Origin of the sequence: Allobosea sp. 117 (assembly GCF_000702305.1) — a bacterium.
GTDB lineage: Bacteria > Pseudomonadota > Alphaproteobacteria > Rhizobiales > Xanthobacteraceae > Ancylobacter.
The window spans coordinates 277,795-334,265 of the sequence record NZ_JNLC01000014.1; the positions used below are offsets into that span (position 1 = coordinate 277,795).

At 68.9% G+C, this 56,471-nt stretch carries 51 protein-coding genes and 1 riboswitch (1 of these 52 running past the window's edge); of the genes, 18 read left to right on the forward strand and 33 right to left on the reverse strand.

Annotated features, from left to right (window positions below; all coding sequences use genetic code 11):
* Window positions 1–53: 53 nt before the first annotated feature.
* Window positions 54–338 (forward strand): HdeA/HdeB family chaperone, encoded by a 285-nt coding sequence (locus tag U742_RS0114490; protein WP_029354226.1) that lies wholly within the window; start codon window positions 54–56, stop codon window positions 336–338.
* Between the two features lie 63 nt (window positions 339–401).
* Here U742_RS0114490 and U742_RS0114495 read toward each other — a convergent pair whose 3' ends face one another.
* Complete coding sequence (locus U742_RS0114495) at window positions 402–2,048, reverse strand: alpha-keto acid decarboxylase family protein (protein WP_029354228.1); 1,647 nt, start codon at window positions 2,046–2,048, stop codon at window positions 402–404.
* A gap of 292 nt (window positions 2,049–2,340) precedes the next feature.
* The gene (locus U742_RS0114500; RefSeq protein WP_029354230.1) at window positions 2,341–3,174 is read right to left on the reverse strand and encodes a universal stress protein; all 834 of its coding nucleotides are present in this window, start codon (window positions 3,172–3,174) and stop codon (window positions 2,341–2,343) included.
* A 156-nt stretch (window positions 3,175–3,330) separates the two neighbouring features.
* Between U742_RS0114500 and U742_RS0114505 the strand changes: the two genes are divergently transcribed.
* From U742_RS0114505 to clcA, 3 genes are all read left to right on the forward strand, one after another.
* Entirely contained in the window at window positions 3,331–4,083 is a 753-nt protein-coding gene (locus U742_RS0114505; RefSeq protein ID WP_029354232.1) for an ABC transporter permease, read from the forward strand.
* A 162-nt stretch (window positions 4,084–4,245) separates the two neighbouring features.
* Window positions 4,246–4,348: riboswitch (TPP riboswitch) on the forward strand.
* A 71-nt stretch (window positions 4,349–4,419) separates the two neighbouring features.
* Window positions 4,420–5,358, forward strand: a complete 939-nt coding sequence (locus U742_RS0114510) for an ABC transporter substrate-binding protein (RefSeq protein WP_029354234.1) — start codon at window positions 4,420–4,422, stop codon at window positions 5,356–5,358.
* Between the two features lie 117 nt (window positions 5,359–5,475).
* Window positions 5,476–6,849 (forward strand): H(+)/Cl(-) exchange transporter ClcA, encoded by a 1,374-nt coding sequence (gene clcA / locus U742_RS0114515; protein WP_081853007.1) that lies wholly within the window; start codon window positions 5,476–5,478, stop codon window positions 6,847–6,849.
* Between the two features lie 6 nt (window positions 6,850–6,855).
* Here clcA and U742_RS0114520 read toward each other — a convergent pair whose 3' ends face one another.
* From U742_RS0114520 to U742_RS0114555, 8 genes are all read right to left on the reverse strand, one after another.
* On the reverse strand, window positions 6,856–8,604 hold the full coding sequence (locus U742_RS0114520) for an ABC transporter ATP-binding protein/permease (protein WP_029354238.1): 1,749 nt from the start codon (window positions 8,602–8,604) through the stop codon (window positions 6,856–6,858).
* Between the two features lie 242 nt (window positions 8,605–8,846).
* Complete coding sequence (locus tag U742_RS0114525) at window positions 8,847–9,083, reverse strand: hypothetical protein (RefSeq protein ID WP_029354240.1); 237 nt, start codon at window positions 9,081–9,083, stop codon at window positions 8,847–8,849.
* 250 nt (window positions 9,084–9,333) lie between these two features.
* Complete coding sequence (gene phnE, locus U742_RS0114530) at window positions 9,334–10,155, reverse strand: phosphonate ABC transporter, permease protein PhnE (RefSeq protein WP_029354241.1); 822 nt, start codon at window positions 10,153–10,155, stop codon at window positions 9,334–9,336.
* 153 nt (window positions 10,156–10,308) lie between these two features.
* Window positions 10,309–11,316 carry a phosphonate ABC transporter substrate-binding protein gene (phnD, locus tag U742_RS0114535; protein WP_029354243.1) on the reverse strand — a complete coding sequence of 336 codons (1,008 nt, stop codon included), beginning with the start codon at window positions 11,314–11,316 and terminating at the stop codon, window positions 10,309–10,311.
* A 14-nt stretch (window positions 11,317–11,330) separates the two neighbouring features.
* Window positions 11,331–12,176, reverse strand: coding sequence for a phosphonate ABC transporter ATP-binding protein (phnC, locus tag U742_RS0114540; protein ID WP_029354245.1), 846 nt, complete (start codon window positions 12,174–12,176; stop codon window positions 11,331–11,333).
* Between the two features lie 145 nt (window positions 12,177–12,321).
* Complete coding sequence (locus U742_RS0114545) at window positions 12,322–13,215, reverse strand: alpha/beta hydrolase (RefSeq protein ID WP_029354246.1); 894 nt, start codon at window positions 13,213–13,215, stop codon at window positions 12,322–12,324.
* A 91-nt stretch (window positions 13,216–13,306) separates the two neighbouring features.
* Window positions 13,307–14,347, reverse strand: a complete 1,041-nt coding sequence (locus U742_RS23590) for a hypothetical protein (protein WP_248310369.1) — start codon at window positions 14,345–14,347, stop codon at window positions 13,307–13,309.
* A gap of 17 nt (window positions 14,348–14,364) precedes the next feature.
* A complete protein-coding gene (locus U742_RS0114555; RefSeq protein ID WP_029354250.1) occupies window positions 14,365–16,047 on the reverse strand; it encodes an electron transfer flavoprotein-ubiquinone oxidoreductase in 1,683 nt (560 codons plus the stop codon).
* Between the two features lie 98 nt (window positions 16,048–16,145).
* Between U742_RS0114555 and U742_RS0114560 the strand changes: the two genes are divergently transcribed.
* The 3 genes from U742_RS0114560 (at window position 16,146) to cydB (ending at window position 19,646) form a co-directional block, all read left to right on the forward strand.
* Complete coding sequence (locus U742_RS0114560) at window positions 16,146–17,060, forward strand: uracil-DNA glycosylase (protein ID WP_029354252.1); 915 nt, start codon at window positions 16,146–16,148, stop codon at window positions 17,058–17,060.
* Between the two features lie 136 nt (window positions 17,061–17,196).
* Window positions 17,197–18,618 (forward strand): cytochrome ubiquinol oxidase subunit I, encoded by a 1,422-nt coding sequence (locus U742_RS0114565; protein ID WP_029354254.1) that lies wholly within the window; start codon window positions 17,197–17,199, stop codon window positions 18,616–18,618.
* Window positions 18,619–18,620: 2 nt separating this feature from the next.
* Window positions 18,621–19,646, forward strand: a complete 1,026-nt coding sequence (gene cydB / locus U742_RS0114570) for a cytochrome d ubiquinol oxidase subunit II (protein WP_282568328.1) — start codon at window positions 18,621–18,623, stop codon at window positions 19,644–19,646.
* On the opposite strand, the gene U742_RS0114575 is transcribed toward cydB, so the two are convergent.
* Together U742_RS0114575 and U742_RS0114580 are read right to left on the reverse strand one after the other, a co-directional pair.
* A complete protein-coding gene (locus U742_RS0114575; RefSeq protein WP_029354258.1) occupies window positions 19,640–21,133 on the reverse strand; it encodes a glycosyltransferase family 39 protein in 1,494 nt (497 codons plus the stop codon). The genes cydB and U742_RS0114575 overlap by 7 nt on opposite strands.
* 11 nt (window positions 21,134–21,144) lie before the next feature.
* The gene (locus U742_RS0114580) at window positions 21,145–21,891 is read right to left on the reverse strand and encodes a ribonuclease HII (RefSeq protein ID WP_081853023.1); all 747 of its coding nucleotides are present in this window, start codon (window positions 21,889–21,891) and stop codon (window positions 21,145–21,147) included.
* Window positions 21,892–22,043: 152 nt separating this feature from the next.
* Here U742_RS0114580 and U742_RS0114585 point away from each other — a divergent pair, with 152 nt between their 5' ends.
* Window positions 22,044–22,667, forward strand: a complete 624-nt coding sequence (locus U742_RS0114585; RefSeq protein WP_029354263.1) for a MarC family protein — start codon at window positions 22,044–22,046, stop codon at window positions 22,665–22,667.
* A gap of 6 nt (window positions 22,668–22,673) precedes the next feature.
* Here U742_RS0114585 and U742_RS0114590 read toward each other — a convergent pair whose 3' ends face one another.
* From U742_RS0114590 to U742_RS0114610, 5 genes are all read right to left on the reverse strand, one after another.
* Window positions 22,674–23,555 (reverse strand): dienelactone hydrolase family protein, encoded by an 882-nt coding sequence (locus U742_RS0114590; protein ID WP_029354266.1) that lies wholly within the window; start codon window positions 23,553–23,555, stop codon window positions 22,674–22,676.
* A gap of 313 nt (window positions 23,556–23,868) precedes the next feature.
* A complete protein-coding gene (gene groL / locus U742_RS0114595) occupies window positions 23,869–25,506 on the reverse strand; it encodes a chaperonin GroEL (protein ID WP_029354268.1) in 1,638 nt (545 codons plus the stop codon).
* A gap of 97 nt (window positions 25,507–25,603) precedes the next feature.
* A complete protein-coding gene (gene groES, locus U742_RS0114600) occupies window positions 25,604–25,891 on the reverse strand; it encodes a co-chaperone GroES (RefSeq protein WP_282568329.1) in 288 nt (95 codons plus the stop codon).
* Window positions 25,892–26,119: 228 nt separating this feature from the next.
* Entirely contained in the window at window positions 26,120–26,602 is a 483-nt protein-coding gene (locus U742_RS0114605) for a phasin (protein WP_029354272.1), read from the reverse strand.
* Between the two features lie 317 nt (window positions 26,603–26,919).
* Complete coding sequence (locus U742_RS0114610) at window positions 26,920–27,240, reverse strand: phasin family protein (RefSeq protein ID WP_248310370.1); 321 nt, start codon at window positions 27,238–27,240, stop codon at window positions 26,920–26,922.
* A gap of 362 nt (window positions 27,241–27,602) precedes the next feature.
* Here U742_RS0114610 and U742_RS0114615 point away from each other — a divergent pair, with 362 nt between their 5' ends.
* A complete protein-coding gene (locus U742_RS0114615) occupies window positions 27,603–30,440 on the forward strand; it encodes an ATP-binding protein (protein ID WP_029354276.1) in 2,838 nt (945 codons plus the stop codon).
* Between the two features lie 9 nt (window positions 30,441–30,449).
* Here U742_RS0114615 and U742_RS0114620 read toward each other — a convergent pair whose 3' ends face one another.
* Window positions 30,450–32,270 (reverse strand): AsmA family protein, encoded by a 1,821-nt coding sequence (locus U742_RS0114620; protein WP_029354279.1) that lies wholly within the window; start codon window positions 32,268–32,270, stop codon window positions 30,450–30,452.
* Window positions 32,271–32,522: 252 nt separating this feature from the next.
* On the opposite strand from U742_RS0114620, the gene U742_RS0114625 reads away from it, so the two are divergent.
* Window positions 32,523–34,490: an acetoacetate--CoA ligase gene (locus U742_RS0114625; RefSeq protein ID WP_029354281.1), complete on the forward strand. Its 1,968-nt coding sequence runs from the start codon at window positions 32,523–32,525 to the stop codon at window positions 34,488–34,490.
* Here U742_RS0114625 and U742_RS0114630 read toward each other — a convergent pair.
* From U742_RS0114630 to coxB, 15 genes are all read right to left on the reverse strand, one after another.
* Window positions 34,460–36,118, reverse strand: coding sequence for an ABC transporter permease (locus U742_RS0114630; protein ID WP_051661188.1), 1,659 nt, complete (start codon window positions 36,116–36,118; stop codon window positions 34,460–34,462). The two genes, U742_RS0114625 and U742_RS0114630, sit on opposite strands and share 31 nt — an antisense overlap.
* A 151-nt stretch (window positions 36,119–36,269) precedes the next feature.
* Window positions 36,270–37,325 (reverse strand): Fe(3+) ABC transporter substrate-binding protein, encoded by a 1,056-nt coding sequence (locus U742_RS0114635; RefSeq protein WP_051661189.1) that lies wholly within the window; start codon window positions 37,323–37,325, stop codon window positions 36,270–36,272.
* A gap of 215 nt (window positions 37,326–37,540) precedes the next feature.
* Window positions 37,541–38,020 (reverse strand): bacterioferritin, encoded by a 480-nt coding sequence (bfr, locus tag U742_RS0114640; RefSeq protein WP_029354287.1) that lies wholly within the window; start codon window positions 38,018–38,020, stop codon window positions 37,541–37,543.
* Between the two features lie 112 nt (window positions 38,021–38,132).
* Entirely contained in the window at window positions 38,133–38,435 is a 303-nt protein-coding gene (locus tag U742_RS0114645; protein WP_029354289.1) for a (2Fe-2S)-binding protein, read from the reverse strand.
* Between the two features lie 178 nt (window positions 38,436–38,613).
* Window positions 38,614–39,249 carry a GNAT family N-acetyltransferase gene (locus U742_RS0114650; protein ID WP_029354291.1) on the reverse strand — a complete coding sequence of 212 codons (636 nt, stop codon included), beginning with the start codon at window positions 39,247–39,249 and terminating at the stop codon, window positions 38,614–38,616.
* Window positions 39,250–39,274: 25 nt separating this feature from the next.
* On the reverse strand, window positions 39,275–40,564 hold the full coding sequence (locus tag U742_RS0114655; RefSeq protein WP_029354293.1) for a M16 family metallopeptidase: 1,290 nt from the start codon (window positions 40,562–40,564) through the stop codon (window positions 39,275–39,277).
* Window positions 40,561–41,973: a threonine synthase gene (gene thrC, locus U742_RS0114660; RefSeq protein WP_029354294.1), complete on the reverse strand. Its 1,413-nt coding sequence runs from the start codon at window positions 41,971–41,973 to the stop codon at window positions 40,561–40,563. Before thrC ends, U742_RS0114655 begins: the two co-directional genes overlap by 4 nt.
* 158 nt (window positions 41,974–42,131) lie before the next feature.
* Window positions 42,132–42,863 carry an SURF1 family protein gene (locus U742_RS0114665; protein WP_029354296.1) on the reverse strand — a complete coding sequence of 244 codons (732 nt, stop codon included), beginning with the start codon at window positions 42,861–42,863 and terminating at the stop codon, window positions 42,132–42,134.
* Window positions 42,860–43,246, reverse strand: a complete 387-nt coding sequence (locus U742_RS0114670; RefSeq protein ID WP_029354298.1) for a DUF983 domain-containing protein — start codon at window positions 43,244–43,246, stop codon at window positions 42,860–42,862. Before U742_RS0114670 ends, U742_RS0114665 begins: the two co-directional genes overlap by 4 nt.
* Before the next feature lie 87 nt (window positions 43,247–43,333).
* Window positions 43,334–44,173: a cytochrome c oxidase subunit 3 gene (locus U742_RS0114675; protein ID WP_029354300.1), complete on the reverse strand. Its 840-nt coding sequence runs from the start codon at window positions 44,171–44,173 to the stop codon at window positions 43,334–43,336.
* 81 nt (window positions 44,174–44,254) lie between these two features.
* A complete protein-coding gene (locus tag U742_RS0114680; protein WP_051661213.1) occupies window positions 44,255–44,872 on the reverse strand; it encodes a cytochrome c oxidase assembly protein in 618 nt (205 codons plus the stop codon).
* Window positions 44,873–44,882: 10 nt separating this feature from the next.
* Complete coding sequence (locus tag U742_RS0114685) at window positions 44,883–45,065, reverse strand: hypothetical protein (RefSeq protein ID WP_029354305.1); 183 nt, start codon at window positions 45,063–45,065, stop codon at window positions 44,883–44,885.
* 26 nt (window positions 45,066–45,091) lie between these two features.
* Window positions 45,092–46,048: a heme o synthase gene (locus U742_RS0114690; protein ID WP_029354307.1), complete on the reverse strand. Its 957-nt coding sequence runs from the start codon at window positions 46,046–46,048 to the stop codon at window positions 45,092–45,094.
* A 134-nt stretch (window positions 46,049–46,182) separates the two neighbouring features.
* Complete coding sequence (gene ctaD / locus U742_RS0114695; protein WP_029354309.1) at window positions 46,183–47,772, reverse strand: cytochrome c oxidase subunit I; 1,590 nt, start codon at window positions 47,770–47,772, stop codon at window positions 46,183–46,185.
* 63 nt (window positions 47,773–47,835) lie between these two features.
* Window positions 47,836–48,720: a cytochrome c oxidase subunit II gene (coxB, locus tag U742_RS0114700; protein WP_038361701.1), complete on the reverse strand. Its 885-nt coding sequence runs from the start codon at window positions 48,718–48,720 to the stop codon at window positions 47,836–47,838.
* A gap of 361 nt (window positions 48,721–49,081) precedes the next feature.
* Between coxB and U742_RS0114705 the strand changes: the two genes are divergently transcribed.
* The 8 genes from U742_RS0114705 to recF all read left to right on the forward strand — a co-directional run.
* Window positions 49,082–49,597 (forward strand): invasion associated locus B family protein, encoded by a 516-nt coding sequence (locus U742_RS0114705; RefSeq protein WP_029354313.1) that lies wholly within the window; start codon window positions 49,082–49,084, stop codon window positions 49,595–49,597.
* A 10-nt stretch (window positions 49,598–49,607) separates the two neighbouring features.
* Window positions 49,608–50,249, forward strand: coding sequence for an HAD-IA family hydrolase (locus tag U742_RS0114710; protein WP_248310371.1), 642 nt, complete (start codon window positions 49,608–49,610; stop codon window positions 50,247–50,249).
* Between the two features lie 27 nt (window positions 50,250–50,276).
* Window positions 50,277–51,170 (forward strand): bifunctional DNA-formamidopyrimidine glycosylase/DNA-(apurinic or apyrimidinic site) lyase, encoded by an 894-nt coding sequence (gene mutM, locus U742_RS0114715; protein ID WP_029354316.1) that lies wholly within the window; start codon window positions 50,277–50,279, stop codon window positions 51,168–51,170.
* A 31-nt stretch (window positions 51,171–51,201) separates the two neighbouring features.
* Complete coding sequence (locus U742_RS0114720; protein WP_029354317.1) at window positions 51,202–51,975, forward strand: enoyl-CoA hydratase; 774 nt, start codon at window positions 51,202–51,204, stop codon at window positions 51,973–51,975.
* 172 nt (window positions 51,976–52,147) lie between these two features.
* Window positions 52,148–52,414, forward strand: a complete 267-nt coding sequence (rpsT, locus tag U742_RS0114725) for a 30S ribosomal protein S20 (protein WP_029354319.1) — start codon at window positions 52,148–52,150, stop codon at window positions 52,412–52,414.
* 1,159 nt (window positions 52,415–53,573) lie between these two features.
* A complete protein-coding gene (dnaA, locus tag U742_RS0114730) occupies window positions 53,574–55,073 on the forward strand; it encodes a chromosomal replication initiator protein DnaA (RefSeq protein ID WP_081853008.1) in 1,500 nt (499 codons plus the stop codon).
* A 200-nt stretch (window positions 55,074–55,273) separates the two neighbouring features.
* Window positions 55,274–56,389, forward strand: a complete 1,116-nt coding sequence (gene dnaN, locus U742_RS0114735; protein ID WP_029354323.1) for a DNA polymerase III subunit beta — start codon at window positions 55,274–55,276, stop codon at window positions 56,387–56,389.
* On the forward strand, window positions 56,386–56,471 hold the start of the coding sequence (gene recF / locus U742_RS0114740; protein WP_248310372.1) for a DNA replication/repair protein RecF. It continues 1,090 nt past the right edge of the window; only the first 86 of its 1,176 coding nucleotides appear in the window; the start codon lies at window positions 56,386–56,388; its stop codon lies beyond the right edge, outside the window. Before dnaN ends, recF begins: the two co-directional genes overlap by 4 nt.

Below are 56,471 nucleotides of genomic sequence, written 5' to 3' on the forward strand. Positions count from 1 at the left end.
ACCATGGCACGGTGCTACCGTCGACGATGCGTCGCGGGAGGGAACCTCAACTCATGAAATATGCAATCGCCATAGCCGCCGTCATCGCCAGCCTGAGTTCGGCTTCGGCGGAGAAATGGGACCTGTCGACCATGACCTGCAAGCAATTCGTCGACAGCGACAAGGACACGATCGGCATCGTCTTGGCATGGCTCGACGCCTATTACCGGGACGAGGATTCCCCGCCGGTCATCGACACCGACAAGTTCGTCCAGAACGCGGAAAAGCTCGGCGCCTATTGCGCCTCCAATCCTCAGATCGGGCTCATCACCGCGGCGGATTCCCTCTTCGACAACTGACGGCCGAAGCCCCAGTCGATCGGGTGGAAGCATCCGATCGACGACGGGGTGTTCGGGCCTGCTCTAGCCGCCGGCCGCGGCCTTCTTCATGCGCTCGCTGAGCTTGAGCGAGAGCGGCGAGGCCTCGTAGCGGCCGGTAACGACCTCGATATAGACGCCGCCATTGGCCTTGCGCGCGGCTTCGAGCGCATCGTCCAGTTCGCCGCAGGTGGTCACGCGCGCCGTGGTCCAGCCCTCGCAGCCGAGCGCGCGCGGCAGCTCGGCGTAGCGCCACGGCGCGATGTCGTTGTAGCCGATCTCCGGGTCCTTGCAGAGCAGGCGCTCGATCAGATAGCCGTCATTGTTGAGCACGAAGACGACTGGTTTCAGCCCCAGCATGCCGAACTGGCCGAGCTCCTGCGCGGTGACCTGGTGCGAGCCCTCGCCGGTGATCAGCACGGTGCGGCGCTCGGGCGCGGCGACCGCGGTGCCGACGGCGGCGGGCGTCGCCCAGCCGATCGCCCCCCAGAGCGTCTGGTTGTAGAAATTCGCCCCCGAGGGCATGCGCGCGAAGCCTAGCCCCATCGAGGCGGTGCCGGTCTCGGCGACCACGATGTCGCCCGGCTCGATGAATTCGGCCCAGCGCGGATAGAGCGCCTCGGCGGTGATCGGCTGGTCGCCCTCCCCCGTCACCGGACCGAGCGAGCCGGCCGGGATGCGCTCCCAGTCCCGCTTCGGCAGCGCCTCGGCGAGCGCCGCGAGGATGTCGCCGATCTCCACGCTCGGGAAGGTATGGCCGTCCACCGTCACGCTGTGGTGGTCGATGGCGATGGTGCTGTCCTTGTCGAGGTTGGAGGTGAAGGAGCCGGTGTTGAAGTCGGTCATCAGCGTGCCGACGGTGACGAGCCGGTCGCGGCTCTCGACGAAGGCGCGCACCTCCTCGTTCATCAGCGCGCCGTCATACATGCCGACATAGGCCTCCTGCTGCTCGTCGAGCAGCGTCTTGTCGTGGAACATGGTGGCGAAGGGCAGCCCCGAGGCGTCGATCACCGCCTGCAGCGTCGCCGATGCGCCGATGCGCGATACCAGGAGGCCCGGCAGCACACAGGCGGTCGAGGCCTCACCGAGCGCGGCGACGATGGCGGCGGTCGCGGCCTTCAGGCTGTCGGGATCGCTTCGCGGCGGCGGCAGCGGTGCGGCGGCGCTCACCACCGGCTGGCCGGCAAGGTCGGCGGGAAAGGCCATGTAGACCGGCCGGCGATGGTAGAGCGCCTCGGCGATCAGCCGCTCGGTCTCATAGGCGACGTTCTGCGGCGTCATCACCGCATGGCCGCACACCACCGGCTCGCTCATGCGGCGGAACAGCTCGTATTCGCCGTTGCCCAGCGTGTGATGCACCAGCGCGCGGGCGCGCTGCACCGCCATGCGCGGCATGCCGACCAGATGAAAGATCGGCAGGTGCTCGGCATAAGCGCCGGCGATGCCGGCAAGCGCGCTCAATTCGCCGACACCATAGGTCGTGCAGAGCGCCGCCACGCCCTTGATGCGGGCGTAGCCGTCGGCGGCATAGGCTGCGTTGAGCTCGTTGGTGCAGCCGATCCAGCGCATGCCCGGCTGCTGGAACACCGCATCGTTGACCGGAAAGGCGAAGTCCCCCGGCACGCCGAACACGTCGGAGATGCCGATCTGCTGGAGGCGTGTCAGCACATGCTCGATGACGGTGAGGGCCATGGAAGTCTCCGGCGTGTCACGGGCGAAGCGGAACGTGCCGGAATTGTATCGGGGCGGCGCGGAAGATCGACGCCGTTTTTCGTGCAGGGCCTCCGCTAGGCCCCTTTCAGTCCAGCGGAAATCGCCCGTGGGAAACGAACGTGCCCGGCCCGCCGGGCCGGCGCATCTTCGCGACGGAAAAGCCGCTCGAAGCTTTGCGAAACGTGCTCCCGCGTACCCCCTGCGACAAAAAGGCCCCGCCTGCGTGCAGGCGGGGCCTTCATCTTCGACAACGCGCCTCGACAGGACGCGTTCAGTGCGCGAGCAGCACCGGCACCGTCATGCGGTCGAGCATGTCGCGGGTGACGCCGCCGAGCACGAATTCGCGCAGCCGCGAATGGCCGTAGCCGCCCATCACCACGAGATCGATGTCGCGCGAGGCGATCTCCTTGAGGATCACCTCGGAGACGCTCTCGCCGGAGCCCGGCACCAGCCGGCGCAGCTCGACCTGCTTACCGTGCCGCGCCAGATGGCGCGCGAGATCGGCGCCGGGCAGCGCGCCCGGCTTGGACTTGCCGGTGTCGACGACCACCGCCTCGACGAGGTCGGCCTGGGCGAACAGGGGTGTCGCCTCGGCGATGGCGCGGGCGGCGGCGCGCCCGCCATCCCAGGCGACCAGGATGCGCTGCGCCGAGAAGGGACGCGACTGCTTCAGCGGCACCAGCAGCACCGGCCGCCCGGAATCGAACAGCACCGCCTCGGCGACCACTTCCTCCGAACCCATCTTCTCCGGGTCGGGCTGGCCGACGACTGCGAGATCGTAGAGCCGCGCCATCACGCCGATCTGCTCGGCGGCGCCGCCAAGCGTGCCGTCGACCGTGCGCACCTCGTTGGAAATCTCCATCGAACGGGCCGCCTCGCCGAAGCGCTCGACCGCCTCCGCCGCCAGCCGGCGGCTCTCGGCGCGCTGCGCGTCGAGGAAATCGGTCGAGAAGGCCTCCGTATAGACGGTCGGAATGTCGATCTCGTAGCTGACCGCGACCGCGGTGAGATGCGCTTCGAACCGGGCCGCCAGCGACACCGCGTAGTCGGCGGCGACATCCGGCCCCTCGCCGAGCCTGAGATGTACCAATATGTCCTTGATCATCGTTTCCTCCGCCGTCGTCCTCTGTGGGACGGTTTGTGACGCGAAATCGTGGGCGGTGCCTTGACTGGGGTCAAGGTCGTATCGACACCAACGCCACCGGTCGCCGCAATGACAGCCTGCCGCTATAAGGGCGAACCGTCCATCGAGATGCCCGGCATGCCGTCCCTGCTCCGCCCGCTCGTCATCGCCACCGCGCTGCTGGCGCTGTGGGAGGCGCTCGTGCAGGCTTTGGGCATGCCGGCCTATATCCTGCCCGGGCCGGTTCGGATCGGCGCGGCGCTTCTCGCCAACCGCGCGGTGCTCATGGAGAATGCCGCGATCACGCTGGGCGAGATGCTGCTGGGGCTCGCCTGCGGCTCGGCGCTCGGTATCGCCTGCGCGCTCGCCATGGCGGTGTCGCCGCTGGCGCGGCGGACGCTGCGGCCGGTGCTGCTGGTGGCGCAGGCGCTGCCCGTCTTCGCCATCGCGCCGCTGCTGGTCATCTGGTTCGGCTTCGGGCTCGCCTCGAAGATCGTGATGGCGAGCCTGATCATCTTCTTTCCCGTGGCCTCGGCCTTCCACGACGGCCTCGCCCGCGCCGACCAGGGGCTGGTCGACCTCGCCCGGCTGCACGGCGCCGGCACCGCGGCGACGCTGCGCTTCATCCGCATCCCGGCCGGCCTGCCGGCGCTCGCCTCCGGGCTTCGGGTCGCCACCGCCGTCGCGCCGATCGGCGCCGTGGTGGGCGAGTGGGTCGGCTCCTCGGCCGGGCTCGGCTATCTGATGCTCTATTCCAACGCGCGCATGCAGACCGACATGGTGTTCGCCGCGCTCGCCATACTGCTCGCGGTCGCGCTCGGCCTGTTCGCGCTGGTCGACCGCGTGCTGACGCGCCTCGTGCCGTGGGCGCCGGAGACGACGGCTCCCTAGGCTGTTCTGCTTCGACCATCCTTCGAGGCTCGCTTCGCGAGCGCCTCAGGATGACGGTACACATCGTCCATCCTCGTCATGCTGAGGCGCCGGCCGGCACGGCCGGCCTCGAAGCACGCACGCGTCCGCCGATTGCCGTGGCATGCCAGCTCTGCTAGCGTCGGTTCGTCCGAGGGGTGTCTCGCAAGAGGCTGAGATGGCGTTGGCCAGACCCTTTGAACCTGATCCGGGTCATGCCGGCGAAGGGACGGAACATGGGCGGGGCCGACGCATAGGGGCCCGCGCCCATTCCCCCGAAAGCTCGTGCCTCGGATCTCCACGATACGGAGGAGATCCATGCTCAAGACCATCACCGCCGCCGCGCTCGCGCTGGCGCTTGCCGCCGCCCCCGCCGCGGCTGCCGACAAGCTCACCGTGCTGCTCGACTGGTACGTGAACCCCGACCACGCGCCGTTGATCATCGCCAAGGAGAAGGGCTTCTTCGACGCCGCCGGGCTCGACGTGACACTGGTGCCGCCAGCCGATCCGGCCGCGCCGCCGCGGCTCGTCGCGGCGAAGCAGGCGGAGATCGCGGTCAGCTACCAGCCGAACCTCTATCTCTCGGTGAAGGAAGGACTGCCGCTGGTGCGCTTCGGCACGCTGGTCTCCACCCCGCTGACCGCGCTGGTCGCGCTGAAGGATGGGCCGGTCAAGTCGATCGCCGACCTCAAGGGCAAGACGGTCGGCTATTCGGTGGCCGGGCTCGAGGACGCGCTGCTCGGCACCATGCTGACCGAGGCGGGGCTGAAGCCGAGCGACGTCACCATGGTGAACGTCAATTTCGCGCTCACCCCGGCGCTGATCGCCGGCAAGGTGGACGCGGTGATCGGCGCCTACCGCAATTTCGAGCTGACCCAGATGAGGATAGAGGGGAAGGAGGGCACCGCCTTCTTCCCCGAGGAGCACGGCGTGCCGGTGTTCGACGAGCTTATCTATGTGACGCACAAGGACCTCATCGCCGATCCGCGGCTGAAGAAGTTCCTCGCCGCCGTCGAAAGCGCGACGATCTATCTGCTGAACCACCCCGACGAGGCGTGGGGCATCTTCGTCAAGGCGAACCCCAAGCTCGACGACGAGCTGAACCGCACCGCCTGGGCCGACACGCTACGCCGCTTCGCGCACGCGCCGGCCGCGCTCGACGCCGGACGTTATGCGCGCTTCGGCGAGTTCATGAAGAGCCACGGGCTGATCGACAAGGTGGAGCCGGTCGCGACCTATGCACCGGCGCTGCCGTGAGCGACGGATAGCCTCGGTCGCCACGTCATGATCAGGCGTGACGATCCGCTGCTTTCCGACCGCGCCCGCCGATGCTACCGAGGTCGGGACGACATCGATTTGCGGATGCGGGGCTGAATGGGCAATGGCGGGTATCATCTGGTCGCGCTGCTGGTCGGCGCGATGGTGGGGCTCGTCGGCGTCGCCTTTCACCTCGGCGTCGAATGGCTGTCCGCCGCGTGGCCTTCGCTGCTGCGCGACGGGATAGGCCTCGCCGGCCTGCCGCTCTATGCGGCCGGGGGGCTCACGGCGGCGGCGATGGCGGTGGTCTCGCTCTGGCTGGTCCGCCGTTTCGCGCCCGAGGCCGGCGGCTCCGGCGTGCCCGAGATCGAAGGCGCGATGGAGGGCATGCGCGAGGTGCGCTGGCGCCGCGTGCTGCCGGTGAAGTTCGTCGGCGGCCTGCTCTCGCTGTCCTCGGGCATGGTGCTGGGGCGCGAGGGGCCGACCATCCATCTCGGCGCTTCCATCGCCAAGGCCGCCGCGGATCTCGCCCGGCTGGAGGCGGAGGACATGCGCGGCCTGCTCGCGGCGGGCGGCGCGGCGGGGCTCGCCGCCGCCTTCAACGCGCCGTTGGCGGCGGTGCTGTTCGTCATCGAGGAGACCCGCCGGCAGTTCCCCTACAGCGCGCGCACCTATGTCGCCGTGGTGCTGGCGTCGCTCGCCAGCGCCGTCGTCACCGAGCAACTCACCGGCAACGTGCCCTATATGCGGCTCGACGCGCCGGCCGTGCCGCTCGCCGCGCTGCCGGCATTCCTCGTGCTCGGCGCCCTGCTTGGACTGGTCGGCACCGGCTTCAACCGCACGCTGGTCTGGTCGCTCGACCAGGTCCGCAGCCTCGGGCTCCATTCCTCCTTCTACATCTTCCCGCTCATCGTCGGCGGCATCGTCGGCGTGCTGGTGTTCGTGCTGCCCGAGGCGACGCAGGGCGGCGAGGTGCTCGCCGTCCAGCTCGCGACGGAAAGCCGTCCGCTCGGCGTGCTCGCGGTCATTGTGCTGCTGCGCTTCGTGATGACCATGGCGAGCTATTCCACCGGCGTCGCCGGCGGCATCTTCGCGCCCATACTGGCGCTCGCCACCACCATCGGCCTGTTTTTCGGCACCGCGCTCGAGATGGCGGTGCCGCTGCCGGAAGGCACCCATGTCGCGCTCGCCATCGCGGCGATGGGAGGGCTGTTCGCGGCGACCATCGGCGCGCCGCTGGTCGGCATGGTGCTGGTGATGGAGCTGACCGGCGCCTATTCCATCCTCGTTCCGGTGATGGTGACGACCATCATCGCCAATATGGTCGCGCAGCACCTCAAGGGGCGGCCGATCTACGAGGTGCTGCTGGAGCGCACGCTGGCGATCGAGGCCGAGGGCCAGCCGGCGATCACGCGCGGCTGGCTCCGCGCATGGCAGCGCTCGCGCCGCCGCGACATGAGCGGCATCGCCGTCTCCAAATCCGACGACTGACCGCTGTCAGCCCGCCGCGGCCAGCGCCCCGGTGCCGCCAAGGCGGGCCGGGCCGTCGGGCATCGTCTCGAGCGCCAGATGCCGGTCATGCAGCGCGCGCAGGCTGGCGCGATGGCCGATGGAGAGCACCGCCGTACCGGGCAGGCGCTCGTAGATCAGCCGGTAGAGCGCCGCTTCGCCCGGTTCGTCGAGCGCGGAGGTCGCCTCGTCGAGCAGCAGCACGTCCGGCTTCACCAGCAGCGCGCGGGCGACGGCAAAGCGCTGCTGCTCGCCGCCCGACATGACGGACGGCCAGAGCGCGTGCTCGTCGAGCCGCGCGGCGAAGGCGCCGAGCCCGACCGCCTCCAGCACCGCACGGAACTGCTCGTCAGTGTGCCCCGCCATCGGGTCGGGATAGGCGAGCGCGCCGCGCAGGCTGCCGACCGGCACATAGGGCCGCTGCGGCAGAGTAAGCATGCGCGCGTCCGGCGCGAGGCCGACCTCGCCATGGCCATAGGGCCAGATGCCGGCGATGGCGCGCAGCAGCGTGCTCTTGCCGGAGCCGGAGGCACCGGTGAGCAGCACATGCTCGCCGGCATGGATGCGCAGCCCGTCGACGGTGAGCAGCGCGCGGCCGTCCGGCAGGCGCACCTCGGTGTCGTCGACGGCGAGCGCCGCGTCGTGCTCGGCGCCGGTGAGCCGGTAGTCGCTGGCGAGGCGTTCGGCCTGCGCCTGCGACACCGACTTCTCGAAGCCGATGAGACGGTCGACGATCGACTTCCACTCGGCAAGCGTTGAATAGGCGTTGATGAAGAAGGAGAAGGAATCCTGCACCCGGCCGAAGGCCGAGGAGGTCTGCATGAGCTGCCCGAGCTGGATGGAGCCGGTGAAATAGGCCGGCGCCACCACGATGAAGGGGAAGATGGTGGAGACCTGCCCATAGCCGGCGGTGAACCAGGTCAGGCGCTTCTGGGCGATCATGATGCCCCAGAAATTGTGGATGACGTTCGAGAAGCGGTCGAGCAGGCGTGACCGCTCGACCCGTTCACCATCCATCAGCGCGATCTGCTCGCCATTCTCGCGCACGCGGACGAGATCGACGCGGTAGTCGGCCTCGAAGCGCTGCTGGTCGTAGTTGAGCTTCACCAGCACCCGCCCGATGAGGTGGGCCAGCCAGGTGCCGAGCGCGGCATAGGCGAAGGCGGCCCAGACGAGATAGCCGGGAATGTGATGCTCGCCGCCGAACAGGCTGAAGGTGAAGTCGCCGGACAGCCGCCACAGGATGACGGCGAAGGAGCCGAGCGTCATCACCGCACTGAGCAGGCCGACGAAGATGCTGATGGTCTGGCTGATGTAGTTCTTGATGTCCTCCGCGATGCGCTGGTCGGGATTGTCGGCGGAATCGCCCTTCAGCCGCATGCGGTAATGCGCTTCGCCGGACAGCCAAGCCTGCAGGTACTTGTCGGTCATCCAGGTGCGCCAGCGTATCTCCAGCCACTGGCGCAGATAGATCTGGTACACCGCGATGATGATGGCGGCCGCGGCGTAGGCGCCGAACAGCCAGAGCTGGTGGACGAAGGCGGCGTAATCCTTGTCCTGGATCGCGTTGTAGAAGGAGTTGTTCCACTCGTTGATCAGGACGATGGCGTAGACCCAGCCGACCTCCAGCGCGATGACGGCGGCGAGCAGGGCGCGCCCGCGCCAGCGGTCCTCACCGCGGAAATAGGGGGCGGACAAGCGCCAGACGTCGGACAGCAGAGAGAGAATGGCACGCACGCGGGTCGCTCCGGCAGGCGCGCCGACGCGGCGCGGTTGCATGAGCTTAGCCGACCCAATCGCGGCGGGAGGATGGCCGGAAAATTAAGCTTTGGAGAGGATTCCCGCGCGGCCGGCCGGGCAGCCGCCGTGCAAGAGAACCGCAGACGCGAAAAGGGCGCCGCCCTGAGGCGACGCCCTTCCCGGCATTGGCCGAAGCTTCGGGGGAGAACCGTTCGGCCGGATGTCCGGTCCGCGCGACCTCACTTGGTCGAACGGTTGTCCTGCTGCACCGAACGGTCGATGTAGTCGTTCGGCACGGTCGGGGACACCACGGTGGCGTTGCGACCCTCGAAGACGGGCGCGGCGACCGGAGCGAGATGCTCGTTGCGGATGGTCTGGCTCCAGGCGGCGCGCTCGGCCGGGTCCTGCTTGGCTTCCGCGGTGGCGGCAAAGCCGAAGGTGGCGAGGGCGGCAACAGCGAGAACGATCTTGTTCATGTTCAGTCTCCTTCATGCGTAGTCGGCGCCGATGTCTGTCTGACGCCCGGCTCGTGAGAAGGAATGTATATCGCTCACGATATTATCGCACGTTGCTATATCGCATACGAGTTATGCGCAGATGCATGGAACTCTCGCGCGTCTGTGATTTTGCGTGCACAGAGGCGAGAACGGGGTCATCCCAGACGACGTAAAGCCGCAGCCGGCCAAAAAGCTAGGCGCTGCGGGCGTCGCGAGACGATTCGCCGGATCAGATGAAGCGCTTGCGGATGTTCTGGCTGATCATGTCCAGCGCCGAGACGGTGAGGATGACGATGATCAGGATTGCCGAGGCCTGCGAATAGAGGAAGCCGCGCATGGTCTCGTTGAAGGTCATGCCGATGCCGCCGCCGCCGACGATGCCGAGCACGGTGGCCGAGCGGACATTGGATTCGAAGCGGTAGAGCGCATAGGAAATCCACAGCGGCAGCACCTGCGGCAGCACGCCATAGACAATCTCCTGCAGCCAGGTGCCGCCGGTGCCGCGAATGCCCTCGACCGGCGCCGGGTCGATCGCCTCGACCGCCTCCGAGAACAGCTTGGCGATGACGCCGGTGGTATGAATCCAGAGCGCCAGCACGCCGGCGAACGGCCCGAGGCCAACCGCGGCGATGAAGATGAGCGCAAAGACCAGCTCGTTGATGGCGCGGCAGGCGTCCATCACCCGGCGGATCGGGAAGGCGACGAAGCGCGGCACCACATTGTCGGCGGAGAGGATGCCGAACGGGATGCCGACGATGACCGCGAGCAGCGTGCCCCAGATGGCGATCGCCAGCGTCTCGATCATGTTCAGCGCATAGACCTCCCATTCCGAGAAGTCCGGCCGCAGGAAGTCGGCGCCCAGCGTCGCCATGTTGCCCGCGTCGCGCAGGAGCTGCGCGGGATTCATCTCCGCCTCGTGCCAGCTATAGACCAGCACCACGACGCAGAGCGCGGCGATGGCGAGCCGGATCAGCCGCGTGCCGATCGGTGTGACCGGCGGCGCCGGTGCGGCGAGGACGGCGGAGCGATGCGCGGCGTCGGAGGTGAGCATGGGCAGCAATTCTCTTCGGTTGTCATCCCGTCCCGGGGGCAGGGCCGGAGAGCCGGGATCGCTCCCCGTCGCACCTCATCCCGGAGCGGCCTTGCGGCCGTCCGGGATGAGGTCCCGAAAATGCCGCCGGAAGCTCGGCTTCCGGCAGGCTCGTCACATCGCCGGCAGCTTCTTCTGCTGGGCTTCGAGGGTGGCGAGCTGGTCGTCGAGATCCTTCAGCTTCTTGGCCTTCTCGTCGGCCGAGAGCTTGTCGTCCTTCTCGGCCTTCACGCGGGCCTTGAAGAGCTCGAGCTGGCGGATCGGGATGAGCTGGGCGTCGGAGGAGGCGAGGAAGGGACCCCAGCCGTCCGAGGTCTTGGCGAGCACGGCGCGGGCGCGCTCAACCTCTTCCGGGGTGCCGAGGCGGCCATAGGTCATGAAGAAGGTGTAGACCTTGGCCTTGAGGTCGTCCGGCAGGTCCTTGCGCCACACGATCGGGTCGCCGGCGATCATCGGCGAGCGCCACACTTCCTTGATCTTCTTGGCTTCTTCCGGACGGGTCTGCTGCAGGCGGGTGATGTTCTCGGTGTTGTTGGTCGCGAAGTCGACCTGCTTGTTGGCGACCGAGAGCAGGTTCGCCTCGTGGTTGCCGGCGACGACGCGCTTGTAGCACTTGGCCGGATCGACGTTGTTCAGCGCGAAGACGTAATAGCTCGGCACCAGGAAGCCCGAGGTGGAGTTCGGGTCGCCATTGCCGAAATTATAGCCCTTCGAGCAGTCGAGCACGTCCTTCAGGCTGTTGATGTCGCTGCGGTCGACATTGGTGACGATCAGCGAGTAGTAGCCCGACGAGCCGTCCGGCTTGGCGGTCTTCACGAACACCTCGCCGCCGGCGCGGTCGACCGCCTCCATGGCGGACTTGTTGCCGAACCAGCCGATGTCGACCTTCTTGAAGCGCATGCCCTCGATGACGCCGGCATAGTCGCCGACGAAGAACGGCTTCACCGGGATGCCGATGGCCTTCTCGAGGTCCTTCAGCAGCGGCTCGAAGCTCTTGGCGAGGTTCGCCGAGGACTCGGTGGAGATGAAGCCGAAGCTCAGCTCCTTCACCTCGTCGGCGGCGCGGGCCGGCGCGCTCGCGAGGGCGGCCAGCGCGAGGCCGGCGGCGATCAGGCGTTTCATGAGGGTCGCTCCTGTCAGGATACGGTCTGGGATTTCGGGGCGTCGGCGGCGTCGGCCGAGGCCGGCACCGAGAACTGGCTGGGCAGGATCAGCTCCTCGGCGCTGGCGCCGTAGAGCTCGGTCAGGAAGGCCGGAGTGATCTTCGCGGACGGTCCGTCGAAGACGATGCGTCCGGCATTCATCGCGACGACGCGGTCGAAATAGAGCGTCGCGTAGTCGACCTGATGCAGCGAGACGACCAGCGCGATGCCGTGGTCGCGGCTCATGGTGACGAGCGTGTCCATCACGCGCTTGGCCGATTTAGGATCGAGCGAGGCGATCGGCTCGTCGGCGAGCACGAGCCTTGCGCCCTGCACCAGCGCGCGGGCGATGGCGACGCGCTGCTGCTGGCCGCCGGAGAGCTCGCGCGCCTTCTTGGCGACATGGGCGGAGATGCCGACCTCAGCCAGCGCCGCGAGCGCGGTGCGCCGCTCGTCCTCGTTGAACAGGCCGAGCGTGCCGCGCAGCCGCCCCATGCGGCCGAGCGCGCCGACCGCGACGTTGGTCAGCACGGACAGGCGCCCGACGAGGGCGAATTGCTGGAACACCAGGCCGATCTGCCGGCGCGCCTTGCGCACGTCGCGGGCGAGGCGTCCGCCCTCCTGCACGGCGACGCCGAAGGACGTCACGCGGGCAGGGCCGGCGCCGGCATCGGCCAGCGCGAGGCCGGACGCCATGCGGATCAGGGTCGACTTGCCGGAGCCGGAGGCGCCGATCAATGCGACGCGCTCGCCGGGCGCGATGGTCAGCGAGACGTCCTCCACCGCGCGCATGGAGCCATAGGTCTTGCTCACGCGGTCGAGTTCGAGCGCTGCCGCCATGGATCCCCTCGCCGGCTGATCAGATGGACCCCGGCGTAACGGCGACGAATGACGGTCGGATGAAGGCCCCGTTACAGTTTCATGACGTTCCTCAAGGGAATGCCCTCATGCGCGAGACTCCCGCCTCAGGCACCGGGCACCCCCGTCAGCCGGCTGGGCCGGCGAGCACGGTCTTCAGCCAGGCGGCCGCCTGCGCGCTGGCGCGGCGACCGTCGGAAAGCCGGGCCGACCACAGCATGAAGGCGTGGATCATGCGCGGCCATATCTCCAGCGTCACCGGCACCTCGGCGGCGCCGAGCGCGCCGGCGAGGCGCACCGCGTCGTCGAGCAGCGTCTCCGACGAGCCGACCTGGATCAGCGCCGGCGGCAGGCCGGCGAGATCGGCGAAGAGAGGCGATACCTTCGGATCGGCGGCATCGCGCCCCGCGAGGAAGGAGGATGCGAGGCCCGTCAGGTAATCCCGGCTGATGAGCGGGTCGACGCCGGCCTTGGTGTCGAGCGTATGCCCGCTCATGGTCAGGTCGACCCAGGGCGAGACGAGCCATGCGGCGGCCGGCAGTTCCTCGCCGCGCGCCTTGAACTCTAGCATCGTCGCCAGGGTCAGGTTACCGCCGGCGCTGTCGCCGCCGAGCGCCACCGCCTGCGGCGCATAGCCCTCCTCGCGCAGGAATCGCCAGGCCGCGAGCGCATCCTCCAGCGCGGCCGGATAGGGATGTTCGGGTGCCAGCCTGTAACCCACGGCGAGCGTACGGATGCCGGCGCGCCTTCCGATGTCGCCGACCATGCCGCGGTGGCTGGCGATCGAGCCGGAGCAATAGCCGCCGCCGTGGAAATAGACGAGCGGCCGCGCTGGATCGCTGCCGGGCGCCAGCGACCACTCCGCCGGCACGTCACCGATGGAGAACGGCGTGAAGGCGATATCCGGTGCCGGCGGGTCGATGGCGCAGATCTCGTCCATGCGCGCCCGGCGCTCCGCCCAGCCGACCGGCCGCGGCTTGGCGGTGAACAGTTTCTCGACGTCCTCGATCTCGCTGGCCATGACGCCCCTCCCCCGCTCATCCTGCCGCGCGGCGCGCGCGGCGGAAAGGGCATGGAAGCGAGACCGCCGCCTTCGCGCCCGTCAGCCGGGTTCAGCGCCGGCGGAAGCCGACATAGCCCTCCTCGGCGTCGAAGAGCACGTCATAGCCGTTGAGCAGGTGGAAGCCGGTGTTGAGAAAGGCGCGGTCGGGCGCGACGCGCAGATGCACGGTGGTCGGCGCGAGCGGGGAATTCCCCCCGACGGTGAAGTCGTAGAGGTCAAAGGCGCCCTCCCCGCTTCCGACCCGGACCGCGACAGAAGTGCCGTCGGACAGCGTGCGGCGCGCATCGCCCGCCTGCGTGTCGGGCAGCGTGATGAAAGCGGCGGGCACGCCGGTGTCGACGAGCAGCGAGCCGCAGGCCGGCGGGGTCTGGCCATTCACCGATAGGCAGGCCGGCGTCGGCGCCCAGTCAGGGGTGCTCTCTTGGCGTGCGAGCTTGATGTAGCGGAAGTCGCCCTGCGTGCTGGCGGCGGTAATGCCGACCTGGATGCCGTCGCGCGTCACGATATAGCCGGTGCGCCGCGTGCCACCGCCCGCGCCCATGATGCGCAGCAGCGGGTTGCGATCGGGCGTGCCCTGGCTCTGCGCGTCGTGCTCGCGGGCGAAGCCGATGCCGACCATGGCGATGCCGCGCGGCTGCGAGCTCGGCGTGCAGTCGCGCGCCTCCTCGAGGCAGCGGACCTCGGTGACGACGAGCACCGGCATCGGCTCGGTCTGCACGGTGGCACCCATCCGGCCGATCAGGATGACCGGCGTCGTCAGCCAGCTTCCCAGCATCACCCGGCCCGAGCTCGTATAGGTCACGCGCCCCGGCCCCAGCGAGGGCATCTGCTCGTAGCCCGGCACATAGTCGGCGGCGACCACGATGCCGGTCGAGCCGGTGTCGAGCTCGGCGCGCACCGCGCGGCCGCCGAAGGACAGGCCGATGCGCGGCACCTCGCCGATCGGGCCGTCCGAGGCGTTGAGGAAGGTCAGGAAGGTGCCCTGCCTATAGGGCGTGTAGTCGGGCCGGGGCGCCTGCGCGCGGGCGGCCGGCGCCGCCGCCACGCATACCAGCCCGGCGACGAGGAGTGCTCCGCACCAGCCGCGCATGCGCTGCCCTCCCCCGCTCACATGTTCGGGTAGTTCGGACCGCCGCCGCCCTCCGGCGGCACCCAGTTGATGTTCTGGTTGGGGTCCTTGATGTCGCAGGTCTTGCAGTGCACGCAGTTCTGCGCGTTGATCACGTAGCGCGCATCCGCGCCCTGCGTGCCTTCCTCCACCCATTCATAGACGCCGGCCGGGCAATAGCGGGCCGAGGGACCGGCGAAGACGTCGTGCTCGGACGTCTTCTGCAGCGCCATGTCCCTGACCTGAAGGTGGATCGGCTGGTCCTCCTCGTGGTTGGTGTTCGACAGGAACACCGAGGAGAGCCGGTCGAAGGAGACGACGCCGTCGGGCTTAGGATAGGCGATCTTGTTCGATTTCGCCGCCGGCTTGAGCGACGCATGGTCCGGCTTGCCGTGCCCGAGCGTGCCGAAGGGCGAGACGCCGAACAGGGTGTTCGCCCACATGTCGAGGCCGCCGAGCGCGATGCCCACCCAGGTGCCGAGCTTCGACCAGAGCGGCTTGACGTTGCGCACCCTCCACAGGTCCCGGCCGACCGCCGAGGAGCGCCAGGCCTGCTCGTAGGAGGTGAGCTCGTCATGGGCGCGGCCCTCGCCGAGCGCCGCGAAGGCGTGCTCGGCCGCCAGCATGCCCGAGAGCACGGCGTTGTGGCTGCCCTTGATGCGCGGCACGTTGACGAAGCCGGCGGCGCAGCCGATCAGCGCGCCGCCGGGGAAGGCGAGCTTCGGCACCGACTGGTAACCGCCCTCGGTGATCGCCCGCGCGCCATAGGAGAGTCGCTTGCCGCCCTCGAAGGTGGCGCGGATCAGCGGATGCGTCTTGAAGCGCTGGAACTCCTCGAAGGGCGAGAGATACGGATTGGTGTAGTTCAGGTGGACGACGAAGCCCACCACCACCTGCCCGTCCTCCAGATGGTAGAGGAAGGAGCCGCCGCCGGTGGACCCGTCGAGCGGCCAGCCGAAGGAATGCTGCACCAGCCCCGGCTGGTGCCGGTCCGGCGCCACCTGCCAGAGCTCCTTCAGGCCGATGCCGTATTTCTGTGGCTCGCGGCCTTCGCCCAGCCTGAAGCGGGCGATCAGCCCCTTGGTCAGCGAGCCGCGCGCGCCCTCGGCGAAGAGCGTGTACTTGCCGCGCAGCTCCATGCCACGGGTGTAGCGGTCGGTGATCTCGCCGTCGCGGCCGATGCCCATGTCGCCGGTGGCGATGCCGACCACGTTGCCGTCGTCGTCGAACAGCACCTCGCTCGCGGCGAAGCCCGGATAAATCTCGACGCCGAGCGCCTCCGCCTTTCCGGCGAGCCAGCGGCAGACATTGCCGAGCGAGCCGATATAGGCGCCGTGATTGCTCATCAGCGGCGGCATGAGGAAATTGGGCAGCCGCACGCCGCCGGCGGGGCCGAGCAGGTAGAAGCGGTCGTCGGTGACCGGTGTCTTCAGCGGCGCCTCGGGGTCCTCCCGCCAATCGGGGAACAACCGGTCAAGGCCGACCGGATCGATCACCGCGCCGGAGAGGATGTGGGCACCGACCTCTGAACCCTTCTCGACGACGACGACGGAGATGTCGCTGCCGGCCTGCTCAGCGAGCTGCTTGAGGCGAATCGCGGCGGAAAGGCCGGCTGGCCCCGCGCCGACGATCACGACGTCATATTCCATCGCCTCGCGTTCAGGCAGCTCCACCGCTTCCATTCCCTCGCCCCTTGTCTATGTTCTCTGGACTTCTTCCATGCTTTGCGCAGCGTGACAACGACCTGCACGCCGGTCCGCATCCGTATTAGATTGCACTTATGGCTCATGAACTTCCCGAGGCTGCGCGGCTGCGCGAGCTGCTCGCCTTCCATGCCGAGGCGGGCGTCGACGCGGCACTCGGCGACTCGCCGGCCGACCGCTTCGCGGAGAGCGCCGCCGAGCGGGCCACAGCTCCGCGCCCCGCCGGACGGCCGGACACGGGGCCGAGGCCGAACGCGGCGGCACGGCCGCCCGCCCAGCCGCCGACGCCCATCTCGCGCGCCGCTCCGCCTCCCGCCGCCGCGCTGCCGGGGCTTCAGGGCGCGGCGACCGGCGCACCTCCGCCGCCCGACGTCGCCACGTTGGAAGCGCGCGAGGCGGCCGCGCGGGCTCCGACGCTGGAGGCACTGAAGGCGATCATGGAGCGGTTCGACGGCTGCCCGCTTAAGGCCACCGCCACGCAGCTCGTGTTCTCCGACGGCAATCCGGCCGCGCGGGTGATGTTCGTCGGCGAGGCGCCGGGGCGCGACGAGGACATCGAGGGCAAGCCCTTCGTCGGACGCTCGGGCAAGCTGCTCGACCGCATGATGGCGGCCATCGGCCTCGACCGGACCAGCGCCTACATCGCCAATGTCGTGCCCTGGCGTCCGCCGGGCAACCGCACGCCGACGCCGCAGGAAACCGCGATCTGCCTGCCCTTCATCCGCCGCCAGATCGAGCTCGCCGATCCCGACGTCCTGGTCTGCCTCGGCGGGCCGTCGGCGCAGACGCTGCTCGGGATCAAGGAGGGAATCACCAAGGCGCGCGGCCGCTGGTTTGACTACGACACCGGCAGCCGCACCATTCCGGCGCTCGCCAGCTTCCATCCGGCCTATCTGCTGCGCACGCCGCTCGGCAAGCGCATGGCCTGGCGCGATTTCCTTGCCGTCTCCAAGGCACTGGCGCAGATTCCGGCGCGGCCCGGTCGCGGCTGAGGCGACGCGGCATTCCGCCGCCGCGACAGAGCGTTCCCTGTGCGTGTGACGTTCATCTTGCCATATCAGAGTAATTCCATCTTGGCGCGAGCACGCTTATTCTAGCCGCGACGCCATTGCCGAAAGGGAAGGCCGAATGGATATCGATCCGCTCCTGCTGGCACGCATCCAGTTCGCCTTCACCGTCTCGTTCCACATCATCTTTCCCAGCTTCACGATCGGCCTCGCCGCCTATATCGCGACGCTGGAGGTGCTGTGGATCACCACCGGCGCGGATCGCTATCACCGCATCGCCCGGTTCTTCACCAAGATATTCGCCGTCTCCTTCGCGATGGGCGTGGTCTCGGGCATCGTGCTCTCCTACCAGTTCGGCACGAACTGGAGCCGCTTCTCGCACGTCGTCGGCAACGTGGTCGGCCCGCTGATCGGCTACGAGGTGCTGACCGCCTTCTTCCTGGAGGCGACCTTCCTCGGCATCATGCTGTTTGGCTGGAACCGCGTGCCGAAGGGGCTGCACGTCTTCGCCTCGATCGCGGTGGCGGTGGGCACCAGCCTCTCGGCGTTCTGGATCCTCTCCGCCAATAGCTGGATGCAGACCCCCGCCGGCTACGAGCTGCGCGACGGCATCGCCTTTCCGACCGACTGGATTACGGCGATCTTCAATCCGAGCTTTCCCTATCGCTTCGCGCATATGGTCACCGCCTGCTACCTGACGACGGCGATCGTCGTGCTGGCCGTCGGGGCGCGCTATCTGGTCGCCGGGCGGTTCCCGGAGGAAAGCCGGACGATGATGCGCATGGCGATCGGCCTGATCGCCATCTTCGCGCCGATCCAGGCCCTGATCGGCGACCAGCACGGCCTCAACACGCTGGAGTACCAGCCGGCCAAGATCGCCGCCGTCGAGGCGCACTGGGGCGGCGAGCCGACCGACGCCAAGACCGGCATTCCGCTCATCCTGTTCGCCATCCCCAACGAGGCCGAGGAGCGCAACGACTGGCAGATCGCCATACCGCGCCTCGGCAGCCTGATCCTGACGCACAGCCTCGACGGCACCTTCAAGGGGCTGAAGGAATTCGCTCCGAACGAGCGCCCGCCGGTCGCCATCCCCTTCTTCGCCTTCCGCATCATGGTCGGGCTGGGGCTTTTGATGATCGCGATCGGCTGGCTCGGCACCTTCCTGTTGTGGCGCCGCTCGCTGTTCCATGCCGAATGGTTCCTGCGGCCCGTGCAATATGTCTGGCCGATCGGCTTCATCACCATTCTCTCGGGCTGGTTCGTCACCGAGGTCGGCCGCCAGCCATGGATCGCCACCGGCATATTGCGCACCGCGGATGCCGCCTCGCCGGTGACCGGATGGGCGATCGCCGTCTCGCTGACGCTGTTCGTGCTGGTCTACGGCATCGTGTTCTCGATGGGCATCTATTACATCAACCGCCTCATCGTGAAGGGTCCGCAGGGCGCCGCGCTCGAGCCGCCGCACGAGGAACTGCCGCCGAGCCGTCCGCTCGCCGCAGCGGGTGAAGCCACCCGCGACGCCATCGTCCGGCCGGGAGAATAGCCATGGACGCCATGAGCACCGCGATGGAGTGGTACCTGCCCGTCATCTGGGCACTGCTGCTCGCCGTCGCCATCGCAATGTATGTCGTTCTCGACGGCTTCGACCTCGGCATCGGCATCCTGTTCCCGTTCGCCAAGGACGAACGCGAGAAGGACCAGATGATGAACTCGGTCGCTCCTTTCTGGGATGGCAACGAGACCTGGCTGATCCTCGGCGGCGGCGGCCTCTTGGTCGCCTTTCCCCTCGCCTATTCGATCGTCATGCCGGCGCTCTATCTGCCGGTGATCTTCATGCTGCTGGCGCTGGTGTTCCGCGGTGTCGCCTTCGAGTTCCGCTGGGTGGCCGATACCAGCCGCTTCCTGTGGAACGCCGCCTTCACCGGCGGATCGACCCTCGCCGCCTTCTTCCAGGGCGTGCTGCTCGGCGGCTTCGTGCAGGGCATCAAGGTCGAGGGGAACGCGTTCGCTGGCGGTCCGCTCGACTGGGCTACCCCCTTCGCGCTGCTCTGCGGGCTCGGCGTCGTCTGCGGCTATGCGCTGCTCGGCGCGGTCTGGCTGGTCATGAAGACCGAGGGGCAGACGGCCGTCCGCGCGCGGGCGCATGCGCAATTCCTGCTGCCGGCGATGCTGGTCTTCATGGGCATCGTCAGCCTGTGGACGCCGATCGCGTTTCCGCGCATCGCCGAGCGCTGGTTCGTCGCGCCGAACCTGTTCTATCTCGCGCCGGTGCCGCTGGTGACGCTCGCGCTCGCCTATGGCGTCTGGCGCTGGCTGGCGAAAGGACACGAGTACCTGCCCTTCTTCGGGGTGATCGGCCTGTTCCTGCTCGGCTATGTCGGCATCGGGATCTCGATCTTCCCCTATCTGGTGCCGCCGTCGCTCACCGTATGGGAAACCGCGGCGGCGCCCGCCAGCCAGATCTTCATGCTGATCGGCGCGGTGTTCATCCTGCCGCTGATCCTCGGTTATGTGGCGTTCGTCTACTGGATCTTCCGCGGCAAGGTCCGGGCCGGCGAGGGTTATCACTGAGCCGGCGTCGTGCCTGCCGCGCCGGGCACGATCGCCCAGCCGATGCGGGCCGGTTCCAGCCTGCCGCCGAAGGACCACTGCACGACGATCGGCGCCTCCGGCCGCAGGTTCGGCCAGCGGGCGCGTAGCGCGGCGGGCGGCTCGACGTTGCGGTCGGTGATCCGCCACACCATCACCATGCCGTCGCGCGCCAACCGGTCGGCGCTGATCCAGGGCGCGCGCGAGGGATCGGCTTCCGGCATGACGGTCGGCCGCGCCGGGCTGGCGAGCGCCAGCGCGCCGGCGAGGAAGCTGTCGCCGCCGATGATGGAGAGGGGACGGCCGGTGCGGCTGGCGGCCGCCTGCGTCAGCGGCACGGCGACGGCGCGGGCGGGGAAGTTCGCCTCCTCCGCCCTACCGCGCAATTGCGGACCCGCCACCACCAGCGCCGCGCTCGCGAGCGGCGGCGCCAGCAGACAGAACAGCCAGAGCAGGCTCACCAGCCGGCGGCGATGAATGCCGGCACGCTCGCTGCGCACCGCGACGAGCGCGGTCGCAGCGGCAACCAGCGCCGAGCTGCCGAGAAAGGAGGCAGCGACCCCGAACGGCGAGAGCACGGCGAACAGCACCAGCGGGGTGAAGCCGAAGGCGCGCAGGAAGGTCGGGCCCGGCGGCGGCAGAGGCGGGCGCGTCAGCTCCGGCACGTCGCCGACATGGGCCCTGTCGCCCAGCGGGCTGGCGGCCAGCGCGATCACGCCGCCCGCCGCCAGCGCCCCCGCGACGGTGCTCAGCAGCAGCACCGGCAGCACCGCCCGGAAACCGGTGAGGCCGAAGCCGTTCTCGGCGACCGCGAAGCCGACCCAGAACAGGAACGGCACCACAAAGGTCAGCAGCACGGCTATGGGGCGCACGAGGTCGGGCGAGCGCAGCGCCTCCCGCCCTCCCGGCGTGAAGCCGAGCAGGAGACCGACCGTGGCGATGGCCGCCCAGCCGGTCCAGCCGCAGAACAGCGCCGCGCCCGCCGCCGCGGCGACCAGCGGCCAGCCATAGGATTTACGCTCGACCAGCAGCCGCCAGGCCTCTCGCATCAGCCACAGCGTCACCGGCAGCACCAGCCGGTCGGGCGAGAACGGCGCGACGATGGCGAGCATGGCGACCATCAGCAGCGCCGCGGCCCCGCCCATGGCGCGGCCGAGCAGGCGCCGGGCCATGCGGTAGGCGAGCCAGGCGCTGGCGACGGTCGACGCCGCATAGAGGATGTAGACGCCCGTCATGCCGGCGATGGAGAAGGCAATCGCCTGCGCCCAGGCGGCGAGCGGGCCGCCGGAATCCGGCGTCGCCCGCCATTCGCGGGCATAGATCAGATATTCGACCAGCGCCCGCGGCGGCGCGGCGTAGAAGATCAGCGGGACGGCGACCCAGAGCAGCGCCAGGAACAGGCCAGCCAGCAGCGCCGCCGTGCCCGGCCGCGCCCGCAGCGCCTCGATCCACGGCGCCGACCACAGCATTCCCCCGTCCCTCACTCCGCCGCGGACAGCCGCGCCCTGATCGGCGCGAACGAGGCACGATGATGCCGGCAGACGCCGAGACGCGCCAGCGCATCCGCATGCTCGCGCGTGCCATAACCCATATGCCGCTCGAAGCCGTAGCCGGGATGGGTGAGGCCGAGCGTCACCATCAGGCGGTCGCGCGTGACCTTGGCGACGATGGAAGCCGCGGCGATGGAGGCCACCAGCCCGTCGCCGCCGACGATGGCACGCGCGGCGCAGGCGACGGGGGGCAGGTCGTTGCCGTCGACCAGCAGCAGGCGCGGCGCGCGCGGCAGCGCTTGAGTGGCCCGGGCCAGCGCCCAGAGCGTCGCCTGGCGGATGTCGTGCGCGTCGATGCGCGAGGGCGGCGCGAAAGCGACGGCGACCTCGGCGGTCGCGCAGATGACGTCGAACAGCTCTTCGCGCTGGCGGGGCGTGAGCTTCTTGGAATCGTCCAGCCCGCTCGGCACCCGCTTCGGATCGAGGATCACCGCGGCGGCGACCACCGGCCCGGCCCACGGCCCGCGCCCCACCTCGTCGGCGCCGGCGACCGGAGCCTCGCCGCGGCGCAGGGCGGCGCGCTCCTGGCTGAAATCCGGCCACTGGCGCGCGGCAACCGCGATCCGGCCCTTCTTCACCGCGGCCGTGGCCGGAACGGCGGCCTCGTCCGCAACCGACGCGACTGTAGCGGGGAGACCGACGATGGTCTGGCCTTCGGCGGAACTGCGGCGACTCATGCGAACGTCCATGGCATTGTGCCGCCAAGGTGCGGCGCCGCGCCGCCGGATGCAACATCGCCTCTGCCCTGCCGACGTGATACTGCCCGAGGCCAACGGTTCCATCGGCCGGCGGCCAGCCCGCCGCTCTGCGCAGGAAGGCGGCTCAACCCATGAACTGGTCGGAACGCATCGCCGAATTCGTCACGCTGTGGGTGGTCATCGATCCGCTCGGCACGCTGCCCGTCTTCCTCGCGGTGACCGCCGGGCTCGATACCGCCGTGCGCCGCCGTGTTGCCGTGCTGTCGGTGGTGGTGTCCTTCTTCGTGCTGGTGTTCTTCGTCTTCGCCGGCCACTGGCTGCTGAGCAGCATGGACATCTCGGTCCACTCCTTCCAGATCGCCGGCGGCATCGTGCTGTTCCTGTTCGCGCTGTCGATGATCCATGGTGGGGGGCATCAGATGATGCAGCCGGGGCTGGAGATCAAACCAATCGACCTCGCCATCTATCCGCTGGCCATCCCCTCGATAGCCAGCCCCGGCGCCATGCTGGCGGCGGTGGTGCTGACCGACGACGCGCGGGACAATTTTCCGGACCGGGTGGAGACGGTGGCGACTTTCTCGCTGGTGCTGCTGGCGACGCTGGCGATCCTGATCGCCGCCGGGCCGCTGTCGCGGCTGCTCGGCAAGGGCGGCACCGCGATCATCAGCCGCGTCATGGGCATGATCCTCGCGGCCCTCGCCGTCGACCTCACCCTCACCGCCATCGCCAAATGGCTCGGTCTGCCGGACATCTGATCCGGGTTATATTTCTACCGGCGGCGGCACGCCGAGGTGCTTGGCGAGGAAGTCTATCGTCCGGGTCCAGGCCAGCTCGGCCGCCTTCGGGTCGTAGCGCGCGGGGCTGGTGTCGTTGTTGAAGGCGTGGTTGGCGCCGTCATAGACATGGACGGTGTAGTCCTTGCCCGCTTTCTTCAGCGCCGCGTCATAGGCCGCGATGCCCTCGTTGATGCGGGTATCGAGCCCGGCATAGTGCAGCAGCAGCGCCGCCCGGATCGCGTCGACCCGGTCGAGCGGCGGCTGGGCGCCGTAATAGGCGACGCCGGCCTTCAGCTCCGGGCTCGCCTCGGCGAGCAGATTGACCATGCCGCCGCCCCAGCAGAAGCCGACGGCACCGACCGCTCCGGTCGAGGCGGGGTGCGAAGCGAGGAAGGCGAGCGCATCGACGGCGCGCTGCACGGTGAGCGCGCGGTCGAGCGCGGCGATCATCGCCCGCGCCTGGTCCTCATCAGTGGGCGTGCCGCCGTCCGGCGACAGCAGGTCGACGCCGAAGGCGAGGAAACCGGCCTGCCCGACACGGCGAGTGACGTCCTTGATGTGCGGGTTGAGCCCGCGATTCTCGTGGATGACCAGAACGGCCGGCCGCTTGGCGTCGACGCGCCTGGCACGAACCAGATAGCCGCTGACCTTCACGCCGCCGGACATGAAGTCGGCGGTCGAGACGTCGAGGCGCGGATCGTCCTCCTCGACCTGCGCGGCGCGGGCGTAATCATTGGTGAGCAGCGGCAGCAGCGCCGAGGCCGCGGCGGCCGAGCCCGCCAGCGTCGCCAGCCGGTCCATGAACTCGCGCCGGCCGATCTGGCCATGCGTGAAGCGGTCGTAGAGATCGATGAAGCGCTGGTCCATGGGGGCCTCCCGACAATCGGCACGCACCCTGCGCCGGAACGGCCATCAACGCACTTCAGAAATGGGAGAGCACGCCTCCGCACGATGCATCCTTCGAGGCCCGGCGAGCGCCGGGCACCTCAGGATGACGGTGCGCGGGGTTGGGCACGAGTCAGCATTCTCGGGTAGGCCGTCATCCTGAGGTGCCAGCCCACGGGTCTTGCTTCCGGCAAGCTCGAGGACAGGCTCCGCGGGCCTCGAAGGATGCCCCCTCAAACGAAAAAGGCGCGGCCGAAGCCACGCCTTTCTGTAGTTCTATGAGGATGGACTTCGATCAGAAGTCCATGCCGCCCATGCCGCCGCCCGGCATGGCGGGGGCGCCCGCCGCCGGCTTCGGCAGGTCGGCGATCATCGCCTCGGTGGTGATCAGCAGGCCGGCCACGGAGGCGGCGTCCTGCAGCGCGGTGCGCACGACCTTCGCCGGGTCGACGATGCCGGAGGCGATCATGTCGACGAACTGCTCGGTCTGGGCGTTGAAGCCGAAGTTCTGGTCCTTCGACTCCTGCACCTTGCCGACCACGATCGAGCCTTCGACGCCGGAATTCTCGGCGATCTGACGGATCGGGGCCTCAAGCGCGCGCAGCACGATCTTGATGCCGGCGGCGATGTCGGAGTTGTCGGAGGTGAGCTTCTCGACCGCCTTCTTGGCGCGCAGCAGGGCGATGCCGCCGCCGGGGACGATGCCTTCCTCGACCGCCGCGCGGGTGGCGTTGAGGGCGTCGTCGACGCGATCCTTCTTCTCCTTCACCTCGACTTCGGTGGCGCCGCCGACGCGGATCACCGCGACGCCGCCGGCGAGCTTGGCCAGACGCTCCTGCAGCTTCTCACGGTCGTAGTCCGAGGAAGTCTCCTCGATCTGCGCCTTGATCTGCGCGACGCGGCCCTCGATGTCCTTCTTCTTGCCGGCGCCGTCGACGAGGGTGGTCTTTTCCTTCTCGATGATCACCTTCTTGGCGCGGCCGAGCATGGTGAGGTTCACGCTCTCCAGCTTGATGCCGAGGTCTTCGGAAATGACCTGGCCGCCGGTGAGGATCGCGATGTCCTCAAGCATGGCCTTGCGGCGATCGCCGAAGCCCGGAGCCTTCACCGCCGCGACCTTCAGGCCGCCGCGCAGCTTGTTGACCACGAGCGTGGCCAGCGCCTCGCCCTCGACGTCCTCGGCGATGATCAGCAGCGGCTTGCCCGACTGAACGATCTGCTCGAGCACCGGCAGGATGGCCTGCAGGCCGGAGAGCTTCTTCTCGAAGATGAGCAGGTAGGGATCTTCCAGATCCACCGTCATCTTCTCGGCGTTGGTGATGAAGTAGGGGGAGAGGTAGCCGCGGTCGAACTGCATGCCCTCGACCACTTCGAGCTCGGTCTCGGCGGTCTTGGCTTCCTCGACGGTGATCACACCCTCGTTGCCGACCTTCTGCATCGCGCCGGCGATCATCTCGCCGATGGAGGCGTCGCCATTGGCCGAGATGGTGCCGACCTGGGCGACTTCCTCGGTGTTCTTCACCTTCTTGGCGCGCTTGGAGATGTCCTTGATCGCCTCGGCGACGGCGAGATCGACGCCGCGCTTCAGGTCCATCGGGTTCATGCCGGCGGCGACCGCCTTGGCGCCTTCCTTCACGATGGCCTGGGCCAGCACGGTCGCGGTGGTGGTGCCGTCACCGGCGAGGTCGTTGGTCTTCGAAGCGACTTCGCGGACCAGCTGGGCGCCGAGGTTCTCGAACTTGTCCTCGAGCTCGATCTCCTTGGCGACGGTGACGCCGTCCTTGGTGATGCGCGGAGCGCCGAAGCTCTTCTCGATGACGACGTTGCGGCCCTTGGGGCCGAGCGTCACCTTCACCGCGTTGGCGAGGATGTCGACGCCGCGCAGCATCTTCTCGCGGGCATCGCCGGAAAACTTCACGTCTTTGGCAGCCATGTGGCCTGCTCCTCAATCTTGATTTCCGCGCTTGCGCGCAGCCGTGACGGCCGCACGAGGAAAGCGCCGGCGGGATGAATAGGCGATCAGGCCGCGATCAGCTGACCACGCCCATGATGTCGGACTCCTTCATGATGAGGAGGTCCTGGCCGTCGATCTTCACTTCGGTGCCGGACCACTTGCCGAACAGCACCTTGTCGCCCGCCTTCACGTCGAGGGGGACGAGCTTGCCGGCCTCGTCACGCGCGCCCGGGCCGACGGCAAGGATCTCGCCCTGCGACGGCTTCTCCTTGGCGGTGTCCGGGATGATGATGCCGCCTGCGGTCTTCTCCTCGGCGTCGAGGCGCTTGACCACGACGCGGTCGTGCAGGGGGCGGAACTTCAGCTTGGCCATCGGGGGGTCCTCGGGTCTACCTGTCGCGCCGCTGCGGCGCTCCGTGGGATTGCCTTGGCACTCGGCGGAAGGGAGTGCCAAGGCCGAGGCCGAGATAGGCACAGCCGGTAGGACTGTCAAGCGGAACGCGGGGCCGGACGCCCGACCAAAGAAAACGCCCGGCCGTCACGAAGACGGCCGGGCGCTGGGGAACGGCGAAGGATGCGGCGCGGAAGGCGCTCAGCTCACCTTCTTGAAGTTCTTCTCGACCGACGCCTTGATCGGCTCGGCGGTCTCGGTCGCGACCTTCTGGGCGATCGCCGAGAGCTCCTTGGCCTGCGCCGAGAGCACGTCGAACTGCTTGCGCAGATGACCGGTCGAAAGCTCGACGGCCTCCGACACGCTCTTGGTGCCCATCAGCGCGCTGACATAGTCGAACGCCGAGTTCACATTGGTGCGCAGCGCCTCGAGAGCCACCGAGTTGTACTCGGCCACGCCCTTGCTGGCGGTGGTGTAGGTGTCCTCGAGCAGGTCGGTCGCCTCCTCGGCGGAGGACTTGATCTTCTCATAGGCGTCGCGCGCGCTCTGCACGCTCTTCTCGGCCATCTCGCGGACGGCCGCCGGCACTTCGAGCTTGCTGACGTCGATCTTCGGAAGCGCCGCCTCGAAAGCGGCGGTGGCTTCCTTGGCAGCTTTCTTGGCGGTGGTGGTAGCCTCAGCCATGGGGTTCACCTTCGGTTCGCGGCGTTGATGTAAGGAAAAGGGCATTCCGACCGTTCCGCGGCAGCACGGCCGGACCCTGCTTCAGGCGCTGCGGCATATGGCCGATACGAAAACACGCCACCCGCTTGCCTGATCGCATAGCATCAATTGTGCACTGCAGCAATATATTGCAATGCACAATAACCCCGTTTTCGCGAAATTTTCCCAGTTCCGGTCGCGCACCGTTCGCACCGCAGCATGATTTCATCGGCGGTGCGAAATCACAAGGCGAAACCGCGCCGGAAACCGGCGCTCGCGGCCCCGCCCGCCACGCGGCGTCAGCGGCCCTTCTTGGTGAAGCTCTTGGCGCCGCTTTCGCCGAGCACCTTCGCCTGGTCGGACAGGCGCTTGGCCTGTTCGAGCGCGAATTCGGACTGCAGCTTCACCCATTCCTCGACAGTGCGCGCCGTGGCGAGCTTGGCCGCGAGGTCGAACCCCGCCATCATGTTGGCCTCGGCGAAGCCGACGGTCTTGCGCCCCAGGTCACGCGCGTTATCGCTGAGATCGCCGACCCGCTGCTCGGTGTCGTCGAGGGCCTTGTGCGCGGCTACCATGAAGCCATCGAGCGCCTTGCGGGCCTGCTCGATGCTGCGTTCCATGATCGTCCGAAGTTCTCCCGGCACTTCCAGACTAGGACCGCCCGCCATCTCACCCTCCCCGAGTTTCAAGGCAACGACGTTGATGACCTTATTGAAGCCGACAATGCGCTGGCTATACGGATAGTCTCATACAACTAAAGTATAATGACAAAGAAAAATGGCAACGCCGATTTTCGACGCCCCGCCGGTCGTGAGCGGTTAACCCGATGCCGCTAGGATCGCCCTGGCGGCAGGGCTGCGCAATGGCGCGGCCATGCAACCGACATTATTCTCGACGACGGCGTCCCGATCCCGACACGGACGCCGGCAATCCGCTCCGGCTTCTCCGGCTTCGGGCCGATGCAGGTTTCTCGTAGCGCCTGATGACGCACTCGACCAACGACCCCACCGCCTCGGCTACGGACGGCGCGCTGCGCGCGGCCGCGCAGGCGGCGCTCGCCGCGCCGGCTCCGGCCCTGCTCGTGCGCCCGGACGGCCGGGTCGTCGGTGCGAGCGAGGCCGCGCGCCGCCTGTTCGGCGAGGTGGCGCGCCTGCCGGCCGCCACGACCTCCACGGTACAGCGCATCGCCGCCGGCCTGCGCCCGGACCGTGCGCCGCGACTGGAACGGCTGCGGCTGCCGGGCCAGCTTGCGCCCGGCACCTTCGCCTGCACGCTGGTCAGCGCGGACCGCGACCGCGCGGTGCTGATGGTGGCCGTCGGCGCCGTGCAGCCCTCCATGCCGGCGGCGTCGCGCTCCGAGGCGGCCCGGCCGGCGGATGACGCATCCCCCGCTGCCTCCCTGAACCTTCCGCCCGAGCCGCCGGCGACCGTGCCGGCCGAGGAGGCGCCGACCGCACCGAGACCGGAACGCTTCGTCTGGCGCACCGGCCTCGACGGCAGGCTCGGCGTCGTCGACACCCGCCTCGCCGCCGCGCTCGGGCGCGATGTAGGCGAGCTGAAGGGGCGCGACTGGGCGGCGCTCGGCGCGCCGGAAGCCGACCGCGCGGTGCGCGAGGGCCGCAGCTTCGCGCATCTGGTGGCCGACCTGCCAGCTGCCGGGGGCGAGGCGGTGCGGACCGAGCTCGGTGGCGCGCCGGTGCGCGGCGAAGGCATGCGCGGCTTCGGCCTGATCCTTGAACGCGTGGCCGCCGAGGCCCGCGGCGACGAGCCGGCGTCCGGCGCGGCTCCTGTCGCGGAGCCGGTATCGCGCCCACCCGAAACCACTCCCCCTGCCGGCATTGCGGCAAGCGAGGCCCCGACACCGGTGCTCCCCCCGGCCGCTGAAGCGCCGTCGGCGTCGCCGAAGGTGGTGCCACTGCGGGCCGGCAATGGCGATCCGCAGACGCGCCCCGAAGCGCGGAGCGAGGCGGCGCAGGACGGGACGGGACGGACCCCCTGGGCCGGGCTGACGGCCGGCGAGCGCAACGCCTTCCGCGAACTCGCCCGCGCGCTGGGCGCCCGCCTCGAGGGGTTCGACGAGCCCGAGCTGCCGGCCGCGACCGTACCGGCTCCGGGCGCGGCGAAGCCGGAGCCGCCAGTCGAGGCGCCTCCGGCGATCCGGCCGGCCTCCGAGACGGTCGTCGCCGAGACGACGACGGTGGAATCTCAGCCTGCGGCAGCCTCGGTGGAAGCCGAACCTGCCGAGTCCCTCCTCGCCGAAGTCCCCTCCCCCGATGTGGTCCCCGCCGAGATCGCGCCCGCGACGGACGCTCCGGCGGCGACGGTCGACGGCTTCCGCCGGGTGCTGGCCGATGCGGAGCGGCCGATCCTCGACCGGCTGCCCTTCGGCGTCGTCGTCTATCGCGACGACCGGCTGCTCTACGCCAATCGCGCCCTGCTCGACTGGACCGGGCATGCCGACGTGGCCGCACTCGAGGCGGCCGGCGGGATGAACAATTTGTTCGGCCCGGCCGGCGATACCGGCGAGGACGACGCGCGCACGCTCGCCATTCTGAGCGCGGGCGGCGATTCCATTCCGGTCGAGGCGCGGCTCATGTCGGCGCCCTGGGACGGCACGCCGGCGCTTCTCTATGTGCTGCGCCGCGTCGGGCCGCGTTTCGACGCCCGCGTCCGGCAGGCGGAGCTCGCGCTGCGCGAGGCGGAGGGCACCGCCCGCGAACTGCGCGCCATACTCGACACCGCCACCGACGGGGTGGTGCTGATCGACGCCGAAGGCACCGTCATCAGCATGAACCGCCCGGCCGAGGCGCTGTTCGGCTTCGAGGCGAGCGAGGTGCAGGGCGAATCCTTCACGCTGCTCTTCGCGCCCGAGAGCCACCGCGCGGCGATCGACTATCTCGACGGCCTCGCCTCGAACGGCGTCGCCAGCGTGCTCAATGACGGGCGCGAGGTGATCGGGCGGGTGCGCGAGGGCGGCCTCATCCCGCTGTTCATGACGGTCGGGCGGATCGGCGAGGATTCGCCGAAGTTCTGCGCCGTGCTGCGCGACATCACGCAATGGAAGCGCGCCGAGGAGGAGCTCACCGAGGCCAAGCGGTTGGCGGAACGCGCGAACCTCGCCAAGTCCGACTTCCTCGCCAAGATCAGCCACGAAATCCGTACCCCGCTCAACGCCATCATCGGCTTCTCCGAGGTGATGATGGAGGAGCGTTTCGGGCCGATCGAGAACGAGCGCTACCGCGACTATCTGCGCGACATCCACGCCTCCGGCGGCCACCTCATCTCGCTGATCAACGACCTGCTCGACCTCTCCAAGATCGAGGCCGGCAAGCTGGACCTGTCCTTCACCAGCGTCCCGCTGAACGAGATCGTGCAGCAGTGCATGGGTATCATGCAGCCGCAGGCGAACCGCGAGCGCATCATCATCCGCTCCTCGCTCGCCTCCGACCTGCCGCCGGTAGTGGCGGATGCACGCTCGATCCGTCAGATCGTGCTGAACCTCGTGTCGAACTCGATCAAGTTCACCCAGCCCGGCGGCCAGGTCATCCTGTCGACGGCGCTGACCGACGCCGGCGAGGTGGTGCTGCGCGTGCGCGACACCGGCATCGGCATGTCGGAGGCGGACATCGCGACCGCGATGGAGCCGTTCCGCCAGCTCGCCACCTCGGGCCGCGCCGGCTCCGGCGGCACCGGGCTCGGCCTGCCGCTCACCAAGGCGCTCGCCGAGGCCAACCGCGCAACCTTCGCCATCCGCAGCGCGGTGGACGCCGGGACGATGGTCGAGATCACCTTCCCCTCGACGCGGGTTCTGGCGGAGTAATCTACAGGATCACGGTGCCGGGACGGCGACGCCGATGCTGGCGGTGCCGTCGAGCAGCGGACGGGCGGCGCCGGAGCGGCGGATCATCGCCTGCGGGTCGGGCAGCAGGAACGGGCTGTCCCACGGCCCCTGGATGACGAAGGGCAGATCGAAGCTCGCCGGCTCGGAGCCCGACGCCGCCGCATGGATCAGCCCGGCGGTGCCCTGAAGATCGAGATCGCGACCGGCGAGGGACACCGTCCCGGTGACCGCGATGCGCACGGTCGGGCTGCCGACCGCGAACTGCTCGACGCGGGCAACCCCCTGCTGGATGGTCGCCTTGGCCTGCAGCCGGTCGAAATCGGTGCGCCCGCCGCGCAGGCTGCCGCCGCCGGAGAGCGGCCGGCGCTCCAGCCGTGAGAGCACGCGCGCGACGTCGATGCCGACGATCCCCCCTTGCCCGGCGTCGAGCGTCACATTGCCGTTCAGCCGGTCGATGATCGCCGAGATGCTGTCGCCGGTGCCGCCGAAGGTCATGCGGAAGGTGCCTGTGCCCTCCAGACGCTGGAGGCGGAACAGGTCGCCGAGCGAGGCGGCGAGGTCGACGTCATCGCCGGCGAGGTCCATGCGCATCTCGGCGCCACGGCCGTCCGGCGTCGCGGCGATGTTGGCCGAGGCGCGGAAGCTGCCGTTCCACGCCTGCGCCTCGCCGATGGTGAGCGCCAGCCGCCCGCCCTTCAGGAAGGCACTGGCCGCCACGCCGTCCACCCGCGTGTCGCCGGCGCGCACGCGCGCAGCCGAGAGGCGCAGGTCGAGATCGGCGGCGCCGAGGCGAGCGACGTTGATCGGCTCGCGGCTCCACTCGCGGCCGTTCGCCTCGGACATGGAGAGACGGCCATAGGGCGACAGATCGAGCGTGCCGGAGGCGAAGCTGCCCTGCACCACGGCGCGCCCTTTCTCGATGCGCACCGTCACGCCGCCCTCGCTGCTGTTGCCGTCGAGGTCGATCCGCGCGCCGCTGAGAGCGGCGGCGGCGGGCGAAAGCCGCGCCTGCGCGCGCAGGGCGAAGGCGCCGAAGCCCTCAGCCGTCGGCGCGGCAACGTCGACGAGCTCCAGCATCTGCCGCAGCTTCGGCGAGGAGAGCTGGAGATCGCCCTCGGCGATCGGGCCGCCGGCGAAGCTCGCGGTTCCTTCGAAGGTCAGGGCGAAGGGCGCGGCGCTGAGGGAAAGGCGCGTCGGGCCGCTGCCGCCCTTGGCGAGGACGGCGAGCTGCGACAGGTCGAAGGAGAAATCGACCTCCTCGCCGCGCCACATCGCATCGCCGTCGGCGGAGACGTCGCGGCCGCCGCGCCATATGAAGGTGCCGTCGATCTTGTCCGTCAGCACATCGAGGCGGGCGTCGGCCCGGCGGGCGACCACCGCGCCGTCGTCGACCTTCAGGGTGATCGACCCGGTGCCGGCGGCCAGCGCACCTATGAGGCCGGCGACGTTGTCGAAGTGATCCGAGGCGCCGTCGGCGAAGGCCAGCACCGGCTGGTCGAGGTCGATCCGCGCGGCGCGCACCCGCCCGGTCAGCAGCGGCATGATCTCGAGCACCAGCCGCGCGCTCGGAATAGTCAGGGAGGCGGTGCCGGGCAGGTCGAACTCGATGTCCTCGACGGTGATCGCCGGCCAGGGCAGCACGGAGAAACCGACGCGGCCGCCCGGATTCGGCGCCTGTCCCGTCTCGCGCTTCAGCACGTCCGCCACCTCGGCGCGCAGGCGCTCCTCCGAGGCGAGCTTGGGCGCGGCGACGGCGGCGGCCAGCGCGAGAAGGACGGGCAGAAGGAGAATCGGGACGAGTCGTTTCATGAGGTGTCAATAGAACCATGCGGCCGCGAGGGGAAACACCGCCGCAGACACCCTCGCGACATAGTCCGGTCAAAGCCGCCACGCGTCCCCGCGACGCTATGCGGCCATTCAGTACCGCCGGGATCGGCTGCACCATCATTCGCGTCTGTGTCTGTTTGATGGCCTGACAGGGATGAGAGACGAGGCTATGAATCCGGCGCATGATTTCGCACCGCCGCGACGGTGCGAGGATAAAGCCGGGGGATGCGAGGAATGGCCGAAACGACCGATCTGCCGCTGTGGACGCCGAGCGCGGAACGAGTGGCGCGCAGCGAGCTGACGCGCTTCATCAACACGGTCAACGAGCAGCACGGAACCCGCCTCAGGAACTATCGCGACCTGCACGCCTGGTCGGTCGCGCATCCGGCCGCGTTCTGGACGGAAATCTGGAAGCTGGGCGACGTCATCGGCGAACGCGGCGCCATCCCGCTGATCGACGGCAATCTGATGCCGGGCGCGCTGTTCTTCCCGGAGGCGCGGCTGAACTACGCCGAGAACCTGCTGCGCCCGCGCGATCCCGAGGCGACCGTGCTGGTGTTCCGCGGCGAGGACAAGGTCGAGCGGCGCCTCTCCTTCGGCGAGCTCGCCGCGCTCGTCTCGCGCCTCCAGCAGGCGCTCAGGGCCGCCGGCGTCGGCGTCGGCGACCGGGTGGCGGCGACCATGCCGAACATGCCCGAGACCATTGCCATCATGCTGGCGACGGCCTCGCTGGGTGCGATCTTCTCCTCCTGCTCCCCCGATTTCGGCGAGCGCGGCATTTTCGACCGCTTCGGCCAGATCGAGCCGAAGGTCTATTTCGCCTGCGACGGCTACTGGTACTCCGGCAAGCGGGTGCCAATCGGCGACAAGCTCGGCGCCGTGGTGCCGCATCTTTCCAGCGTCACGCAGACCGTCATCGTGCCCTATCTCGGCGAGGCGGCGGAGGTGGCGGCCCGCCTGCCGAACGGCGTCGACCTCGACGGCTGCCTCGCGCCCTTCGCGCCGGCGCCGCTCGCCTTCGAGCGGCTCGGCTTCAACCACCCGCTGTTCATCCTGTTCTCCTCCGGCACCACGGGCGTGCCGAAATGCATCGTGCACGGGGCCGGCGGCACGCTGCTCCAGCACATCAAGGAGCACCGGCTGCACTGCGACCTCTCGCCGGGCGACCGGCTGTTCTACTTCACCACCTGCGGCTGGATGATGTGGAACTGGCTGGTCTCGGGCCTCGCCAGCGACCTGACGCTGTGCCTGTTTGACGGCTCGCCCTTCGCGCCGACGCCGGAAGTGCTGTTTGACTATGCCGAGAAGGAGGGTTTCGCCCTGTTCGGCACCTCGGCGAAGTACATCGACTCGCTGCGCAAGGAGGGCGTCCGGCCATGCGAGACGCACGACCTCGGCAAGCTGAAGGCGCTGACCTCGACCGGCTCGCCGCTGGCGCCGGAGAGCTTTTCCTACGTCTATGAGGCGATCAAGCCGGACCTGCACCTCGCCTCGATCTCCGGCGGCACGGACATCGTCTCCTGCTTCGTGCTCGGCGACCCGACGGCACCGGTCTATAAGGGCGAGATCCAGGCCGCCGGGCTCGGCATGGCGGTCGACGTCTGGTCGGACGACGGCCAGCCAGTGCGCGGCGAGCGGGGCGAGTTGGTCTGCACCCACGCATTCCCCTGCATGCCGGTGATGTTCTGGAACGACCCGGACGGCGCGAAGTACCGAGCCGCCTATTTCGACCGCTTCCCGAATGTGTGGTGCCACGGCGACTTCGCCGAATGGACGGCGCATGGCGGCCTGATCATCCACGGCCGCTCGGACGCGACGCTGAACCCGCAGGGCGTGCGCATCGGCACCGCCGAGATCTATGCGCAGGCCGAGCAGGTGCCGGAGATCGTCGAATCCATCGCCATCGGCCAGGACTGGGACAACGACGTGCGCGTCGTGCTGTTCGTGCGGCTGAAGGAGGGCGCGATCCTCGACGCCGATCTGGAGAAGCGCATCCGCACGCAGATCCGCACCGGCGCCTCGCCCCGCCACGTGCCGGCGAAGATCGTGCAGGTGCACGACATTCCGCGCACGCGCTCGGGCAAGATCACCGAGCTCGCGGTGCGCGACGTGGTGCATGGGCGGCCGGTGAAGAACACCGAGGCGCTGGCCAATCCGGAGGCGCTGGAGCTCTACCGCGACCGGCCCGAGCTCGCCTCCTGATCCTCGCGCGGGCGTGACAGCCGGGCGAGCAGGATCACCGGCGCCAGCCCGACGAGAACGATGAACAGGGCGGCGATGGCGCCGTCCTCATAGGTGCCGCGCGCGGCCTCGCCATAGACATGGGTGGCCAGCGTCTCGAAGTTGAGCGGGCGCAGCATCAGCGTCGCCGGCAGCTCCTTCATGCAGTCGACGAAGACCAGCAGTGCCGCGGCGCCGAACGCCGGACGCAGCAGCGGCAGGTGTATGCGCCGCACGACGCCGCCGGCCCGCTCGCCGAGGCTGCGCGCCGCCATGTCGAGGCTCGCATGGATCTTGCCGTAGCCTGCCTCCAGCCCGCCGACCGGGATCGCCAGGAAGCGGATCGCATAGGCGAGCACGAGCGCGGCGCCGGAGCCCGAGACGAGCAGGCCCGTCGAGACGCCGGCGAACTGGCGCGCAGCGGCGTCGACGAGATTGTCGAAGGCGGCGAGCGGCACCAGCAGCCCCACCGCCAGCACCGTTCCGGGCACCGCATAGCCGATGCCGGCGAGGCGGAGCGGCAGATGGGACGTCAGCGCGCCGAGGCGTACCGCGACGATCACAATGAAGCCGAGGGTGAGCGCGACGAGCGTCCCGAGGCCCGCGAACAGCGCGGTGTTGACGGCCTCGGTCCAGAGATCGGCGCTGATGCCGCTGAACCGCCAGCGGGCATAGGCGGTATGGAGCAGGTGCCCGGCCGGCAGCAGGAATCCGAGCGTGACGGGGATGAGGCAGGCGAGCGCGGCGAGCGTCGCGGCAAGCGGACCGAGGTCACGGCGCAGGGGCGGACGTGCCCGCGAGCCGACATTCGCCACCGAGATATGCCGGCGGCCCCAGCGTTCCAGGGCGACGAGGCCGAGTATGATGAGGAGAATAAAGAGGGCGATCTGGGCGGCACCGGGCAGGCTCGATCGGTTCAGCCAGGTCGAGTAGATGGACAAGGTGAGCGTCTGCACCCCGAGGAATTCGGAGGCGCCGATGTCGTTCACCGTCTCCATCAGCGCCAGCGTCATGCCGACCGCGATGGCCGGGCGGGCGAGCGGCAGCGCGATGCGGACGAAGGTGCCGAACGGTCCCCAGCCCAGCGTGCGCGCGGCATCGAGCGCCGAGGCGGTCTGCACCAGGAAGGCGGAGCGTGCGGTGAGGTAGACGTAAGGGTAGAGCACCAGCCCGAGCAGCACGATGCAGCCCCAGAGCGAGCGCACCTCGGGCAGCGGCAGGTCGCGGGGATTGCTCATGCCGAGCGCCGCGCGCAGGGCCGTCGGGATCGGCCCGAGCGGATGCACGGCGTCGAGATAGACATAGGCCTGGATATAGGTCGGCACGGCGAGCGGCAGCAGCAGCGCCCATTCGAACAGGCCGCGGCCGGGAAAGCGGCACACCGCGACCAGCCACGCCGTGCCGGTGCCGATGACCGCGACGAGCACGCCGACACCGGCGACCAGCAGCGCCGTCTGGGTCAGCGCGTGCGGCAGGACGTTGGCAGCAAGGTGGGACCACAGGTCGCCGGAGCCCTGCGCCGCGATGGGCAGCAGGGCGGCGACCGGCGCCAGCACGAGCACGACCACGGCGAGCGCGGCGAAGCGCAGGCCGGCGCGCCCCTTCCCCATTCCTGCCGTGGGCTGCAAGCGGGAAGACGCCGCGCCCCGTTCGATCGATGCGTCCACCAAGACGGCGTCCCGGGCGTTCAATAGACAAGCCGCCCCACCGGAGGCCCGGCGGGACGGCGTGGCTGGCGGCGGTTTCAGCCGCGCGGCGGAGTCAGTTGTCGAAGCCGACCTTGTCGACCAGATCGGCCGCCTGCTTGCGCGCCTTGGCCACCGCGACGAGGTCGACATTGTCGACCTTCAGCGGGCCGAAGGAGGCGATGATCGGATCGACCGGCGCCTCGGCCACCACCGGATACTCGTAATTGCCCTTGGCATAGAGGTCCTGGGCCTCCGCCGAGACGAGATATTCGAGCAGCTTCACGGCATTCGCCTTGTTCGGCGCGTTCTTGGCGACCGCCGCGCCGGAGATGTTGATCGAGGTGCCGCCCTTCTCGAAGGTCGGCAGCACGACGTTGATCGCCTCGGCCCACTTCTCCTGCTCGGGGCCGCCCTTGCCGGAGCGCATCAGCCCCACATAGTAGGAGTTGCCGATGCCGACGTCGCAGATGCCGCCGAGGATGTCGCGGGCGTTCTCGCGGTCGCCGCCAGCCGGCTTGCGAGCAAGGTTCGCCTTCACCCCCTTCAGCCATTCCTCGGCCTTGGCCTCGCCGTGATGGACGATATAGGCGGCGATCAGCGCCGTGTTGTAGGGATGCTTGCCGGAGCGGATGCAGATCTTGCCCTTCCACTTCGGGTCGGCGAGGCCCTCATAGGTGAGCGCGGTATCCTTCACGCGGTCCTTGGAGACATAGGCGACGCGGGCGCGCGCGGAGAGCGCGTACCAGGAGCCGTCGGCGCCGCGCAGATTGGCGGGGACCGCCTTGTCCAGCACCTCGGACTTCACCGGCTGGGTGATGCCGCCGTCGACCACGTCGAGCAGGTTGCCGATATCGACGGTCATCAGCACGTCGGCCGGCGAGGATGCGCCCTCGGTCTTCACGCGCTCGACGAGGCCGTCCTTCACGAACACGCTGTTGACCTTGATGCCGGTCGCCTTGGTGAAGCCCTCGAAGAGCGGCTTGGCGAGGCCCGGCTCGCGGGTGGTGTAGATGTTCACCACCTCCTCGGCGCCTGCCGCCAGCGGGGCGAAGCCGGCCGCGAGAATGAGGCCGGCGGCGAGGCGGGCGAGACGCCGCGCACCGGGGATGGCGGCTTGGTTGCGGGCCATCTGAGCTCTCCTGCTTTCGGGCGGCACGTGCCGCGGATGTCGGATCGGCGGTCCGCCGAGTGCAGGATGCAGCTAGTATGCGCCTTCCGCTGGGTCAATAAAAAGGTATGTCATTGCAATATCTTGGAAATATTCCAATTCAATTATAGGGCGACAACGCCAATGAAAAAGGCGGCCCGCAGGCCGCCTTTCCGCATCGTGCCGGCTTTTCGCGATCAGTCGTCGAGATCGCCGATATGGTGCTGGGCGTAGAGTTGGAGGCCGAGCTTGGAGATGAGATCGAGCTGGGTCTCGAGAAAGTCGATATGGCCTTCCTCGTCCGCCATCAGCGCCTTGAACAGGTCGCGACTCGGATAGTCCTGCACCGTCTCGCAATAGGTAGCGGCCTCCTGGTAGAGCGCGCGCGCCTCGAGCTCGGCGGCGAGGTCGCATTCGATGACCTCCTTCACGTCCTGGCCGATGCGCAGCGGGTCGAGCACCTGCAGGTTCGGGAAGCCGTCGAGGAACAGGATGCGGTCGATGAAGCGGTCGGCGTGGTGCATCTCCTCGATCGACTCGGCGCGCCACTTGGCGGCCAGCTTCTTGTAGCCCCAGTTGTCCAGCATGCGGAAATGCAGCCAATACTGGTTGATCGCGGTGAGCTCGGAGCGCACGCCCCTGTTGAGATATTCGATGACCTTTGCGTCGCCCTTCATGGCTGCGATCTCCGTTCGAGTGCGGTTCGCAGTTTTTTAGAATAGTTCCAATTTTCTCGCAAGGCGAAGCGAGGCTCCGGCGGCAAAAACGGTTGTGGGGAAACGGACCGCCTCACTCCGCGGCGAGCGGCAGAGCGGACTCGTGGGCGTGCTGATGCGCGTTGGAATGCGGATGCGCATGGGAATGCCCGCCATTGGCATGGGCCGTCACCGGGCATTCCAGCGGACAGGCGCTGCAGGCGGAGCCGTTGATGTCGTCGATCAGCTTGCGGATGGTGCGGGCGCAGCGGCCGCATTGCGGGCTGCAGCCGAGGCAGCGATAGACCTGCCCGGCCGTGCGCAGATTGACGCCGGGCTCGGCGACCGCCTCGCGGACCTGACGGTCGGAAAGCACATTGCAGGAGCAGACGATCATCGGGTGGCGGAACCGAAGTGCTTAGCTCATTAGAATTATTCTAAAAAGAGCCTTCCACTTCTCTTCTCGCGCTATTCCGCACGGTCGTCAATCGGGAAATCCAAATATGCCGATAGCGTGAAGCGATAATACGCAGATCGACGGATCTCTATTTTTATTTATTCTAGATTGAGAAACTTCACATCATCTGGACTGGCAAGCGTTGCACGGCCGCCGTCTCGCCAGCCGGCGCCACTGGATCGCTGCCAAGCCGCGCGAACAGCAGGTGATCCTGCCAGACGCCGTTGATGCAGAGGAATTCGCGGCCATAGCCCTCGCGCCGGAAGCCGACCCGGCACAGCAGGCGGATGGAGGGCGTGTTGCTCGGCAGGCAGGCCGCCTCGATGCGCCTCAGTCCCAGCGTGCCGTGTGCGAAAGGCAGCAGCGCGGTGACCGCGGCGGTCATATGGCCCTTGCCGGCATGGGGCGCGCCCATCCAGTAGCCGAGGCTCGCGGTCTGCGCGACGCCGCGCCGGACGTTGGAGAGCGTCACCCCGCCGAGCAGGGCGCGATCGGCGGACCGGAAGACGAGAAAGGGATAGGCCTGGTCCTCGCCGATGTCCTTGGCGTAGCGGCGCACCCGGCGGCGGAAGGCGCCGCGCGTGAGGTCATAGGGCGGCCAGAGCGGCTCCCAGGGCGCCAGGAACTCGCGGCTCTGCTCGCGCAGCGACGCCCAGGCGGCGAAGTCCGACATCTGCGGTACGCGCAGGACGACGCCGTTCCCCTCGATCAGGGGTGGCGGGTCCGACCAGGAGACGCTGCGGAACAGTGCCATGTGCGCCAGTCGCAGCGGCGTAGAATTACGCCGCCTTCTTTTCCAAACGTTCCGCGATGCGCGAGGCCGATTCAAGTGCCTTGCCGGGGCCGAGCGCCACAAAAGTGGGTCGGCCGCGCCCGAGCAGCGCACGGCCGGCAGCACGTGCATCCTCCAGCGTCACGGCGTCGAGCTTGGCGACGATCTCCTCCAGCGGGATCGGCCGGCCGAAGGCGAGCATCTGCCGGGCGAGCTGGTCGGCACGCGCGCCGGAATTCTCCAGCGCCGCCAGCAGCCCGACCTTGGCCTGCGCCTTGGAGCGGGAGAGCTCCGCCTCGCTCAGGGTCTCGATGGTCTCGCCGATCTGGTCGACCACCACGTCGAGCAGCTCGGTGACGTCCTGCGCGTCGGTGCCGGCATAGACGCCGAACAGGCCGGTGTCGCCGTAGGCCCAGTGGAAGGAATAGACCGCGTAGCACAGGCCGCGCGCCTCCCTCACCTCCTGGAACAGGCGCGAGGACATGCCCCCGCCGAGCGCGTTGGTGAAGACCTGCAGCGCGTGGATGGCGGGGTCGCGATAGGAGATGCCCTCAAGGCCCAGCAGCAGATGCGCCTGCTCGAGGTCGCGCCCGCCGCCGACCTTCACGCCGCCTTCATAGCGGCCCTCGGCCGGAGCCGGCTTGCCAGTGGCCGGGAAGCCGGCGAGGCGCCTTTCCGCCTCCGCGACGACCTGCGCGTGCTCCACCGCGCCGGCGGCGGCGACGATGGCGCGGGGCCCACGATAGTTGCGGTCGAGATAGGCGCGCAGACGCCCGGCGTCGAAGGAGCGCACCGTCTCCGGCGTGCCGAGGATCGAGCGGCCGATCGCCTGCCCGGGGAAAGCCCGCTCCTGGAACAGGTCGAAGACGAGGTCGTCCGGCGTGTCGAGCGCGGCGCCGATCTCTTGCACGATCACATTGTGCTCGCGCGTCAGTTCCTCGGGGTCGAAGGCCGGCTCGGTGAGGATGTCGGCCAGCACGTCGAGGGCGAGCGGCACGTCCTCGCCCAGCACCCGCGCGTGATAGGCGGTGTGCTCGACGCTGGTCGCCGCGTTGATGTCGCCGCCGACCGCCTCGATCTCCTCGGCGATGGCGCGGGCGCTGCGCCGGCGCGTGCCCTTGAACGCCATGTGCTCCAGCAGGTGCGAGATGCCGTGCTCGTCCGCCGCCTCATCGCGCGCGCCGGCGCCGACCCACACGCCAAGCGAGGCAGTGGCGAGATGCGGCATCGGGTCGGTGATGACGGTGACGCCGTTGGGAAGCGTGGTGATCTCGATATCGGGCTTGGTGGTGCTCATGAAGCGGTCTCCGAGGCCGCGCGGGCATGCGCCTCGACATAGGCCTCGATGGCGGCGAGGTCGTTCGGCAGGGTCGGCGTGCGCTCCGGCCGTTCCAGCAGGTCGGCGAGGTGCGGGGGCAGCGCCGGGCGCTCGCCGCAGGCGCGCTCCACCGCGTCCGGGAACTTGGCGGGATGGGCGGTCGCCAGCACCACCTGCGGCACGTGCGGATCGTGCTTCACCCGCTCGGCCACCGAGACCGCCACCGCGCTATGCGGATCGAGCAGATAGCCGGCCTCGCGCTGCACGCGGGCGATGGTCGCGGCGGTCTCCGCCTCGTCGGTGCGGGCGGCGTCGAACTCGGCGCGGATCGCGTCAAGCGCTCCGTTGGGCGGCGAGAAGGCGCCGGACTGCGACAGGCTCGCCATCAGCCCGCGCAGCGCACCGGCGTCGCGGTCGAGCGCGTCGAACAGCAGGCGCTCGAAATTGGACGAGACCTGGATGTCCATGGAGGGCGAGGAGGACGGCACCACGCCGGTCACCTCGTAGCGGCCGGTGGCCAGCGTGCGGGCGAGGATGTCGTTCACATTGGTCGCGATCACCAGCCGGTCGACCGGCAGGCCCATGCGCTTGGCGACATAGCCCGCGAAGATGTCGCCGAAATTGCCGGTCGGCACCACGAAGGAGAGCTTGCGGTGCGGCGCGCCGAGTGCCACGCCGGCGACGAAGTAGTAGACCACCTGCGCGACGATGCGCGCCCAGTTGATGGAGTTCACGCCGGCCAGCGCGAGCCGGTCGCGGAAGGCGTGATGGTTGAACATCGCCTTCACATGCGCCTGGCAGTCATCGAAGGTGCCCTCCACCGCGATGGCGTGGACATTGGCGTCCGGCACCGTCGTCATCTGGCGGCGCTGCACCTCGGAGACCCGGCCGGCCGGATAGAGGATGAACACATCGGTGCGCGCGCTGCCGCGGAACGCCTCGATGGCGGCGCTCCCGGTATCGCCCGAGGTCGCGCCGACGATGGTCGCGCGCTGGCCGCGCTCGGCCAGCACGTGGTCCATCATGCGGCCCAGGAGCTGCATGGCGACGTCCTTGAAGGCGAGCGTCGGGCCGTGGAACAGCTCCAGCACGAAGCGGTTCGGGGCGATCTGGATGAGCGGTGTCACCGCCGGGTGGCGGAAGCCCGCATAGGCGGCCTCCAGCATCGGGCGCAGCACATCCGCCGGCACCGCGGCGTCAGTGAAGGGCGCGATGACCTTGTGCGCGACCTCGGCATAGGAATGGCCGGCGAGGCGGGCGATCTCCTGCGGCTGAAGCGCGGGAAACGCCTCGGGCACATAGAGGCCGCCGTCACGCGCGAGGCCGGCGAGCAGCGCATCGGAAAAGGCGAGCACGGGCGCCTCGCCCCGGGTCGAAACATAGCGCAATGCAGCGCCTCCTTCGAAAAGGCGGAAGACCGGAAGGCCCATTACCGGCATGTTCCGGCGGACGGGCGTCCCGACTTCGGGAGTGGAACATGCTCTAGTGGGCGCGCCGCCGCTAGGCAAGGCGTCAGGCCTCCCGGCGGTCGGCGGCGCCCCGGCGCTCAGCGGCGCGCGCGCAGACGGGTGACGACGAAGGCGACGAACACGCCGAGCAGCGTCGCGGCGAGCCCGAACCAGGTGAGCGCATATTCAAGATGCCGGTTGGGGAAGGTCACCGGCGTCGCTCCGCCCTGCGGCAGGCCGCCGGGATTGGCCGTCGCGTCGGCATCGACCAGGAAGGGCGCGACACGCAATATGCCCTTGGCGGCGGCGATGGCGACCGGATCGCGGGTGAACCAGCTATCCTTCGCCGGGTCGTTCTCCGGGGTGAAGAGCCCCTCCTCCTCCGGCATGCGCAGGAGACCGGTGACGGTGACGACGCCCTCGGCCTGCCCCTCCGGCCGGCTCGCCGGCGCGCGCCTATCGAGCGGGACGAAGCCGCGATTGACGAGAATCGTCGCCCCGTCCGCGGTGACCAGCGGCGTGATCACCCAGTAGCCCGCGCCCGCCTCGATCACGGCGTAGACCTGCACCTCGAGGTCATGCCGGAACGAGCCGGTGACCTGGACGTGGCGATACTCGTCCTTGTCGAAGGTGACCTCGTCCCAGCCGGTCTCGGCGGGCACCGGGACCGGCGCCTGATGGACGCGTTCGCCGACCTTGGCGATCAGGTCCTGCTTCCAGGCGAGCCTTTCGAGCTGCCAGACGCCGAGCCCGACCAGCATCGCCAGCCCGGCGAGGGCGAGAATGCCGGGAAGGATCAGCGATCTCAGGGCGCGACGGCGCTCGCTCACGCATCACCTTTGTCGAGGCGCCCCGGCTGGGCGCTCTTGGCGTATTGCAGGGCGATCAGCGTCGCCTTGAGCGGGCGCAGCAGGCCGAGGGTCGCGATCAGCACCAGCGGCGTCCACAGCAGCGCATGCACCCACAAAGGCGGCGCCCAGGCGATCTCGACCCACAAGGCGAGGCCGACCACCAGCGAGCCGGCCAGCAGGATGATGAACACCACCGGCCCGTCGCCGGAATCGGCGAAGCCGTAGTCGAGGCCGCATCGGTCGCAGGCCGGGGCCACCTCGACGAAGCCCTTGAAGAGCCGGCCGCGGCCGCAGCGTGGGCAGCGGCAGGTGAGCCCGGCCGTATAGGGCGAGACGCCGGTGCGAAAGGGTTCGAGATCCATCGGGCTGTTCTACTCCGCGGCGCGCGCCGTTCAAATGCAAACGGGGCGGCCTTTGGCCGCCCCGTCGCGCATCAGGCAGGACTATCGTCAGTGGGCGGCCGGCACTCCGCCGCCCCAGACATAGATGAAGGTGAAGAGGAACAGCCACACCACGTCGACGAAGTGCCAGTACCAGGCGGCAGCCTCGAAGCCGAAGTGATGCGTCGGGGTGAAGTGCCCGGCGTAGAGCCGGCCCAGGCACACCGCGAGGAAGATGGTGCCGACGATGACGTGGAAGCCGTGGAAGCCGGTCGCCATGAAGAAGGTGGCGCCGTAGATGTTGCCCGAGAAGGAGAAGGAGGCGTGGGCATATTCATAGGCCTGGCACATCGAGAACAGCACGCCGAGCGCCACGGTCAGCCACAGGCCCCATTTGGCGCTCTGGCGGTCGCCATGCACGAGGGCATGGTGCGCCCAGGTCAGCGTGGTGCCGGAGGTCAGCAGGATCAGCGTGTTGAGCAGCGGCAGGTGCCACGGGTTGAAGGTCTCGATGCCCTTCGGGGGCCAGTGGCCGCCGGTGAACTCGTCGCGCGTGAAGTTGATGGCCTCGCCGGCAAAGAGCGCGGCGTCGAAGAAGGCCCAGAACCAGGCGACGAAGAACATCACCTCGGAGGCGATGAACAGGATCATGCCGTAGCGCAGGCTGAACTGCACCACGCGGGTATGGTAGCCGCCATACTCGCCCTCGCGGATGATGTCCCGCCACCAGACGATCATGGTGTAGAGCACGCCGAGGAAGCCGGCGATGGCGACCAGCGAGGTGAGCTGGCCGTGCATCCAGAACACGGTGCCGATGGCGAGCACGAAAGCGAAGATGGATATGACGAACGGCCACGGGCTCGGATCGACAACGTGGTAGTCGTGGTGCTTGGCGTGGGCCTCGGCCATGGGTCGCGCTCTCCGTTCGTCTTTCTCTAGCTGGCCGCCCCGACGGCCGCAATCACCTGGTTCGTCCTTCCCGCCCGGCGCTCACAAGGGCGCCTTGGCGGGCTCCGTCTTCCCGCTCGCGACCGGCGTCGCCTTGGGGAAGAAGGTGTAGGACAGCGTTATGGATTTCAGCGTCGCGAGCTGGGTATCCTCGGCGAGCGCCGGATCGACGAAGAAGACCACCGGCATCTCGAGCTCCTCGCCCGGCTGCAGCGTCTGGTCGGTGAAGCAGAAGCACTGCATCTTGCCGAAATAGGGTCCCGAGAGCGCCGGGGCGACGTTGTAGGTCGCCGCCGCCGTGGTCGGCACGGAGGCGCGGCTCTTGACCTTGAAATGCACCAGCGCCGTCTCGCCGAGGCGCACATTCATGGCGCGCATCTCCGGCTCGAAGGTCCAGGGCAGGCCCGGGGCGACATTGGTGTCGAAGCGGACCTCGACGATGCGGTCAAGCTGCGTCTCCGGCGCCGCGGTGGCGACCCGGGTCGCGCCGCCGAAGCCGGTGATCTGGCAGAACATCTGGTAGAGCGGCACGGCGGCATAGGCGGCACCGACCATGCCGGCGACGAAGGCGACGCAGACCGCGGCGACTACCACGTGGCGGCGCGCCAGCGCGCTCTCGCGGCGCCTCTGACGATCGGTCGGTTCGACGGGAGCGGTCATCTCGCGCATCTCACAGGGGTCGGTTCAGCACGCCGGGGCCGAGCTTGACGATGGTGACGACGTAGAACAGCACGCACAGCGCCCCGAGGACGAGCGCGATGGCGAGCGAACGCGCGCGCCGGCGGCGCTTCTGTTCCTCGGTCAACACCACGCCGTCGGCGCCGTCCGTCTTCTTGTTCTTGTCGTCAGCCATGATCGTCACCCTCGCCGGCATGATGCTCAGAATCCGAGCCAGGCCGGCCCCCTCACCGCATCCACGAGGAGCACGGCGAAGAGCAGGAAGAGATAGAGAATCGAGAACGCAAAGAGCCGCTTGGCGGCGGCGTCGGCCGCCGCGCCCTCGCGGCGGCGATAGACCTCGACCGCCAGCGCCAGCATGATGGCGCCCGAGGCGATCGAGACCACGCCATAGGCGAGGCCGGCCATGCCGAGCGCATAGGGCACGACGCCGAGCGGGGTCAGCACCAGCGTGTAGATGAGGATCTGCCGGCGGGTCTCGGCGGCGCCGGAGACGACCGGGAGCATCGGCACGCCGGCGCGGGCGTAGTCGCCGGTCTTGTAGAGCGCCAGCGCCCAGAAGTGCGGCGGCGTCCAGAAGAAGATGATCAGGAAGAGGATGACGCTCTCAAGCCCGATGCCGCCCGAAGCGGCGGCCCAGCCGACCATCGGCGGGAAGGCGCCGGCGGCGCCGCCGATGACGATGTTCTGCGGCGTCGTGCGCTTCAGCCACATCGTGTAGACGACGGCGTAGAAGAAGATGGTGAAGGCGAGCAGCGCCGCCGAGAGCTCGTTGACCAGAAGGCCGAGCACCAGCACCGAGCCGACCGCCAGGGTGAGGCCGAAGGCCAGCGCCTCGCCCGGCGCGACGCGGCCGGCGGGCACCGGGCGCCCGCGGGTGCGGGTCATCAGCGCGTCGATGTCGGCGTCCCACCACATGTTGAGCGCGCCCGAGGCGCCGGCGCCGATGGCGATGCACAGCAGCGCGGTGAAGGCGATGACCGGGTGCACGTCGCCCGGCGCGCGCACGATGCCGACCAGCGCGGTGAAGACGACGAGCGACATCACGCGCGGCTTCAGCAGCGCGACATAGTCCGAGACCGAGGCGAGCGAGGCGATCTCGCCGGCGCGGGCTTCGGTTCCGGTCACTTCATACTCGCGCGAGGCGACGTCACTCATGCTGCGCTCCGGTGCGGCCCTGCCCCGGGAACTGCCCGCGTCGCGGGCGTCCGGTGCGGCGTGGCCGCGTCCTCCTTCATGCGGCCGGCGCGGACGTGCCGCGCCGGCGAATTGTCCGGCGGTGCGCCGCGGTTTCACTTGATCCGCGGCAGCACGTCGAAGTGGTGGAAGGGCGGCGGCGAGGACAGCGTCCATTCCAGCGTCGTCGCACCGGCGCCCCACGGATTGTTGCCGGCCGGCACCTTGGCCGCGAACATGCGCCACACGCCGAACAGGAACACCAGCACCGCGAAGCCCGAGATGTAGGAGCCGATCGAGGAGATGAAGTTCCAGTGGGCGAAGGCGTCCGGATAGTCCGCGTAGCGGCGCGGCATGCCGGCGAGGCCGAGGAAGTGCTGCGGGAAGAACACCAGGTTCACGCCGATGAAGGTGAGCCAGAAGTGCAGCTTGCCGATGGTCTCGCTGTACATGTAGCCGAACATCTTCGGGGCCCAGTAGTACCAGCCGGCGAAGATCGAGAACACGGCGCCCAGCGACAGCACGTAGTGGAAGTGCGCGACGACGTAATAGGTGTCGTGCAGCGAGCGGTCGACGCCGGCGTTCGAGAGCACCACGCCGGTCACGCCGCCGACGGTGAACAGGAACACGAAGCCGATCGCCCACAGCATCGGGGTGCGGAACGAGATCGAGCCGCCCCACATGGTCGCGATCCAGGAGAAGATCTTGATGCCGGTCGGGATGGCGATGATCATCGTCGCCGCCACGAAATAGGCCTGGGTCGAGGTCGACAGGCCAACCGTGTACATGTGGTGCGCCCACACCACGAAGCCGACGACGCCGATGGCGACCATGGCATAGGCCATGCCGAGATAGCCGAAGATCGGCTTCTTCGAGAAGGTCGAGATGATGTGGCTGACCATGCCGAAGCCCGGCAGGATCATGATGTACACCTCGGGGTGACCGAAGAACCAGAACAGGTGCTGGAACAGGATCGGGTCACCGCCGCCGGCCGGGTCGAAGAAGGTCGTGCCGAAGTTGCGGTCGGTCAGCAGCATGGTGATGGCGCCCGCGAGGACCGGGAGCGACAGCAGCAGCAGGAAGGCGGTGACCAGGATCGACCAGGCGAAGAGCGGCATCTTGTGCAGCGTCATGCCCGGGGCGCGCATGTTCAGGATGGTGGTGATCAGGTTGATCGCACCGAGGATCGACGAGATGCCGGCGAGGTGCAGCGACAGGATCAGCAGATCCATCGCCGGGCCGGGATGGCCGAGCTTCGAGGAGAGCGGCGGATAGATGGTCCAGCCGCCGCCGAAGCCGTTGGAGCCGGCGGCGCCCTCGACGAAGAGCGACAGGATGGCGAGGCCGAAGGCTGGCGGCAGCAGCCAGAAGGCGACGTTGTTGATGCGCGGGAAGGCGGTGTCCGGGGCGCCGATCATCAGCGGCACGAAATAGTTGCCGAAGCCGCCGAAGGTCGAGGGCATCACCATGAAGAACACCATGATGAGGCCGTGGCCGGTGGTGAAGACGTTGAAGGTCTGCGGATCGGAGAAGATCTGCAGACCCGGCTCCTGCAGCTCGGCGCGGATGCCGATGGAGAGAACGCCACCCACGATCCCCGCCACGATGGAGAAGATCAGGTACATCACGCCGATGTCTTTATTGTTGGTCGAATAGACCCAGCGCTTCCAACCCGTCGGGTTCGCGTGAGCGGCATGTGTAGCCATTGAACCGTCCCTCATTCGCGCGCTCGCACGCGCATAGAACTCAAATCTGCTCGCCGGCGCCGATCAGCGCGTGGCGGACGCCGGCGCCGCCGGCTGCGTCCCGTTCTCCGCGACCGCGACGGCCGGCGTGTCGGCCGAGGCGAACTTCTTCTTCGCCTCGTCGAGCCAGGCGGAGAAGGCCTGCTCGCTGACCACGCGGATCGCGATCGGCATGAAGGCGTGGTCCTTGCCGCACAGCTCGGAACACTGGCCGTAGAAGACGCCTTCCTGGGTGGCCTGGAACCAGCTCTCGTTCAGGCGGCCCGGCAGGGCGTCGATCTTCACGCCGAAGGACGGCAGGGCGAAGGAATGGATCACGTCAGCCGAGGTCACCTGGATGCGGACGTTCTTGCCGATCGGCACCACCACCTCGTTGTCGACCGCCAGAAGGCGCGGCTGGCCCGGCTTCAGCTCGCCGTCGGCGAGCATCAGGCTGTCGAAGCCGAACGGGCCGTTGTCCGGATATTCGTAGGACCAGTACCACTGGTGCCCGGTGATCTTCACCGTCAGGTCCGCCTTCGGCAGGTCGAGCTGCAGGAACAGCAGCCGGAAGGAGGGAATCGCGATCGCCACCAGGATGAGCACCGGCACCACCGTCCACAGCACCTCGATCAAGGTGTTGTGCGTGGTCTTGGAGGGCACCGGATTGGCCTTCTCGTTGAACCGCACGACGCAGACCACGAGCAGCGCCAGCACCAGCAGCACCACCGCGACGATGATGACCAGCAGGAAGAAGTGGAAGGAGTGGATGCTCTCCATCACCGGAGAGGCGGCGCCCTGAAGATTGATCTGCCACGGCGACGGCTGCCCGGTGCCGGCGAGCGCGCCCCCGGCGCTGGCAGCCAGAAGGGCAAGGCCGGTTGCGATGCCTGCGGCACGCCGACCGATGATATCCGCGCCGGCGCGCATGGCGCTGCTGACCCACGACTGCATCGCGATCGTCACTCCCTCGAACGTCTCCGCAGCCCGGCGCCGACATGGCGTCTGCCATGCGACATCCCCCGCCGGGCAGGCGGCAGTTGATCTTCATCAAACACAAAATGGCACCCCGAGCAACGAGGCAAGGAGGCTTCCCTCTGCGACAAGACGTCGGGTGCCTGGAACCATTCCACTTGCGGAAGGGCATCAGGCCTGCCGCATTCTTGACAATGCCCGCGCGCCCTGTACGCCCTTGTCCCAAGGGGGCGGCAAGGATACAGCGGCGACGATTCGGCTGTAGCGGCCCCCGATGCACAGCCTGCCTGATGCCACCTTCCCTGGGAGACAGCCCATGCGCGGGTTCGCCTCGTTCCGCCTTCTCGCAACGGCGGCTTTCGGTCTGGTCTGCCTGTTCGCCGCCGGCAGCGGCGCGCAGGCGCAGGGCGTCGTGCGCTCGGTGCACGGCGAGTGGCAGATTCGGTGCGACACCCCTCCCGGCGCCCAGTCCGAGCAGTGCGTGCTACTGCAGAGCGTGCAGGCCGACGACCGGCCGAATGTCGGCCTCACCGTCATCGTGCTGCGCACCGCCGACCACCAGAATCGGCTGCTGCGCGTGCTCGCCCCGCTCGGCGTGCTGCTGCCCTCCGGCCTCGGGCTGAAGATCGACCAGACCGACGTCGGCCGCGCCGGATTCGTGCGCTGCGTGCCGAATGGCTGCGTCGCCGAGGTGGTGATGGACGACAAGCTGGTCAACCAGTTCCGCACCGGCCAGAGCGCCACCTTCATCATCTTCCAGACGCCGGAAGAGGGCATCGGCATCCCGCTCAGCCTCAAGGGCTTCGGCGAAGGCTTCGACAAGCTGCCGTGAGGCGGCGCCCGTGAACGGCGAATCACCAAATACAGCGGCCGGCCGGCGCCCCCGCCTCGTCATCTTCGACATGGACGACGTGCTGGTGCGCTACCTGACGGAGGAGCGCCGCGCCGCCATGGGCGCGCCCGCGGGCCTGACCGCCGAACAGGTAGCCGAGCGCGTCTGGGACAGCGGCATCGAGGATGCCGGCGACATCGGCGCGCTGACGCCGGAGGCCTATCTCGCTGCCATCGGCGAAGCGCTCGGCATTCCATTCAGTCGCGCCGACTGGCTGCGCACCCGGCGCCTCGCCACCTTGGAAGACGCGGCCGCCACCGCTCTCGCCCGCGCCGTGGGCGCACGCACGCGCGTGGCGCTGCTGACCAATAACGGCCTGCTGATGAAGCAGCACTTCGACGACATCGTGCCGTGGCTGCGGCCGATCTTCGGCCCGGCGATGCATGTCGCCGCCGAGTTCCGCACCAAGAAGCCCGACCCGGACATCTTCCGCCGCCTGGTCGCGCTCCACGGCGTCGCGCCGGAGGACGCGGTCATGATCGACGACAAGCCCGGCCATGTCGCTGGCGCGCGGGCGGCGGGCCTCGGCGGCCATCATTTCCGCGCGACGGACGAACTGGCCGCTTATCTCGGCTCGCTGGACCTTATATAGGGGCCGGACGAGCTTCGAAGGACATCCATGCCCGAGCTGCCCGAGGTCGAGACGGTACGGCGCGGTCTGGCGCCGGCGCTCGAAGGCGCGCGCCTCGCCTCAGTCGAGGCGCGCCGGCCCGATCTGCGCTGGCCGCTGCCAGAGCGCTTCGCCGAGCGCCTGGCCGGCCGGCAGGTGGTGGCGCTCGGTCGCCGCGCCAAATATCTGCTCGCCGATCTCGACGCCGGGGCCGACGGGCCGGAAGTGCTGGTGATGCATCTCGGCATGTCCGGCTCGTTCCGCATCGAGACGGGGGACGAGGCCGTCACCCCCGGCGCCTTCGCCCTGCCGCGCTCGAAGGCCGCGGCGCATGACCATGTGGTGTTCCATCTCGGGTCGGGGCTACACATTATATATAATGACCCGCGCCGCTTCGGAGCGATGCTGCTGGTCAGGCGCACCGAGCTCGAGAATCACCCGTTGTTCCGCGGCCTCGGCCCCGAGCCTCTCGGCAACGCCTTCGACGCTAGCTATCTGGCGCAGGCCTGCGCCGGCCGCTCCACCTCGCTGAAGGCCGCCCTGCTCGACCAGACCGTCGTCGCCGGCCTCGGCAACATCTATGTCAGCGAGGCGCTGCACCGCGCCGGCGTCTCGCCCCTGCGTACCGCGGCCACCCTCGCCACCAGGGCAGGCGACCCTACCGTGCGGGCGGAGCGGATCGTCGCGGCGGTGCGTGCCGTGCTCGGGGAGGCGATCGCCGCCGGCGGCTCGACGCTGCGCGACCATGCCCAGGTCGACGGCACGCTCGGCTATTTCCAGCACACCTTCCGCGTCTATGACCGCGAGGGCGCGCCCTGCCCGACACCCGGCTGCGGCGGCATCGTGCGGCGCATGGTGCAGGCGGGACGATCCACCTTCTATTGCGCGCGCTGTCAGAGATAGCCTGTCGCATCATCACGGGAGAGGAAGCGCCATGGCGTATGACAACATCCTCGTCGAGACCAACGGCCGCGTCGGCGTTATCACGCTGAACCGGCCGAAGGCGCTCAACGCGCTGAACACGGCGCTGATCGGCGAGCTCAACCGGGCGCTCGACGGCTTCGAGGCGGACGGCGGCATCGGCTGCATCGTGCTCACCGGCTCGGAGCGCGCCTTCGCCGCCGGGGCCGACGTGAAGGAGATGCAGCCCCTCACCTTCCCGGCCACCTATGTGGACGACTTCATCACCTCCTGGGAGCGCCTCGCGCGCTGCCGCAAGCCGGTGATCGCGGCGGTCGCAGGCTATGCGCTCGGCGGCGGCTGCGAGATCGCCATGATGTGCGACATCATCCTCGCCGCCGACAATGCCCGCTTCGGCCAGCCGGAGATCCAGCTCGGCATCCTGCCGGGCGCCGGCGGCTCGCAGCGCCTCGCCCGCGCCGTCGGCAAGGCCAAGGCGATGGAGATGTGCCTCACCGGCCGCACCATGGACGCTGCCGAGGCGGAGCGACTCGGCCTCGTCTCGCGCATCGTGCCGCTCGCCGAACTGATGGGCGAGGCGATGAAGACCGCCGAGACCATCGCCGACCTCTCGCTGCCGGCGGCGATGATGGTGAAGGAGAGCGTCAACCGCGCCTTCGAGACCTCGCTCAGCGAGGGCCTGCGCTTCGAACGGCGGCTGTTCCAGGCGGTGTTCGCCACCGCCGACCAGAAGGAAGGCATGGCCGCCTTCATCGACAAACGCAGCCCCTCCTTCACCAACCGATAGAAGCGCCCGCTGGCCGCCGCGCGAGTTGACGCGGCGGCGCTCCGCGACTATAAGGCCGGCCACTCGCGCGGGCGTCCTCACGGGCACGCCGCGCTCCGTTATTGCCACATGACATGCATAAGGCAACGGCACGGCTTGTGCCTCGCCCGCGCTATGATGAAGAGGACGGCCTATGGCCAATACGCCCTCCGCCAAGAAGGCGGCTCGCAAGATCGAGCGCCGCACGGAGATCAACAAGGACCGCCGCTCGCGGATGCGCACCTTCGTGCGCAAGCTCGAGGAGGCGCTCGCCTCCGGCAACCGTGACGCCGCCGGCATCGCCTTCAAGGCCGCCGAGCCGGAAATCATGCGCGCCGCGCAGAAGGGCGTGATCCACAAGAGCACGGCCTCGCGCAAGGTCTCGCGCCTTGCCCAGCGGCTCGCCAAGCTCGGCGCCTGAGCCCAGGCGCCTTCCGGCGGCCCTCTCCTGCGGCCACTGACCTGCTTCGCAGCCCGGCGCCCGTCGCCGGGCTGCTTGCGTTTGGGCGCCCGGCCGACGCGCCGCCCGGACGGGCCGGCCGGCGGCCATTGCAAAACGGTCACAATCGCCGCCAAAGAGCGAGCGGAGATCTCCACAGGGGCGGGATTTGCGGGCGCAACGCCGATTCCGCGCTTGACTCCAAGACACTCAGGAAGCAGCGCCGGACGAAGCTCTGACGCTCCGGCAACCGCCCTCCATCGCGCAGAGAAACCTATTGTTAATCATAGAGTTGGGACCCATGGGCACTGGCGGCCCGGGAATCGTTCGGGATGGCGGGGCCGGGGCCGGGGGTTACCTCAAAAAATCGATTCGCAGCGCCTTTCGGGCGGCGCCGAGAATCTCGCAAGCGAGTCAGAGATTTGCCGACTGATGTTTTGCACGGCGCACCCGAATCGGCGTCCGCGCGGGCGCCCGGCCGACCCTTCCGGCCGCCAAGAGCGTTGCAGCCGGGGCGGCCGCTGTGTATGTTCACTTCACCTTCGGTTTTCCGAGGAACTCAGCGAAAAGTTGAGTTTGGTAGCCACTCATTCTTAGTGTGGGGAGGTAAGAACGTGCTGTTTCCAACACGATCTCTCTCCATTTGCGCGCGTTGTTCGAAGGATTACAGAGATTTTGGGACAATCTTGCCCCAGTTAAACCTCTGATCATCTTTCTGCGCTCGATCATACCTATACGATAACAACGAATGCTTTAATGAGACAGGCAATTCGATTGCCTGCGAAGGGGCGACTATGACGACGTGGATGGGCGGGCCGCAAGGCGCGCGGCGCAATAGGACCAAGCAATTGCCGGAGAGTGCATTTGTTCCGGACGCCGAGTTTGTCGGCATGGCGAAATGGCCGTTCGAGCCATTCCATCGTCGCCGGTTGAAGGGTGCGATGACCCGTTTCACGGGAAGCCCCGGCTAGCCGCCACATAAATCGTTCCAAGCTGATCCGAGCCTCCTGCGGCGATCACGGTCGGCCGCAATGTTCTCCTCTGTGCCCCATGCGGCGCAGCGGAACGGCGGAGCGTCGCGATCGGGAACGGGCGGCCTGAACAGCACCATCCACCTTTGCCGCAACAGCGGGAGTTCGCCATGTTCAAACCGGAAGATGTTCAGCCCACGGGTCGAGGTGCGCTCGCGCCGATCTGCGCCGAGGCCTCCGGGGCACGCCCGGGTTCGGACTCCTCGCACCGCGAGGCATGGGACCGGGTGCGCCGCCGCCTGCGCGCCGAGATCGGCGAGGAGGTCTATTCGAGCTGGTTCCCGCGCATCGCGCTCGACGGCATGGAGGGCAGCCTGGTGCAGCTCTCGGTGCCCACGCGCTTCCTGAAGACGTGGATCCAGCAACATTATGTCGAGCGCCTCGGCGAATTGTGGAGCGAGGAGGTGCCGGGCGCGCGCGTCGAGCTGATCGTGCGCACCGCGGTGATGCGCAACGGCGCCGCCGCCGCGCCGATCCGCGCCGTCACGCCCCGCCCGGCCGAGCCTCGCCGCGGCGAGGATGCCGGCCACGCCGCGGCGCCGCGCTCCGCAGCGCAGCCGGACGTCTCCGGCGGCTCGCCGCTCGACCCGCGCCTCTCCTTCGAGACCTACCGCATCGGCTCGTCGAACCGGCTTGCCCATGCCGCCGCGCTGAAGGTGGCGGAGGCGCCGCCCGGCGCCGGCGCGGTGTTCAACCCGCTCTATCTCCACGCCGCGGTCGGCCTCGGCAAGACGCATCTCTTGCAGGCGATCGCCGGCGCGGGCGCGCAGAACGGCCGGCGTGTGGTCTACCTCACCGCCGAGCGCTTCATGTACGGCTTCGTGGCGGCGCTGAAGAACCAGTCCTCGCTCGCCTTCAAGGAGCAGTTGCGCGGCATCGACACGCTGGTGATCGACGATCTCCAGTTCCTGCAGGGCAAGAGCGTGCAGCAGGAATTCTGCCACACGCTCAACGCGCTGATGGACACCGGCCGGCAGGTGGTGGTGGCCGCCGACCGGCCGCCGGCCGAGCTCGACGCGCTGGAGGAGCGGGTTCGCTCGCGCCTCGCCGGCGGGCTGGTGGTCGAGATCGCCCCGCTCGACGAGGAGCTGCGCCACGCCATCCTCTCGGCGCGCGTCGGCGCGCTCGCCCAGCAGCACCCCGGCTTCAACGTGCCGGCCGACGTGCTCTCCTTCATCGCGCGCAGTTGCGGCCAGAACGGGCGCGACCTCGACGGCGCGCTGAACCGCATCCTGGCGCACAACCAGCTCACCTCCCGTGCCATCACGCTGGAGATGGCGGAGAACGCTGTGCGCGACCTGGTGCGCTCCAGCGAGCCGCGCCGGGTGCGGGTGGACGACATCCTGCGGGTGGTGGCCAAGCACTACAACGTGACGCGCGCCGACATCCTCTCCCAGCGCCGCACCGCCAATGTGGTGAAGCCGCGTCAGGTGGCGATGTATCTCGCCAAGACGCTCACCCTGCGCTCGCTGCCCGAGATCGGCCGGCGCTTCGGCGGGCGCGACCACACCACGGTGCTGCACGCCGTGCGCAAGATCGAGGGGCTGGTCGGCAGCGACCGCGCGCTCGCCGACGAGGTCGAGGCGCTGAAGCGGCTGGTCAACGAGTAGTTTCCCCGCTCATCCCGCAATTTTCCCCATCTTAGGGGCGGCCCGGTGCCGCCCTGCCCTTGCGCTGCACCCAATCGGACGGCAATGTCGTCGGCCCGGCGGCGCGCCCGCGCCGCCCGCCGGGGCGCGATGAGGCTGCGCCGGCTTCGTCCGCGCCCCGCGCGTCCTCCTGTTCCCTTAAGCGTCCGGGTGTCGCGGCCATGAAGGTCACTGTCGAGCGGGCCGAGCTGCTCAAGTCTCTCGCCCATGTCCACCGTGTCGTCGAGCGGCGCAACACCATACCGATTCTCGCCAATGTGCTGATCCGCACCGATGCGCGCGGCCTCGCCCTGAAGGCGACCGACCTCGATATCGAGATCGTCGAGACGCTGCCCGCCGAGGTGGCGCAGGAAGGCGCCACGACGGTGCCGGCCCACACGCTCTACGACATCGTGCGCAAGCTGCCCGAGGGCTCGCAGGTGCAGATCGAGACCTCCGGCGACCGCGGCACGCTGACCGTGCGCGCCGGACGCTCGCGCTTCGCGCTGCAGACCCTGCCCGAGAGCGACTTCCCGGACCTCGCCGCCGGCGAGATGAGCCACCGCTTCACCCTGCCGGCCGGCGAACTGAAGCGCCTCGTCGACAAGACGCAGTTCGCCATCTCGACGGAAGAGACGCGCTATTATCTCAATGGCATCTATCTGCACGTCGCCGAGGCGAGCGGCCCGGTGCTGCGGGCGGTGGCGACCGACGGCCATCGCCTCGCCCAGGCGCAGACCGAGGCGCCGGCGGGCGCCGCCGGCATGCCGGGCGTGATCGTGCCGCGCAAGGCGGTGGCCGAGATCCAGCGCCTCGCCGAGGATGCCGAGGCCGAGGTCACGGTGGAGCTCTCGACCGCCAAGATCCGCATCTCGCTCGATCGCGTGGTGCTGACCTCGAAGCTGATCGACGGCACCTTCCCCGATTATGGCCGGGTCATCCCGCTCGCCAACGACAAGACGCTGGTGGTCGACAAGGCGGACTTCGCCGCCGCCGTGGACCGCGTGTCCACGGTCGCCAGCGAGCGCGGGCGCGCGGTGAAGCTCTCGCTCGCCGACGGCCGGCTCACGCTGTCGGTGACGAATCCCGATTCCGGCAGCGCGACCGAGGAGATCGAGGTCGAATACGCGGCCGAGCCGCTCGATATCGGCTTCAACAGCCGCTACCTGCTCGACATCACCTCGCAGATCGAAGGCGGCACCGCCGAGCTGAAGCTCGCCGATCCGGGCTCTCCCACGCTGGTGCAGGACCCCGAACGGCGCGGCGCGCTCTACGTCCTGATGCCGATGCGAGTGTGAATCCGGCGCGTGTGAGCCCGCCACCTGCCCGGGTCGTCCGGCTGCGGCTGACGCATTTCCGCAGCTATGCACAGGCCGAGCT

What these genes read in the sequence shown, in the direction of transcription:
- dnaN (WP_029354323.1), top strand. Translation starts at nt 55,274, where the DNA reads ATGAAGGTCACTGTCGAGCGGGCCGAGCTGCTCAAGTCTCTCGCCCAT.
- U742_RS0114680 (WP_051661213.1), bottom strand. Translation starts at nt 44,872, where the DNA reads ATGACCGCTCCCGTCGAACCGACCGATCGTCAGAGGCGCCGCGAGAGC.
- U742_RS0114590 (WP_029354266.1), bottom strand. Translation starts at nt 23,555, where the DNA reads ATGGACCAGCGCTTCATCGATCTCTACGACCGCTTCACGCATGGCCAG.
- U742_RS0114510 (WP_029354234.1), top strand. Translation starts at nt 4,420, where the DNA reads ATGCTCAAGACCATCACCGCCGCCGCGCTCGCGCTGGCGCTTGCCGCC.
- U742_RS0114670 (WP_029354298.1), bottom strand. Translation starts at nt 43,246, where the DNA reads ATGGATCTCGAACCCTTTCGCACCGGCGTCTCGCCCTATACGGCCGGG.
- U742_RS0114705 (WP_029354313.1), top strand. Translation starts at nt 49,082, where the DNA reads ATGCGCGGGTTCGCCTCGTTCCGCCTTCTCGCAACGGCGGCTTTCGGT.
- mutM (WP_029354316.1), top strand. Translation starts at nt 50,277, where the DNA reads ATGCCCGAGCTGCCCGAGGTCGAGACGGTACGGCGCGGTCTGGCGCCG.
- U742_RS0114675 (WP_029354300.1), bottom strand. Translation starts at nt 44,173, where the DNA reads ATGGCCGAGGCCCACGCCAAGCACCACGACTACCACGTTGTCGATCCG.
- phnD (WP_029354243.1), bottom strand. Translation starts at nt 11,316, where the DNA reads ATGAAACGCCTGATCGCCGCCGGCCTCGCGCTGGCCGCCCTCGCGAGC.
- U742_RS0114575 (WP_029354258.1), bottom strand. Translation starts at nt 21,133, where the DNA reads ATGCTGTGGTCGGCGCCGTGGATCGAGGCGCTGCGGGCGCGGCCGGGC.
- U742_RS23590 (WP_248310369.1), bottom strand. Translation starts at nt 14,347, where the DNA reads ATGCGCGGCTGGTGCGGAGCACTCCTCGTCGCCGGGCTGGTATGCGTG.
- coxB (WP_038361701.1), bottom strand. Translation starts at nt 48,720, where the DNA reads ATGCGCGCCGGCGCGGATATCATCGGTCGGCGTGCCGCAGGCATCGCA.
- U742_RS0114525 (WP_029354240.1), bottom strand. Translation starts at nt 9,083, where the DNA reads ATGAACAAGATCGTTCTCGCTGTTGCCGCCCTCGCCACCTTCGGCTTT.
- U742_RS0114555 (WP_029354250.1), bottom strand. Translation starts at nt 16,047, where the DNA reads ATGGAAGCGGTGGAGCTGCCTGAACGCGAGGCGATGGAATATGACGTC.
- dnaA (WP_081853008.1), top strand. Translation starts at nt 53,574, where the DNA reads ATGTTCAAACCGGAAGATGTTCAGCCCACGGGTCGAGGTGCGCTCGCG.
- bfr (WP_029354287.1), bottom strand. Translation starts at nt 38,020, where the DNA reads ATGAAGGGCGACGCAAAGGTCATCGAATATCTCAACAGGGGCGTGCGC.
- U742_RS0114490 (WP_029354226.1), top strand. Translation starts at nt 54, where the DNA reads ATGAAATATGCAATCGCCATAGCCGCCGTCATCGCCAGCCTGAGTTCG.
- phnE (WP_029354241.1), bottom strand. Translation starts at nt 10,155, where the DNA reads ATGCTCACCTCCGACGCCGCGCATCGCTCCGCCGTCCTCGCCGCACCG.
- U742_RS0114615 (WP_029354276.1), top strand. Translation starts at nt 27,603, where the DNA reads ATGACGCACTCGACCAACGACCCCACCGCCTCGGCTACGGACGGCGCG.
- U742_RS0114565 (WP_029354254.1), top strand. Translation starts at nt 17,197, where the DNA reads ATGGATATCGATCCGCTCCTGCTGGCACGCATCCAGTTCGCCTTCACC.
- ctaD (WP_029354309.1), bottom strand. Translation starts at nt 47,772, where the DNA reads ATGGCTACACATGCCGCTCACGCGAACCCGACGGGTTGGAAGCGCTGG.
- U742_RS0114620 (WP_029354279.1), bottom strand. Translation starts at nt 32,270, where the DNA reads ATGAAACGACTCGTCCCGATTCTCCTTCTGCCCGTCCTTCTCGCGCTG.
- U742_RS0114645 (WP_029354289.1), bottom strand. Translation starts at nt 38,435, where the DNA reads ATGATCGTCTGCTCCTGCAATGTGCTTTCCGACCGTCAGGTCCGCGAG.
- U742_RS0114655 (WP_029354293.1), bottom strand. Translation starts at nt 40,564, where the DNA reads ATGAGCACCACCAAGCCCGATATCGAGATCACCACGCTTCCCAACGGC.
- phnC (WP_029354245.1), bottom strand. Translation starts at nt 12,176, where the DNA reads ATGGCGGCAGCGCTCGAACTCGACCGCGTGAGCAAGACCTATGGCTCC.
- U742_RS0114545 (WP_029354246.1), bottom strand. Translation starts at nt 13,215, where the DNA reads ATGGCCAGCGAGATCGAGGACGTCGAGAAACTGTTCACCGCCAAGCCG.
- clcA (WP_081853007.1), top strand. Translation starts at nt 5,476, where the DNA reads ATGGGCAATGGCGGGTATCATCTGGTCGCGCTGCTGGTCGGCGCGATG.
- U742_RS0114585 (WP_029354263.1), top strand. Translation starts at nt 22,044, where the DNA reads ATGAACTGGTCGGAACGCATCGCCGAATTCGTCACGCTGTGGGTGGTC.
- cydB (WP_282568328.1), top strand. Translation starts at nt 18,621, where the DNA reads ATGGACGCCATGAGCACCGCGATGGAGTGGTACCTGCCCGTCATCTGG.
- U742_RS0114630 (WP_051661188.1), bottom strand. Translation starts at nt 36,118, where the DNA reads ATGGGGAAGGGGCGCGCCGGCCTGCGCTTCGCCGCGCTCGCCGTGGTC.
- U742_RS0114625 (WP_029354281.1), top strand. Translation starts at nt 32,523, where the DNA reads ATGGCCGAAACGACCGATCTGCCGCTGTGGACGCCGAGCGCGGAACGA.
- rpsT (WP_029354319.1), top strand. Translation starts at nt 52,148, where the DNA reads ATGGCCAATACGCCCTCCGCCAAGAAGGCGGCTCGCAAGATCGAGCGC.
- U742_RS0114610 (WP_248310370.1), bottom strand. Translation starts at nt 27,240, where the DNA reads ATGGAACGCAGCATCGAGCAGGCCCGCAAGGCGCTCGATGGCTTCATG.
- U742_RS0114605 (WP_029354272.1), bottom strand. Translation starts at nt 26,602, where the DNA reads ATGGCTGAGGCTACCACCACCGCCAAGAAAGCTGCCAAGGAAGCCACC.
- U742_RS0114690 (WP_029354307.1), bottom strand. Translation starts at nt 46,048, where the DNA reads ATGAGTGACGTCGCCTCGCGCGAGTATGAAGTGACCGGAACCGAAGCC.
- U742_RS0114685 (WP_029354305.1), bottom strand. Translation starts at nt 45,065, where the DNA reads ATGGCTGACGACAAGAACAAGAAGACGGACGGCGCCGACGGCGTGGTG.
- U742_RS0114720 (WP_029354317.1), top strand. Translation starts at nt 51,202, where the DNA reads ATGGCGTATGACAACATCCTCGTCGAGACCAACGGCCGCGTCGGCGTT.
- U742_RS0114635 (WP_051661189.1), bottom strand. Translation starts at nt 37,325, where the DNA reads ATGGCCCGCAACCAAGCCGCCATCCCCGGTGCGCGGCGTCTCGCCCGC.
- U742_RS0114650 (WP_029354291.1), bottom strand. Translation starts at nt 39,249, where the DNA reads ATGGCACTGTTCCGCAGCGTCTCCTGGTCGGACCCGCCACCCCTGATC.
- U742_RS0114500 (WP_029354230.1), bottom strand. Translation starts at nt 3,174, where the DNA reads ATGATCAAGGACATATTGGTACATCTCAGGCTCGGCGAGGGGCCGGAT.
- U742_RS0114505 (WP_029354232.1), top strand. Translation starts at nt 3,331, where the DNA reads ATGCCGTCCCTGCTCCGCCCGCTCGTCATCGCCACCGCGCTGCTGGCG.
- U742_RS0114560 (WP_029354252.1), top strand. Translation starts at nt 16,146, where the DNA reads ATGGCTCATGAACTTCCCGAGGCTGCGCGGCTGCGCGAGCTGCTCGCC.
- groL (WP_029354268.1), bottom strand. Translation starts at nt 25,506, where the DNA reads ATGGCTGCCAAAGACGTGAAGTTTTCCGGCGATGCCCGCGAGAAGATG.
- U742_RS0114580 (WP_081853023.1), bottom strand. Translation starts at nt 21,891, where the DNA reads ATGAGTCGCCGCAGTTCCGCCGAAGGCCAGACCATCGTCGGTCTCCCC.
- U742_RS0114495 (WP_029354228.1), bottom strand. Translation starts at nt 2,048, where the DNA reads ATGGCCCTCACCGTCATCGAGCATGTGCTGACACGCCTCCAGCAGATC.